49 protein-coding genes and 1 tRNA gene (2 of these 50 running past the window's edge) are annotated in these 56,294 nt (G+C 63.8%); 23 read left to right on the plus strand and 27 right to left on the minus strand.

Annotation, left to right across the window (positions count from 1 at the left end; all coding sequences use genetic code 11):
• Nucleotides 1-678: the 5' portion of an ATP-dependent DNA helicase gene (locus tag ACQ5ID_RS08080; protein ID WP_429911940.1), read on the minus strand. 630 nt of this gene lie to the left of the window's left edge; 678 of the gene's 1,308 nt are visible here — the first part of the coding sequence; its start codon is at nucleotides 676-678; the stop codon falls past the left edge of the window.
• A gap of 82 nt (nucleotides 679-760) precedes the next feature.
• Entirely contained in the window at nucleotides 761-1,213 is a 453-nt protein-coding gene (locus ACQ5ID_RS08085) for a hypothetical protein (RefSeq protein ID WP_429911941.1), read from the minus strand.
• A gap of 76 nt (nucleotides 1,214-1,289) precedes the next feature.
• On the opposite strand from ACQ5ID_RS08085, the gene ACQ5ID_RS08090 reads away from it, so the two are divergent.
• Nucleotides 1,290-2,036, plus strand: coding sequence for a HesA/MoeB/ThiF family protein (locus tag ACQ5ID_RS08090; RefSeq protein WP_429911942.1), 747 nt, complete (start codon nucleotides 1,290-1,292; stop codon nucleotides 2,034-2,036).
• Nucleotides 2,037-2,256: 220 nt separating this feature from the next.
• Here the strand turns inward: ACQ5ID_RS08090 and metH are convergent, their stop codons facing one another.
• The 3 genes from metH to metF are packed head-to-tail and all read right to left on the minus strand — an operon-like array spanning nucleotide 2,257 to nucleotide 6,913.
• Nucleotides 2,257-4,944: a methionine synthase gene (gene metH, locus ACQ5ID_RS08095; RefSeq protein WP_429911943.1), complete on the minus strand. Its 2,688-nt coding sequence runs from the start codon at nucleotides 4,942-4,944 to the stop codon at nucleotides 2,257-2,259.
• Between the two features lie 3 nt (nucleotides 4,945-4,947).
• Nucleotides 4,948-6,018, minus strand: coding sequence for a homocysteine S-methyltransferase family protein (locus ACQ5ID_RS08100; RefSeq protein ID WP_429911944.1), 1,071 nt, complete (start codon nucleotides 6,016-6,018; stop codon nucleotides 4,948-4,950).
• Nucleotides 6,019-6,022: 4 nt separating this feature from the next.
• On the minus strand, nucleotides 6,023-6,913 hold the full coding sequence (metF, locus tag ACQ5ID_RS08105; protein WP_429911945.1) for a methylenetetrahydrofolate reductase [NAD(P)H]: 891 nt from the start codon (nucleotides 6,911-6,913) through the stop codon (nucleotides 6,023-6,025).
• A gap of 172 nt (nucleotides 6,914-7,085) precedes the next feature.
• On the opposite strand from metF, the gene ACQ5ID_RS08110 reads away from it, so the two are divergent.
• From ACQ5ID_RS08110 to ACQ5ID_RS08120, 3 genes are read left to right on the plus strand one after another with little or no spacing between them, the layout of a single operon-like run.
• A complete protein-coding gene (locus ACQ5ID_RS08110; protein WP_429911946.1) occupies nucleotides 7,086-7,808 on the plus strand; it encodes an MlaA family lipoprotein in 723 nt (240 codons plus the stop codon).
• 37 nt (nucleotides 7,809-7,845) lie between these two features.
• On the plus strand, nucleotides 7,846-8,466 hold the full coding sequence (locus ACQ5ID_RS08115; protein WP_429911947.1) for an MlaC/ttg2D family ABC transporter substrate-binding protein: 621 nt from the start codon (nucleotides 7,846-7,848) through the stop codon (nucleotides 8,464-8,466).
• Nucleotides 8,466-9,296 (plus strand): TIGR01459 family HAD-type hydrolase, encoded by an 831-nt coding sequence (locus ACQ5ID_RS08120; protein ID WP_429911948.1) that lies wholly within the window; start codon nucleotides 8,466-8,468, stop codon nucleotides 9,294-9,296. Before ACQ5ID_RS08115 ends, ACQ5ID_RS08120 begins: the two co-directional genes overlap by 1 nt.
• Nucleotides 9,297-9,305: 9 nt before the next feature.
• Here ACQ5ID_RS08120 and ACQ5ID_RS08125 read toward each other — a convergent pair whose 3' ends face one another.
• Nucleotides 9,306-10,082, minus strand: a complete 777-nt coding sequence (locus ACQ5ID_RS08125; protein WP_429911949.1) for an SIMPL domain-containing protein — start codon at nucleotides 10,080-10,082, stop codon at nucleotides 9,306-9,308.
• A gap of 241 nt (nucleotides 10,083-10,323) precedes the next feature.
• Here ACQ5ID_RS08125 and ACQ5ID_RS08130 point away from each other — a divergent pair.
• A tRNA-Ile gene (locus ACQ5ID_RS08130) sits at nucleotides 10,324-10,400 on the plus strand.
• A 121-nt stretch (nucleotides 10,401-10,521) separates the two neighbouring features.
• On the opposite strand, the gene ACQ5ID_RS08135 is transcribed toward ACQ5ID_RS08130, so the two are convergent.
• From ACQ5ID_RS08135 to glmS, 3 genes are read right to left on the minus strand one after another with little or no spacing between them, the layout of a single operon-like run.
• Nucleotides 10,522-11,094: an alpha-ketoglutarate-dependent dioxygenase AlkB gene (locus ACQ5ID_RS08135; protein WP_429911950.1), complete on the minus strand. Its 573-nt coding sequence runs from the start codon at nucleotides 11,092-11,094 to the stop codon at nucleotides 10,522-10,524.
• A 31-nt stretch (nucleotides 11,095-11,125) separates the two neighbouring features.
• Entirely contained in the window at nucleotides 11,126-12,004 is an 879-nt protein-coding gene (gene galU, locus ACQ5ID_RS08140) for a UTP--glucose-1-phosphate uridylyltransferase GalU (RefSeq protein WP_429911951.1), read from the minus strand.
• Between the two features lie 21 nt (nucleotides 12,005-12,025).
• Nucleotides 12,026-13,846 carry a glutamine--fructose-6-phosphate transaminase (isomerizing) gene (gene glmS, locus ACQ5ID_RS08145; protein ID WP_429911952.1) on the minus strand — a complete coding sequence of 607 codons (1,821 nt, stop codon included), beginning with the start codon at nucleotides 13,844-13,846 and terminating at the stop codon, nucleotides 12,026-12,028.
• Nucleotides 13,847-14,072: 226 nt separating this feature from the next.
• Here glmS and ACQ5ID_RS08150 point away from each other — a divergent pair, with 226 nt between their 5' ends.
• Nucleotides 14,073-16,247 (plus strand): LPS-assembly protein LptD, encoded by a 2,175-nt coding sequence (locus ACQ5ID_RS08150; protein WP_429911953.1) that lies wholly within the window; start codon nucleotides 14,073-14,075, stop codon nucleotides 16,245-16,247.
• A 27-nt stretch (nucleotides 16,248-16,274) separates the two neighbouring features.
• On the opposite strand, the gene ACQ5ID_RS08155 is transcribed toward ACQ5ID_RS08150, so the two are convergent.
• The 6 genes from ACQ5ID_RS08155 to ACQ5ID_RS08180 all read right to left on the minus strand — a co-directional run bounded on the left by ACQ5ID_RS08155 (nucleotide 16,275) and on the right by ACQ5ID_RS08180 (nucleotide 22,487).
• Complete coding sequence (locus tag ACQ5ID_RS08155; RefSeq protein WP_429911954.1) at nucleotides 16,275-17,423, minus strand: DegT/DnrJ/EryC1/StrS family aminotransferase; 1,149 nt, start codon at nucleotides 17,421-17,423, stop codon at nucleotides 16,275-16,277.
• 116 nt (nucleotides 17,424-17,539) lie between these two features.
• A complete protein-coding gene (rfbA, locus tag ACQ5ID_RS08160; protein ID WP_429911955.1) occupies nucleotides 17,540-18,421 on the minus strand; it encodes a glucose-1-phosphate thymidylyltransferase RfbA in 882 nt (293 codons plus the stop codon).
• Between the two features lie 82 nt (nucleotides 18,422-18,503).
• Nucleotides 18,504-19,550: a dTDP-glucose 4,6-dehydratase gene (gene rfbB / locus ACQ5ID_RS08165; RefSeq protein ID WP_429911956.1), complete on the minus strand. Its 1,047-nt coding sequence runs from the start codon at nucleotides 19,548-19,550 to the stop codon at nucleotides 18,504-18,506.
• A 23-nt stretch (nucleotides 19,551-19,573) separates the two neighbouring features.
• Nucleotides 19,574-21,100 carry a phosphomannomutase/phosphoglucomutase gene (locus ACQ5ID_RS08170; protein ID WP_429911957.1) on the minus strand — a complete coding sequence of 509 codons (1,527 nt, stop codon included), beginning with the start codon at nucleotides 21,098-21,100 and terminating at the stop codon, nucleotides 19,574-19,576.
• Nucleotides 21,101-21,144: 44 nt separating this feature from the next.
• Nucleotides 21,145-22,143 (minus strand): KpsF/GutQ family sugar-phosphate isomerase, encoded by a 999-nt coding sequence (locus ACQ5ID_RS08175; protein ID WP_429911958.1) that lies wholly within the window; start codon nucleotides 22,141-22,143, stop codon nucleotides 21,145-21,147.
• A 116-nt stretch (nucleotides 22,144-22,259) separates the two neighbouring features.
• Nucleotides 22,260-22,487 carry a hypothetical protein gene (locus ACQ5ID_RS08180; RefSeq protein ID WP_429911959.1) on the minus strand — a complete coding sequence of 76 codons (228 nt, stop codon included), beginning with the start codon at nucleotides 22,485-22,487 and terminating at the stop codon, nucleotides 22,260-22,262.
• Between the two features lie 256 nt (nucleotides 22,488-22,743).
• On the opposite strand from ACQ5ID_RS08180, the gene gpmA reads away from it, so the two are divergent.
• From gpmA to ACQ5ID_RS08200, 4 genes are all read left to right on the plus strand, one after another.
• A complete protein-coding gene (gene gpmA, locus ACQ5ID_RS08185) occupies nucleotides 22,744-23,469 on the plus strand; it encodes a 2,3-diphosphoglycerate-dependent phosphoglycerate mutase (protein ID WP_429911960.1) in 726 nt (241 codons plus the stop codon).
• A complete protein-coding gene (gene ribD, locus ACQ5ID_RS08190) occupies nucleotides 23,454-24,041 on the plus strand; it encodes a bifunctional diaminohydroxyphosphoribosylaminopyrimidine deaminase/5-amino-6-(5-phosphoribosylamino)uracil reductase RibD (protein WP_429911961.1) in 588 nt (195 codons plus the stop codon). Before gpmA ends, ribD begins: the two co-directional genes overlap by 16 nt.
• A gap of 63 nt (nucleotides 24,042-24,104) precedes the next feature.
• The gene (locus ACQ5ID_RS08195) at nucleotides 24,105-24,380 is read left to right on the plus strand and encodes a type II toxin-antitoxin system Phd/YefM family antitoxin (RefSeq protein ID WP_429911962.1); all 276 of its coding nucleotides are present in this window, start codon (nucleotides 24,105-24,107) and stop codon (nucleotides 24,378-24,380) included.
• A gap of 105 nt (nucleotides 24,381-24,485) precedes the next feature.
• Nucleotides 24,486-24,812: a hypothetical protein gene (locus tag ACQ5ID_RS08200; protein WP_429911963.1), complete on the plus strand. Its 327-nt coding sequence runs from the start codon at nucleotides 24,486-24,488 to the stop codon at nucleotides 24,810-24,812.
• Between the two features lie 8 nt (nucleotides 24,813-24,820).
• Here ACQ5ID_RS08200 and ACQ5ID_RS08205 read toward each other — a convergent pair whose 3' ends face one another.
• Nucleotides 24,821-25,897: a glycosyltransferase family 4 protein gene (locus ACQ5ID_RS08205; protein ID WP_429912087.1), complete on the minus strand. Its 1,077-nt coding sequence runs from the start codon at nucleotides 25,895-25,897 to the stop codon at nucleotides 24,821-24,823.
• Between the two features lie 191 nt (nucleotides 25,898-26,088).
• Between ACQ5ID_RS08205 and putA the strand changes: the two genes are divergently transcribed.
• The 3 genes from putA (at nucleotide 26,089) to ACQ5ID_RS08220 (ending at nucleotide 32,502) form a co-directional block, all read left to right on the plus strand.
• Nucleotides 26,089-29,235, plus strand: a complete 3,147-nt coding sequence (gene putA, locus ACQ5ID_RS08210) for a bifunctional proline dehydrogenase/L-glutamate gamma-semialdehyde dehydrogenase PutA (protein WP_429911964.1) — start codon at nucleotides 26,089-26,091, stop codon at nucleotides 29,233-29,235.
• A gap of 288 nt (nucleotides 29,236-29,523) precedes the next feature.
• The gene (locus tag ACQ5ID_RS08215) at nucleotides 29,524-31,404 is read left to right on the plus strand and encodes a ribonucleoside-diphosphate reductase subunit alpha (protein WP_429911965.1); all 1,881 of its coding nucleotides are present in this window, start codon (nucleotides 29,524-29,526) and stop codon (nucleotides 31,402-31,404) included.
• A 186-nt stretch (nucleotides 31,405-31,590) separates the two neighbouring features.
• Nucleotides 31,591-32,502, plus strand: coding sequence for a hypothetical protein (locus ACQ5ID_RS08220; RefSeq protein ID WP_429911966.1), 912 nt, complete (start codon nucleotides 31,591-31,593; stop codon nucleotides 32,500-32,502).
• Between the two features lie 8 nt (nucleotides 32,503-32,510).
• On the opposite strand, the gene ACQ5ID_RS08225 is transcribed toward ACQ5ID_RS08220, so the two are convergent.
• The 3 genes from ACQ5ID_RS08225 to ACQ5ID_RS08235 are packed head-to-tail and all read right to left on the minus strand — an operon-like array spanning nucleotide 32,511 to nucleotide 35,598.
• Nucleotides 32,511-33,668: a trans-sulfuration enzyme family protein gene (locus tag ACQ5ID_RS08225; RefSeq protein ID WP_429911967.1), complete on the minus strand. Its 1,158-nt coding sequence runs from the start codon at nucleotides 33,666-33,668 to the stop codon at nucleotides 32,511-32,513.
• Entirely contained in the window at nucleotides 33,665-34,627 is a 963-nt protein-coding gene (metX, locus tag ACQ5ID_RS08230; protein WP_429911968.1) for a homoserine O-succinyltransferase MetX, read from the minus strand. The genes ACQ5ID_RS08225 and metX overlap by 4 nt, the downstream gene beginning before the upstream one ends.
• The gene (locus tag ACQ5ID_RS08235; RefSeq protein ID WP_429911969.1) at nucleotides 34,627-35,598 is read right to left on the minus strand and encodes a homoserine dehydrogenase; all 972 of its coding nucleotides are present in this window, start codon (nucleotides 35,596-35,598) and stop codon (nucleotides 34,627-34,629) included. The genes metX and ACQ5ID_RS08235 overlap by 1 nt, the downstream gene beginning before the upstream one ends.
• A gap of 274 nt (nucleotides 35,599-35,872) precedes the next feature.
• Between ACQ5ID_RS08235 and ACQ5ID_RS08240 the strand changes: the two genes are divergently transcribed.
• The gene (locus ACQ5ID_RS08240) at nucleotides 35,873-36,322 is read left to right on the plus strand and encodes a TonB family protein (RefSeq protein WP_429911970.1); all 450 of its coding nucleotides are present in this window, start codon (nucleotides 35,873-35,875) and stop codon (nucleotides 36,320-36,322) included.
• Between the two features lie 116 nt (nucleotides 36,323-36,438).
• A complete protein-coding gene (locus ACQ5ID_RS08245) occupies nucleotides 36,439-38,931 on the plus strand; it encodes an ATP-binding protein (RefSeq protein WP_429911971.1) in 2,493 nt (830 codons plus the stop codon).
• On the opposite strand, the gene ACQ5ID_RS08250 is transcribed toward ACQ5ID_RS08245, so the two are convergent.
• Nucleotides 38,932-39,210 (minus strand): helix-turn-helix domain-containing protein, encoded by a 279-nt coding sequence (locus tag ACQ5ID_RS08250; RefSeq protein WP_429911972.1) that lies wholly within the window; start codon nucleotides 39,208-39,210, stop codon nucleotides 38,932-38,934.
• 62 nt (nucleotides 39,211-39,272) lie between these two features.
• Nucleotides 39,273-41,084, minus strand: a complete 1,812-nt coding sequence (locus ACQ5ID_RS08255; RefSeq protein WP_429911973.1) for a long-chain-acyl-CoA synthetase — start codon at nucleotides 41,082-41,084, stop codon at nucleotides 39,273-39,275.
• Between the two features lie 241 nt (nucleotides 41,085-41,325).
• Here ACQ5ID_RS08255 and ACQ5ID_RS08260 point away from each other — a divergent pair, with 241 nt between their 5' ends.
• From ACQ5ID_RS08260 to ACQ5ID_RS08270, 3 genes are all read left to right on the plus strand, one after another.
• Entirely contained in the window at nucleotides 41,326-41,961 is a 636-nt protein-coding gene (locus ACQ5ID_RS08260; protein WP_429911974.1) for a helix-turn-helix domain-containing protein, read from the plus strand.
• A 151-nt stretch (nucleotides 41,962-42,112) separates the two neighbouring features.
• Nucleotides 42,113-43,453 (plus strand): protoglobin domain-containing protein, encoded by a 1,341-nt coding sequence (locus ACQ5ID_RS08265; protein ID WP_429911975.1) that lies wholly within the window; start codon nucleotides 42,113-42,115, stop codon nucleotides 43,451-43,453.
• Between the two features lie 26 nt (nucleotides 43,454-43,479).
• A complete protein-coding gene (locus tag ACQ5ID_RS08270) occupies nucleotides 43,480-43,923 on the plus strand; it encodes a BLUF domain-containing protein (RefSeq protein WP_429911976.1) in 444 nt (147 codons plus the stop codon).
• A gap of 13 nt (nucleotides 43,924-43,936) precedes the next feature.
• On the opposite strand, the gene cydX is transcribed toward ACQ5ID_RS08270, so the two are convergent.
• From cydX to ACQ5ID_RS08290, 4 genes are all read right to left on the minus strand, one after another.
• Nucleotides 43,937-44,068: a cytochrome bd-I oxidase subunit CydX gene (cydX, locus tag ACQ5ID_RS08275; protein ID WP_127565455.1), complete on the minus strand. Its 132-nt coding sequence runs from the start codon at nucleotides 44,066-44,068 to the stop codon at nucleotides 43,937-43,939.
• Nucleotides 44,069-44,088: 20 nt separating this feature from the next.
• Nucleotides 44,089-45,237: a cytochrome d ubiquinol oxidase subunit II gene (gene cydB / locus ACQ5ID_RS08280; RefSeq protein WP_429911977.1), complete on the minus strand. Its 1,149-nt coding sequence runs from the start codon at nucleotides 45,235-45,237 to the stop codon at nucleotides 44,089-44,091.
• 12 nt (nucleotides 45,238-45,249) lie between these two features.
• Nucleotides 45,250-46,842 carry a cytochrome ubiquinol oxidase subunit I gene (locus tag ACQ5ID_RS08285; RefSeq protein ID WP_429911978.1) on the minus strand — a complete coding sequence of 531 codons (1,593 nt, stop codon included), beginning with the start codon at nucleotides 46,840-46,842 and terminating at the stop codon, nucleotides 45,250-45,252.
• Between the two features lie 769 nt (nucleotides 46,843-47,611).
• On the minus strand, nucleotides 47,612-47,809 hold the full coding sequence (locus ACQ5ID_RS08290; RefSeq protein WP_429911979.1) for a hypothetical protein: 198 nt from the start codon (nucleotides 47,807-47,809) through the stop codon (nucleotides 47,612-47,614).
• A gap of 134 nt (nucleotides 47,810-47,943) precedes the next feature.
• Between ACQ5ID_RS08290 and ACQ5ID_RS08295 the strand changes: the two genes are divergently transcribed.
• Together ACQ5ID_RS08295 and ACQ5ID_RS08300 are read left to right on the plus strand one after the other, a co-directional pair.
• Nucleotides 47,944-48,813 (plus strand): universal stress protein, encoded by an 870-nt coding sequence (locus tag ACQ5ID_RS08295; protein ID WP_429911980.1) that lies wholly within the window; start codon nucleotides 47,944-47,946, stop codon nucleotides 48,811-48,813.
• A 15-nt stretch (nucleotides 48,814-48,828) separates the two neighbouring features.
• The gene (locus ACQ5ID_RS08300) at nucleotides 48,829-50,652 is read left to right on the plus strand and encodes a potassium/proton antiporter (RefSeq protein ID WP_429911981.1); all 1,824 of its coding nucleotides are present in this window, start codon (nucleotides 48,829-48,831) and stop codon (nucleotides 50,650-50,652) included.
• Between the two features lie 79 nt (nucleotides 50,653-50,731).
• On the opposite strand, the gene ACQ5ID_RS08305 is transcribed toward ACQ5ID_RS08300, so the two are convergent.
• Complete coding sequence (locus tag ACQ5ID_RS08305; protein ID WP_429911982.1) at nucleotides 50,732-51,883, minus strand: phosphoserine transaminase; 1,152 nt, start codon at nucleotides 51,881-51,883, stop codon at nucleotides 50,732-50,734.
• 166 nt (nucleotides 51,884-52,049) lie between these two features.
• Here ACQ5ID_RS08305 and ACQ5ID_RS08310 point away from each other — a divergent pair, with 166 nt between their 5' ends.
• Nucleotides 52,050-53,006: a PDZ domain-containing protein gene (locus tag ACQ5ID_RS08310; RefSeq protein ID WP_429911983.1), complete on the plus strand. Its 957-nt coding sequence runs from the start codon at nucleotides 52,050-52,052 to the stop codon at nucleotides 53,004-53,006.
• Here ACQ5ID_RS08310 and thiD read toward each other — a convergent pair.
• Complete coding sequence (gene thiD / locus ACQ5ID_RS08315) at nucleotides 52,907-53,812, minus strand: bifunctional hydroxymethylpyrimidine kinase/phosphomethylpyrimidine kinase (RefSeq protein WP_429911984.1); 906 nt, start codon at nucleotides 53,810-53,812, stop codon at nucleotides 52,907-52,909. The genes ACQ5ID_RS08310 and thiD overlap by 100 nt on opposite strands.
• 120 nt (nucleotides 53,813-53,932) lie before the next feature.
• On the opposite strand from thiD, the gene ACQ5ID_RS08320 reads away from it, so the two are divergent.
• Both ACQ5ID_RS08320 and ACQ5ID_RS08325 read left to right on the plus strand, forming a co-directional pair.
• Entirely contained in the window at nucleotides 53,933-55,774 is a 1,842-nt protein-coding gene (locus ACQ5ID_RS08320; RefSeq protein ID WP_429911985.1) for a HEAT repeat domain-containing protein, read from the plus strand.
• Between the two features lie 83 nt (nucleotides 55,775-55,857).
• Nucleotides 55,858-56,294, plus strand: the start of a protein-coding gene (locus ACQ5ID_RS08325; protein ID WP_429911986.1) for a M20/M25/M40 family metallo-hydrolase. 1,015 nt of this gene lie beyond the right edge of the window; 437 of the gene's 1,452 nt are visible here — the first part of the coding sequence; its start codon is at nucleotides 55,858-55,860; its stop codon lies beyond the right edge, outside the window.

Raw genomic sequence — 56,294 nt, forward strand, 5'->3', positions numbered from 1 at the left:
CTCCAGCCCCGACCGGCCCGTGACGCGCGTATTGAGCACAGCGCCTTCCTCGCGCGTCAGCTCGCCGGTACGCACCGCATTGAGTATCTGCACAAAATCCGGGTCTGCCTGACGGTGAACCTTGGTCAGTTCCAGCATGGAAAATCCGGCGTCACGAAACGCGGGCGGGTGGAAGAAGAACGGCCCGCCATAGGCCATCTCCAGATAACCGGCCTCTTCATCGCGCACGACAGGAGGGAGCTGGGAGAGATCGCCCACCACGATCATGCGCACCCCGCCAAAGGGCTCAGAGCTTTCCCGGTTGAGGCGCAGGCTGGCATCAATCGCCCACATCATGTCGGCGCGCACCATGGAAATCTCGTCAATGACGAGGGTTTTGAGCGCCTTCACCGCGCGCGCATTGCGCAGGCGGCGAATGTCGGACGGCTCCACAAGGCGCGGCGGCAGGCGGAAAAAGGCGTGCAGCGTCTGCCCGCCCGCCTGCATGGCGGCAACGCCGGTGGGCGCCAGCACGGCAGCGCTGGAACCCAGACGCTCCAGCACGGCGCGCGTCAGCGTGGTCTTGCCGGTCCCGGCCCTGCCGGTCAGGAAGACGTGGGCGCGGCCATTGACCAGATAGTCCAGCACCGGGCCATCAAGATCAGCCGAAGCGGGAGATTTGGCGGGTGTATCAATCATCGGCGCAGGCTGACGCGGTTTGCGACCCACCGCCAGTGCCAAGGACCGCCCTGTTCACACCTTGTTGTGCTCTGCTGGAGGGTCAGTAGATCTCCGGCGCGCGGCAGGCATCCCCGGCAAAACGGAAATCGCGCACAATCCCGTCGCTGGCGACCACAAAACGCGTCTCACACTCCACCATCCAGCTGCGCGGCGGCGTGTAGACCGTCTCCTCATACTGTTCGATGCGGACATGCTGGCGTCCGGCCCGGTCGGTCCAGACGATGCGGCGCTCACGCGGAATGGTGGAATAACCGCCTGGATCATGGCGCTGCTCGGCCACGAAATAGGTCCACACCTCCGAGCCATCGCTGAGATAATCGCGCGCCACCGGAGAGCCACGCTCCACGATCAGCATGTCGGCTGACTGGCCCAGATGCAGCGCCGCCTGCTGGCGATAGCCTTCCTGCGTCGCACACGCCGTCAGTATCAGACCCAGAGCCGCCGCCACCATCAGGCGTGGCCGTGAATTCCGCCGCACAATCCCCTGTGCCATGAGACACCTCCCTTGGACCGTTTCGAGCCAAGCGTGCTATGGCGCTGATGAACCCTGCCTGAAAGGATGCGTAAAGGTGCGCGAGACCGATATCGACCGTCATGCCCGCCACATCCTCCTAAAGGAAATCGGCGGCCCCGGTCAGGCAAAGCTAGGCGCGGCGCGCGTGGTGATGATTGGCGCGGGTGGGCTGGGCGCACCGGCGGCCCTTTATCTGGCCGCCGCCGGGATTGGCCAGATCACACTTGTCGATCCCGACACGGTGAGCCTCGACAATCTCCAGCGGCAGGTGCTCTTCCGCACGAGCGACATTGACCGCCCCAAGGTGGATGCCGCGAAGGATGCGCTTCACGCGCTGGACCCGGCGGTCAGCATTGAAACCCACTGCCTGCTGGCCGATGCCGGCAATCTGCCCGCCCTCCTCGAAGGCGCGGATCTGGTGCTGGATGGCTGCGATGATTTTGCGACCCGCTTTGCGGTCAATGATGCGGCCATCGCCGCGCGCATCCCGCTTGTGTCGGGTGCGGTGGGGCGCTGGGACGGGCAGGTTTCCACCTTCGCGCCGCATCTGGGGCCGCACGCGCCCTGCTATCGCTGTCTGGTGCCGGATATTCCCCCCGACGCGGAAAGCTGCGCAGTCACCGGCATTGTCGGGGCGATTACCGGCATTGTGGGCACGCTGATGGCGCTCGAAGCGATCAAGCTCATCACCGGCGCGGGCGAGCCGCTCATTGGCCGGATACAGATAGTCGACGGGCTTTCAGGAGGGCTTCGCACCGTGAAGCTCGCCCGCGATCCGGCGTGCGAAGCGTGTGGGGGGTAAGGGGGGGCGTCTCTTGTCTCCCGCTGCCTCCAAATACTGTCATGGCCCGGTTTATCCGGGCCACCCATGCCTGAGAGGTCAAATCTCGGGCCGCCCTGCGGCCCGCAAGCGCGAACGCGCGCCCGCGACTTTTCGCGGAACATCGCAACGCGGACGCGTTGCGGAACTTAAAGAGGCATGGGTCCCCCGGACCGCTTCGCGGCCGGAGGATGACAGGCTCTCAAGCCGCCGCGTCGGCTTCCTCCAGCCGGGATGCGTCCGGCTCATAGCCGAGCACTGGCGCGAGCGCCTTTTCGGCCTCTTCCATGCTCCAGCCCTTGCGCGCCGCATAGTCTTCTACCTGATCGCGCATGATGCGCCCGACGGCGAAATAGACGCTGTCAGGATGCGCCAGATAAAGCCCTGAAACGGAGGCTGCCGGGTACATGGCCCGGCTCTCGGTCAGTTTGATGCCGGTGCGCTGCGGCGCTTCCAGCAGCTTGAAAAGCAGGTCTTTCTCGGTGTGATCGGGCTGGGCGGGATAGCCGGGTGCCGGGCGGATACCGGCATAGGCTTCCTTGATCAGCTCATCGGTGGAAAGCTTTTCATCCTTCGCATAGCCCCAGAGCTCCTTGCGCACCCGCTCATGGAGATACTCGGCGAAGGCTTCGGCAAACCGGTCCGCCAGCGCCTGGAACATGATCGCGGAATAGTCGTCATTGGCCTTCTTGAAGCGCTCGGCGATCTCGTCCTCGGCATCACCTGATGTAACGGCAAATCCGCCCACCCAGTCGGTCACATCGCTGCGTACAAAATCGAAGATGGAGAAATAGGGCTTGTCGCCATCCTTCTCCGCCTGCTGGCGCAGGCCGTAGAACTTGCCAAGCCGCGAGTTGCAAGCCTCGTCAGCGAAGACGGCAATGTCATCGCCCTCGCGCCGGGCAGGCCACAGGCCGACAACGCCCTTGGGCTTGAGCCAGTCGCCCTCCACCATCTGTTTCAGCATCGCTTGCGCATCGTCAAACAGCGCGCGCGCGGCCTCACCCCGGTTGGGGTCGTCGAAGATGGCCGGATAGCTGCCCTTCATCTCCCAGCTGAAGAAGAAGGGCGTCCAGTCGATATAGGGCACCAGATCTGCAAGGCGCACATCATCGATCGTGGTCAGGCCCGGTTGCAGCGGTTTGACGGGCGTGTGGCCAGTGGCATCGGCATCGAACGCCTTGGCACGCGCATCAGCCAGCGTCACCCGGCGGCGATTGCCTTGGGTACGGGCGCGGGTCTCGCGGATGCGGGCGTAATTGGCCTGTATCTCGTCCCAATAGGGCTGGCGCTGGGTGTCAGAGAGCAGCTTGGAAACCACGCCCACAGCGCGGCTGGCATCATGCACATGGATGACCGGCGCCTTGTGGTAGGCCGGCTCGATCTTCACGGCTGTATGGGCCGGGCTGGTCGTTGCCCCGCCGATCAGCAGGGGTATGTCAAAGCCCTCGCGCTCCATCTCGCTCGCCAGAAACACCATCTCGTCGAGCGAGGGCGTAATCAGGCCCGACAGGCCGATAATGTCGGCCTTGTGCTCGCGCGCGGCCTCCAGGATTTTCTCCGGCGCGACCATGACGCCCAGATCAACCACGTCATAGCCGTTACACTGCAGCACGACGCCGACAATATTCTTGCCGATATCGTGCACATCGCCCTTCACCGTCGCCATGATGACAAGGCCGTTGGATTGCTTGTCCAGCCCCGCCGCCTCGCGCTCGGCCTCCATATAGGGGAAGAGATGGGCGACGGCCTTCTTCATCACACGCGCCGATTTGACCACCTGCGGCAGGAACATCTTGCCCTCGCCGAAGAGGTCTCCCACCACATTCATCCCATCCATGAGCGGGCCTTCAATGACGTGGAGCGGGCGCTCGGCGGACTGGCGGGCCTCTTCGGTGTCTTCCACCACGAACTCATCAAGGCCCTTCACGAGGGCATGCTTCAGACGCTCTGCAACGGGCAGAGAGCGCCATTCAGCGGCGGCCTTCTCTTCGGCCTCTCCGGTGTCGCGATAGGCTTCAGCGGCCTCCAGAAGGCGCTCTGTGGCATCCTCGCGGCGGTTGAGGATCACGTCCTCGACCAGCTCGCGCAGCTTCGGCTCGATCTCGTCGTAAATCTCCAGCTGGCCGGCATTGACGATGCCCATATCCATGCCCGCCTTGATGGCGTGATAGAGGAAGACCGAGTGCATGGCCTGCCGCACCGGCTCATTACCGCGGAAGGAAAAGGAGATGTTGGACACACCGCCGGAGACATGCGCGCCCGGCAGCCGCTTCCTGATCTCGCGCGTCGCCTCGATGAAGGCGACGGCATAGTCGTTATGCTCCTCGATCCCGGTGGCCACGGCGAAGATATTGGGATCGAAAATAATGTCTTCGGGCGGGAAGCCCAGCTCATCGACAAGGATGTGATAGGCGCGCTCGCATATCTCGACCTTGCGCTCCTTGGTGTCGGCCTGACCGTCCTCGTCAAACGCCATCACCACGACGGCCGCGCCATAGGCAAGGCAGGCTTGCGCCTGTTTGCGGAAGCTCTCCTCGCCTTCTTTCAGCGAGATGGAATTGACGATGGCCTTGCCCTGCACGCATTTCAGGCCCGCCTCGATCACCTCCCATTTGGAGCTGTCGATCATGATCGGCACGCGGGCAATGTCCGGCTCGGTGGCAATGAGATTGAGGAAGGTGATCATGGCCTGCTTTGAATCGAGCAGACCCTCATCCATGTTGATGTCGATCACCTGCGCCCCGGCCTCGACCTGCTGGCGCGCCACATCAAGGGCAGTCGCGTAATCGCCCTCCTTGATCAGCTTGCGGAAGCGCGCAGAGCCGGTGACGTTGGTGCGCTCACCAACGTTTACAAAGACGGCACGGGATTGGGCAGTTTCAGTCATAAATCACGAAGCCAGTTCAAACGGCTCAAGGCCGGACAGGCGCATGGCGCGCGGACGCTCCGGCAGAGCGCGCGGCTTGCCCGCAAAGGCCGCCTTCGCGATGGCGGCTATGTGTTCGGGCGTCGTGCCGCAGCACCCGCCGACAATGTTCACAAGGCCGGTTTTCGACCAGTCGGCGATATAGGCGGCCGTTTCCTCTGGCGTCTCGTCATACTCGCCAAACGCGTTGGGCAGGCCGGCATTGGGATAGGCGAGTACGCGCGTGTTCGCGATGCGGCTCATCTCGGCGACGTAAGGGCGCAGCTGCTTGGCACCCAGCGCGCAGTTCAGCCCCACCGCCCACGGCCGGGCATGGCGCACCGAGTTCCAGAAAGCTTCGGTGGTCTGGCCCGACAGGGTGCGGCCCGATGCATCGGTAATGGTGCCCGACAGCATGAGCGGGATCGCCGGGTCCAGCTTTCCTTCATTGCGCAGATCCAGCACGGCCTTGATCGCCGCCTTGGCGTTCAGCGTGTCGAAAATCGTCTCGATCAGGATGAAGTCGACGAACTCGGCCATGGCGAGCGTCTGCTCGGCATAAGCCTCGCGCACCGCATCGAAGGTGACATCGCGAAAGCCGGGGTCTTCCACCGACGGCGAGATGGAGAGCGTCTTGTTGGTCGGACCGATAGCGCCCGCCACTGCGCGCGGCGTCCCGGTTTCGGCCTCCACCGCATCAGCCGCCTCACGCGCCAGCCGCGCACCCTCGCGGGCGATTTCGGCGGCAAGCTCTTCCATCTCGTAATCGGCCTGCGCGATGGTCGTGGCCGAGAAGGTATTGGTCTCGATCAGGTCCGCACCGGCCTCGAAATAGGCCACGTGGATATCGCGGATCGCATCGGGCTTTGTGAGATTGAGCAGATCGTTATTGCCCTTGAGCGCCTTGCCCCAATCGGCAAAGCGCGCGCCCCGGTAATCCTCTTCACTGGGCTTCAAGCGCTGGATCATGGTGCCCATCGCGCCGTCCAGCACCAGGATGCGCTTTTGCGATTCCGCTTCGAGCGCCTCAAGGCGCGATTTCCGGTCAAAACTCATGGGATCAGGCCGCCATTTCCACCGGGCGCACGCCCAGCAGCCGGCAGGTCGCCAGCGCCAGCTCGGCCCGGTTCAGGGTGTAGAAGTGAAACTGGTCGACGCCATTGTCCGACAGGTCGTGGCACAGATCGGCCACCACATTGGCGGTCAGCAGCTCGCGCGTACCCGGATCGCTTTCCAGCCCGTCAAACAGGTCAAACAGGCGCGCCGGGATCGTCGCCCCGCAAAGCCCCGCCATGCGGACCAGACCTTCGAAATTGGATTGCATCATAATGCCCGGCACGATGGGGATATCGATGCCCGCCTTCTGAACCCGGTCGACATAGCGGAAATACACATCCGCATCGAAGAAGAACTGGGTGATGGCGCGCGTCGCGCCATTGTCGATCTTGGCTTTCAACAGATCGATATCGTGATCGAAGCTCGCGCTTTCGGGATGCTTTTCCGGATAGCAGCCGACCGACACCTCGAAATCACCGAGCTTTCGTATGCCCGCCGTCAGCTCTGCCGCATTGGCATAGCCGCCCTCGCAAGGCTCATAGCGATCGCCTACGCCGCTGGGCGGATCACCGCGCAGCGCCACGATATGGCGCACGCCCGCATTCCAGTAATCGCGGATGACATCATCAACCTCCTCGCAGCGCGCATCCACACAGGTCAGATGGGCTGCGGGTTTGAGAGCCGTCTCCTCCACGATACGGCGCACCGTGCGGTGTGTGCGGTCACGCGTCGAGCCGCCCGCCCCGTATGTCACCGACACATAAAGCGGGTCGAGCGGTGCCAGCCGCGAGATGGAATCCCACAACCGCTCCTCCATCGCCTCGCTCTTGGGCGGGAAGAACTCAAAGGATATGGCCGGGCCGGGCCGGACCGGCAGGGTGCGCCCATCGGGCATGGTGCCGCCTCGCATCGCAAACAACTACATAAAGATATCTTTATGCGATTATCTGGATTGCTTCAATGCCAAAGACACAAGTCCATCTTGGGAATTGCTGCGTAAGCCCTACTTGACCATGATGATAGGACGGCTGCGGGGCCGGACTGAGCGGTGTTGGGGAAGTTGCACCATGCGTGCTGCATGCATGACCGGACTTGTTGTTCTGGCTGGCCTGGCGCTGGCTGCGTGTACGACGCGGCCGCAATCGCTGGAGGCAAACGATCCGTTGGAGCCTCTGAACCGGGCCGTATTTGACTTCAACATTGCCGCTGACCGGGCCGTCATTGCGCCGGTGACCTATGCCTATCGCGGCGCGGTACCGCGCACCGGACGGCGCGGCGTGCGCAATGTTCTTCGTAACCTCAATGAACCTGTCGTTCTCGCAAACCTGCTGCTGCAGGGCCGTCCGGGTGATGCCTTCGCGACCGCCAGCCGCTTTGGCCTGAACACGATCGTCGGCGTTGGCGGCCTGTTTGATGTCGCCAGCGAGGCAAACATTCCCCGCCGCGAGACCGATTTCGGCCTGACGCTCGGCCATTGGGGCGTGGACAGCGGACCATATATGGTTCTGCCCCTGCTCGGCCCGTCGAGCGTGCGCGACACCACAGGTCGCTTCGTGGACCGCTATCCGCACCCGGCCTACTGGATTGAAGATATTCGCGAAACCGACGCCATCTGGGTGTATCGGGGCATTTACGCCCTGGATGTGCGCCTGCAGCTGGATGAAACTTTCCGGAGTCTGGAACGTAGTGCGATTGATCCCTATGTTCAGCTGCGCTCGGTTTACCGGCAGAACCGGGCCGCCGCTCTGGCACGCGGAGAGGATTTCGACGATCTGCCGGATTTCGACTGACGTGATGGGAGCCATGTCAGCCACCAGGACAGGAAACATGCTCCAGATATTCAGACTTCCCGCCATCAGCCTTGCCGCAGCCTTCGCGCTGCTCACCTTCGCCCAGCCTTCGCACGCGCAAAGCGCCGGCGAGGCAGAAGCCTTCGTTCAGCGTGAAGCGCAGGAGGTGATCAACGCCCTGCAAGCCTTCCACGACGGCGAGCTGGACGAGGAAACGCTCAAACGCAATTTCCGCGACCGGATCGACATGCTGGCCGATGTGCCGCGCATCACCCATTTCGTGCTGGGGCGTTACCGCCGCGGCGCGGACGAGGCAGAGCTGGAGGAATTCCGGACCGTGTTCCGCGAGTTCGCCATCAATGTGTATGAGCGCGAGCTGGGCAATTATGCCGGCCAGACGCTGGAGGTGACCGGCTCGGTCACGCGTTCGCAAGGCGATTTCATCGTGCGCTCCACCGTGCGCGGCAACGGGAATGGCGAGGATGTGCCGGTGAACTGGCGCGTGATGAGTGGTGATGACGGCATGAAGGTCGTCGATGCCGAGGTGATGGGCGTATGGCTCGCCCAGACCCAGCGTGAAGAGATCACCAGCATTATCGGCAATGCCCGCGGCGATATCAGCGCCGCGACCCGCGCCCTGCGCCAGCGAACGCGGTGATGCAGAAGCCTGATGTGTCCCTGCCCGCCCGCCTTGGCGCGCTGGCCGGTCAGTATGACGCCATTTTGTGCGATGTCTGGGGCGTGATCCGGGACGGAGAGAGCCTGATCCAGCCTGCGCTGGAGGCGCTTATCCGCTTCCGCCAGCAGGGCGGACATGTCTGCCTGGTCTCCAACTCGCCGCGCCGCGCACCCTCGCTGGAGCGCTTCCTGAAAGGCATGGGCGCGCCTGATGGCGTGTGGGATGCGGCCGTAACCTCCGGCGATGCCACGCATGCCCTGCTGACGCGCTTCGGCACCGGCCCGGCCTACAAGCTGGGGCCTGATTTTGATGACCCGATCTATGCCGGAACGGGCCTCAAGTTTTCCAGCCTGCAGGAGGCAAAACTCATCTCCTGCACGGGTCTCGTCGATTATCTCACCGAGACGCCGGAGGATTATGCCGGGCTTCTGAAAGAGGCGGCAGCACTTCGACTGCCCATGGTCTGCGCCAATCCCGACATAGTGGTTCAGGGGCCGGGCGGGCGGCTGCTCTACTGCGCGGGCGCACTGGCGCAGGCCTATGAGGCGCTCGGCGGCACCGCGCTCTATGCAGGCAAACCCCATGCGCCTATCTATGAGCTGGCCTATGCGGCGCTGGCCGGTCTGGCGGATGAAACCCCGCCCAAGGCACGCATTCTGGCTATCGGTGACGGGCCGGCCACCGATCTGGCAGGTGCAAATCGCGAAGGGCTGGACTGCCTCTTCATCACAGGCGGGATCAATACAGGCGAAATCAGCTGGCCGGACGGCCGGAGCCCGCGCTGGCAGGCCCCGGACCTCATCTGGTAGGCATTTCTATCAGGGCTGGATGGCCCAGACCGCATCTACATTGACCGAGATCGTGATCTCGCCCGGTGCCACTTCGGTGCCAACATCCATCGCGACGGCCTCCGCGCGGGCATACATCGGATAAGGCTGAGCAGAGCTGCTCTCGCTCAGCGAGATCAGCCGCCCGGTAGAGATACCGGCAGCGTCGGCATAAAGTGCGCGCAGGCGATTAAGCTCGTTCACCGCGCGGCGGCGAGCCTCATCGCGAGCCTCTGCCGGGTCCGAATGGGTAAAGTTCACGCCCTGCAGCTGGTTGGCGCCGGAGGACACCAGCGCATCAATCGTGCGGCCGACCCGGTCCATGTCGCGCACGATCACGCGCACGGTGTTGCTGGCCTCATAGCCGACAATGCGCTGCTCACGCCCACGCTCGGAAGAATCATAGGGCGCGTAGACGGCATTCAGCGACAGGCCGGAGGTCTGGATGTCACGCCGGGCAATGCCTGCGCGCTCCAGAGCCTGAAACACGCCCGACATGGCCCGCGCATTGGCGGCCAGTGCGTCAGCCGCAGTGTCGGCGCGCGTGCGCGCCCCGGCGCTGACCGTGGCCATGTCCGGCGCGATGCGCACCTCGCCCTGTGCCGACAGGGACAGGCGGCCCTCTTGCGTCTCGGTCTGCGCCTGCGCCCATGCAGGCACCGGCATCATCGCCGCCGCGCCCAGCAGCAGGCCGGCGGCCAGTGCCGCGCCCGTCAGCCGCTTACGAAGGGCCGCGCGGGCCGGTGTAACGTTTGAACTATGGTTCATTTTCAATCTCCGCTTCCAATCCGTATCGCGCGCAGGGGTGGTTCTCCCGCGCCCCGGACCGGATAACGATCCGGCATCGTCCGGGGTTGCATCGCGATTTATCCATCTCCCCATGGCCGCAAGGCGAAAGCAAGGCAGGCGGGTGGCGCGGCAATGGCCATAGCGTTCCGGCGGACGCGGAAATTGGCGTGAAGCGCGCGCTTCCCCCTCCCGCCAGCCTGCGCTATCAGGTCCGCACGGTGGGCCTGTAGCTCAACTGGTCAGAGCCGGCGGCTCATAACCGCTTGGTTGGGGGTTCGAGTCCCTCCGGGCCCACCATTTTCCTGTCCTCCCTCGCATCCGCTCGGTCGGTCCTCGCTGACGCTGCGGGCGCGCGGTCGCGCTTGCGAACCCTGCGGGTTCGATATTGGTGCGTCGCACTCCACGAACCCCGCATTTTTCAGGCTTGCAAGCTCACTGTCCTGAACGTCAGAGAGACGCGGCGGGCCCTTGGACGACGCAGGCCATCAACAAGGTCTGATTTGCGCGCCGGAATCTCGTGCGTCCAATCATAGCGCGCCTGACCCGACAAAATCAGCAGCGATAACGGCTCAAGCACGTGGCCAAGCTGCTCGCCGGTTTGACGGCATCGAAACAGCATTTCCGTGCGCCCGCCAAGGCTTAGCGAGGCGACAGCCGGGCCGAAACACGGCTCGCAATCGACATGGGCCGATATTCCCTGCCCGGGCAGATACTCGTTGACGATCACCTGATCGATGCGGTCCGGGAACTCTGGCAATGCTGAAACCGCTTCGCTGACCGGCACCAGCCAGTCCGGCAACGGGCCGAGGCGCATAGCCGGTGTAACCCGGCGCTCACGATAGTCGTAACGCCAACCATAGTGCTGCACGCGGCGCTTCAGATCAGAACGCCATTCGCTGGAATCTACCCAATCGAGAAGCCGCCCACCTGCCCTTTCGGGCAGGAAATCCCCGATTATGCTGGCCCCCGGCGGCAATATCGGTTGTGTCATCGGATCACGGCCCGGCTGGCCTGACTGCCCCCTACCTTTTCAGCAGCGCTTCCAGGATGCGGCGCACTTCCGCGCCATGTTCGGGATCGCCAAGGCCGAAAGCGGCGGCGGCGCGCAAATATCCGGTCTTGGAGCCGGTATCGAAGGTCTCGCCGGTAAACGGCAAAGCGTGGAAGGGGCTGGTTTCCATGAGTTTCAGCATGGCATCGGTCAGCTGGATCTCGCCGCCCGCACCGGGCTTTTGCTCCTCCAGCGCGTCGAAAATCTCCGGCTGCAGGATATAGCGCCCTGAAATCATCAGATTGGACGGAGCATCGGCGACGGCAGGCTTTTCCACCATGCCGCGCATCTCGATCAGATCGCCCTTGCGCTGGCCCGGCTCGATAATGCCATAGGAGCTGACCTCCTCCATCGGCACTTCTTCCACCGCAATGATATTGCCGCCCGTCACCTTGTGGGCCTGAGCCATGGCGGCAAGGCAGGGCGTCTCGGCGCGCATGATCATGTCCGGCAGGAGGACGGCAAACGGCTCATCGCCGACGATCTCGCGCGCGCACCACACCGCATGGCCAAGCCCCAGCGGGGCCTGCTGGCGCACAAAGCTGCACGCGCCAGGCGCAGGCAGGTCGGCGCGCAATTCTTCGAGCAGCTTCGTCTTGCCCTTGGCCTCCAGCGTCATTTCCAGCTCGTAGGCGGTGTCGAAATAGTCCTCGATCGACGCCTTGTTGCGCCCGGTGACGAACACGAAATGCTCGATCCCGGCCGCACGCGCCTCATCAACGACATAGTGGATGGCAGGCCGGTCAAAGACGGGCAGCATCTCCTTGGGCATCACCTTGGTGGCGGGCAGAACGCGCGTGCCAAGACCGGCAACGGGAAGGACAGCCTTGCGGACCGGCTTTTTCGACATGCTCGATACTCCGTGGGGAGGCTATTCGACGGTGACGGACTTGGCGAGATTTCGCGGCTGGTCCACATCCGTCCCCTTGTAGACGGCGACATGATAGGCAAGCAACTGCACCGCACTGGCGAACAATAGCGGATTGGTCAGCTGGCTGCCCTTGGGAAGCGTGATGATGCTGGCGGCCTCGCCCTCCAGCGCGCGGGCGCCTTCCGGGTCCGTGATCGCGATGACATGCGCGCCACGGCTGGCCACCTGCTGGATGGATGAGCGCGTCTTGTCGAACAGCGCATCGTGCGGCGCGATGACGATAACCGGCAGCCCCTCTTCGATCAGGGCGATGGGGCCGTGTTTGAGCTCGCCTGCGGCATAGCCCTCGGCATGGATATAGCTGATTTCCTTCAGCTTCAGCGCCGCTTCCAGAGCCAGCGGGAAGTTCTGGTTGCGCCCCAGATAGAGCACGGTCTCATGACCAGCGATCTCCTGGGCCAGCTTCTCGATCTCATCTTCGCGCTCCAGCGCCTTCACCATCAGGCCGGGCGACGCCAGAAGGCTGGCCACATGACCGGCTTCCTGCGCACGGTCCAGATGCCCGCGATGACGCCCCGCCAGCACCGCAAGACAGGCCAGCGCCGAAAGCTGGCAGGTAAAGGCCTTGGTCGAGGCCACCCCGATTTCGGGGCCAGCCAGCGTCGGCACGACGAGGGACGCCTCGCGCGCTATCGTCGAATGGGCGGTATTGACCAGCGCCAGCGTCTGCACGCCCGCCGACGCGGCAAGGCGCATCGCCTCCAGCGTGTCGGCGGTCTCACCGGACTGGGAGATGAACAGGGCTATGTCGCCGGGCAGGAAGACCGGGTCGCGATAGCGGAACTCCGAGGCGATATCGACCTCGACCGCCAGCCGCGCCAGCGATCCGAACCAGTAGCGGGATATCTCGCCGGCATAGGCCGCCGTGCCGCAGCCGACAATGACAAGGCGGCTGGCGGAACGGAAATCCAGCCCCGCAATCTCATGCACGCTGTTCTCGAACGCATCGACATAGTGCGAGACGGTGCGGCCGATCACTTCTGGCTGCTCGTGGATTTCCTTTTCCATGAAATGGCGGTGATTGCCCTTTTCGGCCAGCACATGGCTGGTCTCGGCAGGCACCAGCTTGCGGCTGGCCACGGCCCCATGTGCGTCGAACACGTCGATACTGCCGGGGTGGATCACCACCATGTCACCATCGTCCAGGAACATGATCTGTTCGGCATGGCCCGACAGCGCCAGCGGATCAGACCCCAGATAGCCCTGTGAACGGCCAAGCCCGGCGATGAGCGGCGCACCCTTGCGCGCGCCCATGATGAAGCCGGTCTCGTCCTCGATCATCACGCCCAGCGCAAATGCGCCTTCCAGGCGCGGTAATACAGATTTCAGGGCGGCGGCAGGATCGCTGCCCGCCTGCATTTCGCGGTCGATCAGATGGGCCACAACCTCGGTATCGGTCTGGCTGGTGAAGCTGCGCCCTTCGGCCGACAGCTCTTCGCGCAGGGTCTTGAAGTTCTCGATTATGCCATTGTGCACGACCAGCACGCGCCCGGCCTTGTGCGGGTGGGCATTGTCGTCGCTGGCCGCGCCATGGGTTGCCCAGCGCGTATGACCGATGGCTGTGCTGCCGCCCAGCCCGGCGGGAATCTTGTCAGCCAGGGCCTGGACCTTGCCGGTGGCACGCAATCGGTGCAGCGCTCCGCCCCTGTCGGTTACGGCGATCCCGGCAGAGTCATAGCCACGGTATTCCAGCCTGCGCAGACCTTCGAGAATGAAGCCCTCCGCCCCGTTGTGACCGACCACACCTACAATGCCGCACATTCAGCAACTCCCGGATTCGCTTGAGACCTTGGTCCCTGATTTCGAGCCTGCTTAGTGGCAGGCCGCAATGCGTTAGGCAAGGCAGCGCGCAATCACGCTTGATGACGTTTTGTGAAAGCAGCGCCTTCGTCCTGTTTGCCGGCAGGCCACAGGCCATGGACGCCTCCGACCCGATGGGTTAGGAGTTCAAGGTCACGCGAGGGGACACTTGTGGAGCGTTGAGGGCATGGTATTGCCGTTCAGGACAATGTGCGCGGCAGCCGCCCTGCTGACCGGACTGATGGCCCTTGGCTCTGCCTTCGCGCAGGACAGCGAGCGCCCGGTCTATCTTGACGCTGTCGAGATCGAGCAGACCCGCGACGGCAATGTCATCACCGCGCGCGGCGAAGTCAGCGTGCAATCGGGCGATCGGTTGCTGTTTGCTGACGAGGTGGAATACCGCACCGACGAAGACCGCGTGATCGCGCGCGGCAATGTCCGGCTCCATGATGGCAACCTGCCTGCCCAGACAGCCGAGGAAATCGAGCTGACCAATGAATGGTCGGAGGCGATGGCCACCGGCTTTGCCATGCTGATGGACAATAATGGCCGGGCTGCATCGGCCTATGCCGTGCGCCGGTCTGATGGCGGAGTTACGCTGCACCGCGCCTACTATACCGCCTGTGATCTTTGCGAAGATGGCAGCCGCACGCCCACCTGGCGGTTCCGCGCCCGCGAGGTCGTGCAGGATCCTGAATCGGAAATGATCTATTACCGCGACGCCCGTCTGGAAGCGTTCGGTGTGCCGATTTTCTATTCGCCCGTATTCGCCCACGCCGACCCGTCAGCGCCGCGCCGTTCCGGCTTCCTCATTCCGACGGTGGATCTCTCCAACCGGCTCGGCTTTGTCTACCAGCAGCCCTACTACCACGTCATGTCGCCGCACCGGGACATCGTGGTGACGCCCATGGTGATGACCGAGTACAATCCGGTCATGCGCTATGAGTATCGTCAGCGCTTCTGGTCAGGTGCCATCAATATCCGCGGCAGCGCCACCTATGAGCAGGAGTTCGACCGGGATGGCGCGTTTGGTGACAGCGAGCTTCGCGGCCATGTAGCCGGTAGCGGCTCATTCAACATCAGCCCCGGCTGGGTCTGGCGCTTCAATGTGCAGCTGACGTCCGATCCGCTGTATATGGAGCGCTACGGTCTCAGGGGCGATGTCGACCGGACGTCGGACTTTGCGAGGCTGAACGCCCGCCTCCTGCCGAGCGATGTCGAGTTGCGCGGGCGGACGGGGCAGTATTTCGTCAATGTCACGGCGATGGGCTTCCAGTCGCTCCGGACGAATGTTGATGACAGAACTCTGCCGGTCATCGCGCCCATGGTTGAAGCCGAATACCGCCTGCCCCTTCCCGGCTGGGCGGGATTTGCCAATGCCAGGGCATCGGGCATCTATCTGACACGCGATCTGGGCAATGATTACGCGCGGGCCACAGGTGAAATAGACTGGTCGCGCAATTTCACCGTGCCGGGCGGCATTCGCGTATCTCCCTATGCGGGCGCGCGCAGCGACGCCTACCGCTTCACGCGCACCAATAATGCCGGCGTCACGCTGGAAACGCGCGAGTTCACGCGCGCCATGGCCAACGCAGGCGTGGACGTGTCCTGGCCCTTCATGCGGCCCGGCGGTCTGGGCGATACGATACTGGCTCCGCGCGTCCAGCTGGCCACCTCCACGGCGCTGGGAGATGACGAGCTGGCACCGGGAGAAGACAGCCTCAATCTGGAACTTGATGTCTCCAACCTGTTCGCGCGCAACCGGGCCAATGGCTATGATGCGTGGGAAGAAGGAACGCGCCTCAATGCGGGCCTGACCACCAGCTTCCACACCAAAACCCCATACCTGCCCGATACCGAGCTGTTTGTCGGCCGCAGCTTCCGGCTGGACGGCGATGCCAGCTTCGGCCCCGGCTCCGGGCTGGACGACAGGCAGTCGGACTGGGTGGCGCAGCTCGATGTCAATTTCGGCAATATGTTCCAGGCGGGCGTACGCGGCCGCTATGACGGCGATACCGGGCAGGCCAACCGGGTTGACGCCTTCTCGCGGGTCTCATTCTGGCGTGTCAGGGGCAATGTAACCTACTCCCTGGTCGACGATGCAGCGGTCACTACGCCGGTGCGCGAGTCGGTCAATTTCGGCGGCAATGTCCGCATCACGGATAACTGGTTTGTTGCCTATTCAGGCGTGCGCGATCTGGAACGCGGCATTACGCGCCGTCAGGATCTCAGCCTGGTCTATCGCGATGAATGCACCGATGTGCGGATCATCTACGACCAGACCAATTACGATATCGGCAATCTGGGTCCGCGCCGCTCCGTCATGCTGCAGGTCACGCTGTTCTCCATCGGGAACAGATAGCGCGCCCGCGCAAAGGCCAGAGCCCGGCTAGAACTCGCTAATGGCCCGGATGATCGTGTCCTGCGCGGCTTCATCCAGATAGGGGTGCATGGGCAGGGACATCACCCGCCCCGCCTTCTCTTCCGTGACAGGAAGCCCGCCCGGCCCGGCAGGGTATTTCGCATACGGTTCCTGCTGGTGGATCGGGATCGGATAGTACACGGCGGTCGGAATTCCGCGTGATTTGAGATGCGCGGCCAGCGCGTCGCGGCGGCTGTGCTCGATCGTATATTGCGCCCAGACGGACACCCCGCCCGCAATGACCTGCGGCACGCTATCCACACGCTTTTCCAGATGCGTGTTATAGCGCTCGGCAATGCGGTTACGCGCCGCGATCTCGTCAGGGAATATGGCAAGCTTTTCCAGCAGCACCGCCGCCTGGATGGTATCCAGGCGCGAGTTCATGCCGATGCGGACATTGAAGTATTTGGGATCGTGTTCAAAGGCGCGCTTCTCGATATCGCGCGGCATGGCTTTGCCGTGCACGGCAAGCGATTCCATGATCTCGGCCAGATCGGCGTCATCGGTCAGCACCGCCCCGCCATCGCCATAGCAGCCCAGCGGCTTGGCCGGGAAAAACGAGGTGGTGGTCACATCGCTCCAGTGCGAGGGATGCTTGCCGTCCAGCGTGCAGCCAAAGCCCTGCGCACTGTCCGCGATCAGCTTCAGCCCGTGGCGCTGCGCGATTGCCGCTATTTGCGGATAATTGGCCGGCTGGCCGAACAGATCGACCGCAATGATGGCGCGAGGGGTCAGCTCGCCTTGCGCCTTCACCATCTCGATGGAGGCTTCAAGATGGGCCGGGTCCATATTGTAGGTATCAGGGTCGATATCGACGAAGACCGGTGAGGCACCAAGCCAGGGCACCACTTCAGCCGTCGCGGTAAAGGTGAAGGACGGGCAGAACACGGCGTCGCCGGGGCGCAGTCCCCACGCCATCAGGGGCAGCACGAGCGCATCGGTGCCGTTGGCGCAGCCCAGCGCCCGTGATGAATCACTGAACCCGGCCAGAGCGGCCTCAAACTCCTGAACCTCCGGCCCGAGAATAAACCGGCCGCTGCGCACGGCCGACATGATCCGCGCGTCTACCTTCTCCGCGATACGGGCGTACTGGGCTTGAAGGTCAATAAATTGCATGACTGGGTCCTGTGGATCGGTTGCCGCGCCGGGCGGCCCTGGGGATTTTGCGCGACCATGATGCAGGCCCGCCAGATCAGGCAATCACAATCTGTTTCGATGTCTGCGGGCAAGACTCACTTCACCCGGTCGATGAGCCTTTTAAGGTATAGCGCATAAGCGCCGCCACCCATCGCATCGGCGAGCGCGCGCAACTCCTCGCGGGCGATAAAGCCCTGACGGAACGCAATCTCCTCCGGGCAGGCAATCTTCGAACCTTGCCTGCGCTCCAGCGTGGAGACGAAATCGGCCGCTTCGAGAAGGCTGTCCGGCGTACCGGTATCCAGCCAGGCATAGCCCGCGCCCATGGTTTCCACCGCCAGCTCGCCGGCATCGAGATACATCTGCAACAGGCAGGTAATCTCCAGCTCGCCGCGCCCGGATGGCGTCACCTTGCGTGCGCGCTCCGGCGCCTTCCCGTCGAGGAAATAGAGACCCGTCACCGCAAATTCCGAGGGCGGTGTTTCCGGCTTCTCGATGATCCCGGTGGCGCGGCCGTCATCATCAAAGGCCAGCACACCATAGCGCTGCGGGTCGGCAACCTCGTAGCCGAAAACGGTCCCGCCTGACGGACGCGCATCAGCCGAACGCAGCATCTCGCGCAGGCCCTGACCGAAGAAGATATTGTCCCCCAGCACCATTACCGACGGCGCACCGGCCAGAAAATCCTCCGCCAGCAGATAGGCTTGCGCCAGCCCGTCCGGCGATGGCTGGGCGATATAGCTGAGCGAAAGCCCCCACTGGCTGCCATCGCCCAGAAGCGCCTGAAACAGCGACTGGTCCTGCGGCGTGGTGATGATCGCGATCTCGCGCACACCCGTCATCATCAGCACCGATAGCGGGTAATAGATCATCGGCTTGTCATAGATCGGCAGGAGCTGCTTGGAGAGCACAGCCGTGACCGGATAAAGCCGCGAGCCTGATCCGCCAGCCAGAATGATACCCTTGCGTTCTGTCACCACTCTGGCCCCGGCGCAGCTTCCTACCGGCCCTTTGTATCCGGCCAGCGCGCCTTCGCGTCAATGCGCGGGTGCGGCAATGTCAGACCTTCGTGCCGAGCCTGTCGCCTGCACCCTTGCGCGCCAGCAAAGGCTGCCACCACGCCTCATTATCCAGATACCACTCAACAGTACGGCGCAAACCCTCCTCCAGCGTCACCGAAGGGTGCCAGCCCAGCTCGCCGGCTATCCGGCTGGCATCAATGGCGTAGCGGGCATCATGGCCGGGCCGGTCCTCGACAAAGCGGATAAGGCTGGCGTGGGACTGGCCTGAAGGGCGCAGCTCATCGAGCACCGCGCACAGGACCGTCACCAGCTCCAGATTGGTCCGCTCGCTATTGCCCCCGATATTGTAGGAACGGCCTGTCTCACCCCGTTGCAGGACAGTCAGCAGCGCGTCGGCATGGTCATCCACATAGAGCCAGTCGCGCACATTCGAACCATCGCCATAGACCGGCAAAGGCTCGCCCGCGAGCGCCTTGATAATCATCAACGGGATCAGCTTTTCCGGGAAATGATACGGCCCGTAATTATTCGAGCAGTTAGTCAGCACGACCGGCAGGCCATAGGTCTCATGCCAGGCGCGCACCAGATGATCGGCCGCCGCCTTGGAGGCCGAATAGGGCGAGCGCGGATCGTAGCGCGTCTCTTCGGTAAACTTCACTGACGGGTCGGCAGGCAGGGAGCCATACACCTCGTCGGTGGAGATGTGGTGGAAGCGGAAATCGTCCGGCCTGCCCTTGCCCACCCAGTATTTGCGTGCCGCTTCGAGCAGGTTGAACGTGCCGTTGATATTGGTCTCGATGAAGTCCGCCGGGCCATCAATGGAGCGGTCGACATGGCTTTCAGCGGCCAGATGCATCACGGCATCGGGCTGATGGCTATCAAAAATCCTGTCCAGCGCAGCCCGGTCGCGAATGTCTGCGTGCTCGAAAGCGTAAAGCGGAGATGCGGCCACAGACGCCACATTCTCCAGCGAGGCCGCATAGGTAAGCGCATCCAGATTGACCACGGACAGGCCGCGCGACACCGCCAGGCGGATGACCGCCGAGCCGATAAATCCCGCCCCGCCTGTGACCAGTATTGTCATTGCCCTGCCCGGCTCCCCCGCGTTTAGATTTCCTGATCGAACGCGCCGACTTCTGGATACTTCGTCAGCTCCTGCTTGATCGCGGCGAAGATCGCGCTGACATCTTCTTTCGAAGTCAGGCTTTCCACCACCACGACCAGGTTTGGCGTGTTGGAGGAGGCGCGGATCAGCCCCCACGCCCCGTCAGCGAAGGTAAAGCGCACGCCATTGACCGTGTTCACATCCACAATCTCGCGCCCGGCGACTTTCTCACCCTTCGCCTTCTTGTCTTCAAAGCTGGCGATGATCCGCTCCACCACATCATACTTCACCTCGTCCGCGCAGGCAGGCGACATGGTGGGTGAGCCATAGCTGACGGGAAGGGCGCGCTTGAGATCGGCCATCGAGCTGTCCGGATTATTGTCCAGCATGGCGATGACGCAGCGCGCCGCCGTCAGCCCGCAATCATAGCCCTTGCCCACGGGCGGCTGCAGGAAGAAATGGCCGGACTTCTCAAAGCCTGCCAGCGCGCCGAGCTGATGGGAGCGGCGCTTGATATAGGAATGGCCGGTCTTGAAATAATCGGTCTTCGCGCCATTGGCTTTGAGCACCGGATCGGTGGCGTAAAGCCCGGTCGATTTCACATCGACCACGAAGGTGGCGTTCCTGTGCTCAGCGGAGAGATCACGCGCGAGCATCAGGCCCACCTTGTCGGCGAAAATCTCCTCACCCTCATTATCGACGACGCCGCACCGGTCCCCGTCACCATCGAAGGCAAGGCCGACATCGGCCTTGTGCTCGCGCACCGCATTGGCCAGCGCGTGCAGCATCTTCATGTCTTCAGGGTTCGGGTTGTAGTTCGGGAAGGTGTGATCGAGATCGCAGTTCAGCGCTACCACCTTCACGCCCATCGCTTCGAGCGCCTGCGGCGCAAACGCGCCCGCCGTGCCATTGCCGCAGGCGGCGACGACCTTCAGCTTGCGCTTTGCTTTGAACCCGCCCACCAGATCGGCGATATAGCGCTCGCGCACGCCATTGGCGCGCACATAGCCGCCCCCGGCGCGGGCCTTGCCAAGACCCTCCAGCACGATGGTTTTCAGCCGGCTCATCTCGTCCGGGCCGAAGGTCAGCGGACGCTCCACGCCCATTTTCACGCCGGTCCAGCCATTGGAATTATGGCTGGCCGTGACCATGGCGACGGCGGGAATATCCAGATCAAACTGCGCAAAATAGGCCATAGGCGAGAGCGCCAGGCCGATATCGTGCACCGTCACACCGGCCTGCATCAGACCCACTTCCAGCGCCTGTTTGACCGACAGGGAATAGCTGCGGAAATCATGGCCCGTCACAATATGCGGCGCGACGCCCAGCTCGTGCATCAGCGTGCCAAGGCCCAGCCCCAGCGCCTGCACGCCATAGAGGTTCAGCTCCGGCGCCTTGTCAGACCCGGGATGACCAAACCACCAGCGCGCATCATACTCGCGAAAGCCCGTGGGCTTGACGAGCGCGCGCGTCTCGAAATCCCAGCTATTGGGTTTCAGGTCTGCGCTCGGGCGCTGGCTGGCGGACATGGATACCTCATCTGACAGGGTGTGTGGATGGATGCCGGACCAGCCTAGCTGAGACCTGCACGCAATAGATCATGGATATGCAACAGGCCGAGCGGCCTGCCGGTTTCATCACAGACGAACACCGACAGGATTTTGTGCGAACCGGCCGTCATCAGGCGCAGCGCGTCGGCGGCGAGATCACCCGGCGCCACGCTTTTCGGATTGGCGGTCATAATCGCCTCGACGGCCGAGGCGGTCAGGTCCGGGCTCATATGGCGGCGCAGATCGCCGTCCGTGATGATGCCGGTCAGCTTGCCGCCGCGCGTGATGCCGACACAGCCAAACCCTTTGGAACTCATCACGATCAGCGCGTCGGACATGAGCGTGCCTTCTTCGGCCAGCGGCATATCGGTGTGCATGAGATCGCCCGCCTTGAGGAAGGCTGCGCCCAGCGTACCGCCGGGATGGAAGGTGGCAAAATCGGCCGCCGTAAAGCCACGCGCTTCGATCAGCGCCACGGCCAGCGCATCGCCATAGGCCATCATCAGCGTGGTGGACGTCGTCGGCGCGCGGGTTTCCCCTGCCGCTTCCGGCGCATCAGGTACCAGCAGGAGATGATCGCTCGCTTTTGCCAGCGTGCTGTCCTTGCCTGCGGTGAGCGCAATCAGCGGCACGCCGAAGCGGCGGCAATAGGTAGTCAGATCGCCCAGCTCGCGCGTCTCGCCGGATTTGGACAGGGCCAGCACCGCGTCACTGGCGGTAATCATGCCCAGATCACCATGGCTGGCCTCGGCGGGGTGGACATATTGCGCCGGCGTGCCGGTAGAGGCGAGCGTGGCGGCAATCTTGCGCGCGACATGGCCCGACTTGCCGACACCTGCACAGATGAGACGGCCTTTCAAACTGGCCAGAAGACTGACAACCCCGACAGCGCGCGCATCGAACGCCTCTTCCAGCGCGGCCAGTCCCTCGCGCTCGATGCGCGCCGTGCGGCGCATGGCCTCGAGAATACGCGCGGTGTCGATCCGGGCAGAGGGGCGGTTCAGGCTTTCAGGTTCGGACATGGAAAAGGGATCAACCTCAATCGTGGTGCACAGACCAGCGCCGGTTTCCGGGGCATACGGTCTGGCGTTTCACTATCGCTTGAGGCTTTAGCAGCGCTATAGCGCGCTGGCCAGTATCAGAAGGCGTGACTGCCGATCTGGGTGGCGACGAAGGAGAGGAAACGGTCCAGCGTTTCCTGGGTCTCTGTCTCGATGATGCGCGCATCAGCCTGCCCGCCCGGCTCGGTCATGTAGAACATGCACTCGGAGGTTCGCGCCGCCAGCTCCTCGGTGAAGCTGGCCACCAGCCGGTCAAGCAGAGCGGCCTCGTCCCCGTTAGCGGGGGTAACAACCTGCCGGATCATCCCAACACCCCTTGCACTCTGCCGGGCGCAGTTTGCCTACGCCTCTTCACGCCGCCATTTTCGGATGGCCAGCGTCTTGTAGCCGGACACTCTGCGCGCAGGCCCCGGACATGCAAAGAGCGCGCCGGAAAGACCGGCCCGGTTTGGGCGCGATGTGTGTCTTTTTTGCCAAAGCGGCGCTATGGGAGTGGTCAAGCGGGCGCCTGCGCGCTATTGCCCGGTGCCAGTACCGGCCCGTCCATATCTGGAGTTCGCGATGCCTCGCCTTGTCCTCACCCGCCACGGCCAGAGCCAGTGGAATCTGGAAAACCGCTTTACCGGCTGGGTGGATGTGGACCTGACCGAACGCGGCGAGGCCGAAGCGCGCCGGGGCGGCACGCTGATGAAAGAGGCAGGCTTTGCCCCCGACATCGCCCTTACCAGCTATCTGCGCCGCGCCATCCGCACCGCGCATCTGGGCCTTGATACGCTCGACCGGCTGTGGATTCCGGTGATGCCGGACTGGCGGCTCAATGAACGCCATTACGGCGCGCTGACCGGCCTGAACAAGGCTGAGACCATCGCCGCCCATGGCGAGGAACAGGTGCTGATCTGGCGGCGCTCGTTTGACATTCCGCCGCCCGCGCTGGAGCGGATCGATCCGCGCCATCCCTGCCATGACGAGCGCTATGCCCATCTTGATCCTGACCTGCTGCCCGGCACCGAAAGCCTGAAAGGCACGCTTGCACGCGTGGGTGAATGCTTTGACGCGCTGGTCGCCCCGCGCCTGATGGCCGGAGAGAGCGTGCTCATCTCCGCGCATGGCAATTCGCTGCGCGCGCTGGTGAAAATCCTCTTTGAGGTCAGCAATGACGATATCCTCAAAGTGGAGGTGCCGACCGGCAATCCGCTGCTGATCGAGCTCGATGGCCTTCGCCCCGTCGAGGCGCGCTATCTCGATGAAGACCGCGCCCAGGCCCTGCCCCCATGCCCGAAGGGCTGACCCCTTCCGATCTGCGCTTGATGGACACGGCGCTGGCGCTTGCCTTCTCCGGGCTGGGAAGCACCGCGCCCAACCCGTCGGTCGGCTGCGTGATCGCAAAAAATGGCCATGTGATCGCCACCGCCGTCACCGCGCCGGGCGGACGCCCGCACGCTGAAGCACAGGCGCTTGAGACAGCCGGAGAGGCGGCACGCGGCGCCGATGTCTATGTCACGCTGGAGCCATGCTCCCATTACGGCCATACACCGCCCTGCGCCGAGGCGCTCATCCGGGCAGGCGTGGCGCGTGTCTTCATCGCGTCGGGTGATCCTGATCCGCGCGTATCGGGCCGGGGCGTCGCCATGCTGCGCGAGGCAGGCATTCAAGTGATCGAAGGCGTCCGGCAGGAAGCAGGCGACGCGCTTAATGCGGGCTTCTTCACCCGCGTGCGCACCGGCCTGCCGCTGGTCCTGCAGGACCGCCGGGCCAATATCTTCGATGCCGATCTGGTGCCGGGGCCGGATGAAAGCGTGGATCAGGCGATCCAGCGCCTCGGCCGGGAAGGGATGACGCGGGTACGAATCGCGCGTTAGCGATATTGCGTGTTTTGCTGAAAATAGCTAATATCTCCACATGAAAGCGGAGGCATTGGCAAAATGAGCAAAATTTCCGTGACGGCAACCGAATTCCAGACCCGTGCCGGGCTCTATATCGAGCAGGCAGCCAAGAGCCCCGTCTTCATCACCAAGCACCGGCGCACGGCGCGCGTACTGATCGATATCGATGAGTATGAACGCCTGAAAGCGCGCGACACCCGCCAGAACCATCTTACGCACGCGCTGCCGGACCAGTGGGCCGACGCGCTGGCTGGCGCGGAGTACGGCGATGCTGATCCCGAACTGGAAGCGCTGCTGAAGACAGATTCCGGTTAAAAAAGGCCTGAGCCGGTACCCGGCCTTGTCATCCGCTATGACTTTCTCTGGTCACACGAGCGCGAGAAAGGTCAGGGTGAAGGCGGCAAGGACCGGCCCTGTGTAGTGGTTGCCGCGATTGTCCAGAACGCTGACGGCAAGACCGAGGTGCTGCTGGTGCCTGTGACGCACAGCTCGCCAGAGGCGCAATCAGGTGCGGTCCTGATACCCGCTGCCGTCAGCCGCCATCTCGGACTGGATGACTTGCAGAGCTATGTCGTGACAACCGAGGCCAACGCCGTCTCGTGGGATGATGCGGGCATCATTCCGGCCAGGCCCGGCAAGAACTGGGCCTATGGGCATCTTCCCAAGGGACTCTACGAAGACATCCGCTCGGCCATGATGGAACGGCTTCGTCAGCGAACACTGAAAACAGCCAAGCGGGAGAGCTGAGCCGCCCCCTAGCCCTTGCTGCGCCGCAGCCGCCGCAGGCGCTTCCAGAAGCGCTTGCGCTCCGGGCGGGGCTGGGGTTTGAGATTGGCCACGAACTGCTCGGTGCAGGCGCGCCAGGAGTTCTGTTCGGCGAAGGCGCGTGCGTCTTCGCGGTTCAGCTCCAGCGCCTGCAGGCAGGCTTCGCGCAGATCGTCTGACACCACACCGGCATTGGAGCCGGGAATGATGTCGCGCGGCCCCGGCGCGACAAACGCCGCCACCGGCGTGCCGCAGGCCATCGCTTCAAGGATCACCAGCCCGAACGTGTCGGTAAAGCTGGGGAAGACGAACACATCGGCGTCGGCAAAATGGCGCGCCAGCTCCTCGCCGGACTTGCCGCCGGTAAAATGCACGTCCTTGTATTTGCGTTTCAGCTCTTCCAGCTGCGGCCCCGGACCGACGACAACCTTGGAGCCGGGCAGGTCGAGCTTCAGGAAAGCCTCGATATTCTTTTCCACCGCCACCCGGCCGACATAGGCAAAGACCGGCTTTGGCAGGTCTTTATAGACCCCGCCATCAATGCCGCGCAGGTCCGGGCGGAACTGCTCGGTATCCACCCCGCGCGACCACGGCACCAGATTGTTGAAACCGCGCTTTACGAGGCCCTGACGCATCGTCTCGGTGGCGACCATGATCCCGTTCCCGGCATTGTGGAAACGGCGCATGAAGGCATAGCCCGCCGCCAGCGGAATGAAGGGGAAGCGCGCATGCACATATTCGGGAAACTGGGTGTGGTAGCTGGTGGTGAAGGGCAGCTTCCATGACAGGCAGATGCGCCGGGCCACATGGCCGAGCGTGCCTTCGGTGGAGATGTGGATGGCTTCCGGCTCGAACGCGCGGAAACGCGCTTCAAGATCATCGCGCGCGCCTAGCGCCAGCTTGATATCCGGATAGGTCGGCAACGGGATCGTCTTGAAGCCAAGCCCCGGATGGATGACCTCCACCTCATGGCCCATGGCCCGGCATTCATCGACCGTGCGCGACAGGGTGCGCACCACGCCATTGACCTGCGGTTCCCACGCGTCCGTCACCAGCAGTATGCGCAAGGGCGTATTGTCCATTTACGGGCCTCATTTCAGTTGACCCGGACCGTGCCTCAAAGACAGGTCCGTGAGCCGGGCCGGTGCTCATAACGCGTTTTTGCGGCCAAGCGAAGGGTAACGGTGTTGTGATCTTGCCTGCCCGTTCGCGTTGTGGCCATGTCACCGCGAGCTTTGGCCCGAAAGACGGATTGACGATGACCACCCACACTGCTTCTGCCGCCAGCATCGGCTGGGATAGCATTGACGCCCTGAAATTCGCGCCCGAGAGCGAGGCCGTGCGCGCGCTCAATGCCCAGGCGGGGCTGGACGCGGCGGCACGCGCACGCGTCTCGGCAGCGGCGATTGATCTGGTCGAGCGGGCGCGCAACGCCAAGACCCGCACCGGGCTGATGGAATCCTTCCTTCAGGAGTTTGGCCTGTCCAACAAGGAGGGGCTGGCCCTGATGTGTCTAGCCGAGGCGCTCCTGCGCGTGCCGGACGCGAAAACCGCCGATGCGCTGATTGCCGAAAAGATCGGTTCGGGCGCGTGGGCCGAGCATGCCTGGAAGTCGGAAAACTGGCTGGTTAATGCCTCGACGCTGGGCCTGATGCTGTCTGGCTCGCTGATGGATGTGGACCCGGCAGCGCGAAAAGACCCCGGTGCCTATTTCCGCAATATCGCAGGCCGGGTCGGTGAGCCGGTCATCCGCACCGCGACCCGCCAGGCCATGCGCATTCTGGGCGAGCAGTTCGTGCTGGGACGGACCATTGGCGGCGCGATAAAGCGCGGACATGCCTGGAAAGTGCCCGAAGGCCACCACCCGCTCTTCTCTTTCGACATGCTGGGCGAAGGCGCGCGCACACACACGGACGCCGCGCGCTATCACACCCGCTATCTGGACGCGATTGCCGCCGTCGCCAAAGCCCGCCAGGACGGGCCGGTGGAAACAGTCGATGGCGTGTCGGTCAAGCTCTCCGCCCTGCATCCGCGCTATAATATCTTCAAGCTCGAAGCGCTCTGGCGCGAGCTTTATCCCAAAGTGCTGGAGCAGGCGCAGGCGGCCAAGGCGGCCAATATCGGCTTCTGCCTCGATGCCGAGGAGTCCGACCGTCTCGTCCTGCAGTTGATGATACTGGAGCGCCTCGCCCACGAGCCCTCACTTGCGGGGTGGAACGGTCTGGGCCTTGCCCTGCAAGCCTACCAGAAGCGCGCGCACACGGTGATTGCCAAGCTGGCCGAACTTGGCCGGGCCAGCGGACGCCGTCTCATGGTGCGCCTCGTAAAGGGCGCTTACTGGGACACCGAAGTGAAATTCTCGCAGATGAATGGCTGGCCGGACTTCCCGGTCTGGACCACCAAGTCCGCGACCGATCTCAACTATCTGGTCTGTGCCAGAGCCATGCTGGGCGAGCCCGATACCATCTATCCCCAGTTTGCCACCCACAACGCCCATTCGCTGTGCGCCGTGCGCGAGATCGCCGCCGAGCTGGGCAATGAATCATACGAGTTCCAGCGCCTGCACGGCATGGGTGAGCCGCTTTATCTGGCCGCCGCCAGCGCGTTCGCGCTGCGCCCTGTGCGTGTTTATGCGCCCGTCGGCAGCCATGAAGACCTGTTGCCCTATCTGGTCCGCCGCCTGCTGGAAAACGGAGCCAACACGTCCTTTGTGCACTCCTTCCTCGATCCCGATGTGCCCGCCGCCGATGTGGCGCGCGGCCCCTTCGAGGGCGCTGACAGCATGGACCGCCATCCCTTCATTCCTGCCCCGCCCCGGCTTTACGGTCCCCACCGGGACAATTCAGCAGGGGTCGATCTTTCACAGAAAGGTGTGCGCACCATGCTGGCAGACGCGCAGATCAGTTTCGACAAGGCGATGCCTTATGCATGTGGCCCGATCATTTCCGGCAAGGTGAAAATCGGAGAGGCGCGCGAGCAGGCAAGCCCGGCCGATTCTTCCGTGATTGTGAGCAAAGTCGTGGAGGCCGACGAGGCCATGGTCGATGCCGCCTTCACTGCGGCCCACAAGGCGTTCGATGCCTGGGACCGTCAGGGCGGTGCAGCGCGGGCCATGATCCTGCGCAAAATCGCCGATGTGCTGGAGGCCGATACCGACCGCTTCATGGCGATCCTGACGCGTGAAGCGGGCAAGACGCTAAACGACGGCGTGGCCGAAGTGCGCGAAGCGGTCGATTTCCTGCGCTATTACGCAGCCGAGGCCGAAACCAAGTTCAGCCATGCCGACCGCCTGCCCGGACCGGCAGGCGAAACCAACCATATGGAGCTGGCGGGCAAGGGCGTCTTTGCCTGCATCAGCCCGTGGAATTTCCCGCTGGCGATCTTTGTTGGCCAGGTCGCCGCTGCGCTGGCCGCCGGTAATACGGTCGTCGCCAAGCCGGCCGAGCAGACGCCGCTGGTGGCGTTCGAAACCATAAAACTGTTCCACAAGGCGGGCTTGCCCAAGGACGTGGTCCAGCTGGTACCCGGCGATGGCAAGGTCGGCGCGCTGATGACGGGCCATCCGCTGCTAGCAGGGGTTGCGTTCACCGGCTCGACAGAAGTCGCCCGCATCATCAACCGCACGCTGGCATCGCGCGACGGGGCCATACTGCCGCTGATCGCCGAAACGGGCGGGCTCAACGCCATGTTCGTCGACACCTCCGCGCTGAAAGAGCAGGTGGTGGACGATGCGATTCTCTCCGCCTTCGGCTCAGCCGGGCAGCGCTGCTCGGCGCTTCGCATCATCTTCCTGCCGCGCGAAACCTCCGACGGGCTGATCGAAGCGCTCAAAGGCGCGATGGATGCGCTGACCCTGGGCGACCCGGCCGACCCGGCGACGGACGTTGGCCCGGTTATCGATGATGAGGCGCTGGGCATGCTCACCGCCCATGAGAGCCGCATGGAGCGCGAAGCCACGATCCTGCACCGCGCGCCGCTGAGCGATGCGCTGAAAGCCCAGGGGCATTATTTCGCGCCCTTGCTGGTCGAACTGCCTTCGCTGGACATGGCCGAACGCGAAGTGTTCGGACCGATCATGCATGTAGTCCGTTACAAGCGCGCCGATCTGCCAAAGCTCGCCGCCCAGCTCGCGGATAAGGGCTACGGGCTGACGCTGGGTGTCCATTCGCGTCTCCAGCGATTCCTTGATTCGGTTCGCGAGGCGGTTCCGGCGGGCAATACTTACGTAAACCGCAACATGACCGGCGCGGTCGTCGGCGTGCAGCCTTTCGGCGGCGAGGGCCTCTCCGGCACCGGTCCAAAAGCCGGGGGACCGCACTATCTCTACCGCTTTGCCGCAGAGCGCGTGGTGACGATCAACATCGCGGCGCAGGGGGGCGATCCCGAACTGCTGAATCTGGGATAAGCGGCTGGCAGAGGCCAGCTGTGATTTCCACATTTAATGTCAGCAGGGCTATCGCCCCGAAAGCGTTAAAGAGTCCGGATGCGGAGCGGTCCGTGGTAAGGGTTCATTAACTAAAAAGTTGGGCCGAAGCGTGTTTGGGCCGTTGACGCTGGCTGAGACCCTTAGCACTATATGTTGCGGTTTCCGGGGGAAGCCACACAGCATGTATAGGTTTTTGTTAAGGCGGCGCGCATTTCCCTGCCCAGCGCCTAGGATTTTTGCGCCCTGCACGAAGGAGCGGTTTGGACCATGACGCCGTTTGACTCTAGCCCACTGTCCGGCACCGCCACCCAAGGGTCCGTGCGCTCGCGACGCGGCAAGCCCAAGGCTGTCACGCTGCGCCTCGTGGAGAGCGTGAAGACCGATCCGTCGCGCGACGAATTGCTCACCGATTTCGGCAAGAAAACGCTGGTCGACCGCTATCTCCTGCCCGGCGAGAGCTATCAGGACATGTTCGCACGCGCAGCCAGCGCCTATGCCGACGATACGGCCCACGCCCAGCGCCTGTACGACTACATGTCGCGCCTCTGGTTCATGCCCGCCACGCCGGTCCTCTCCAATGGCGGGGCCGAACGCGGCCTGCCGATTTCCTGCTTTCTCAACTCGGTTGGTGATTCGCTGGACGATATCGTCGCCACCTGGACGGAAAATGTGTGGCTGGCCTCCAATGGCGGCGGCATCGGCACCTATTGGGGCCATGTGCGCTCCATCGGCGAGAAGGTCGGCCAGAACGGGCAGACCTCCGGCATTATTCCCTTCGTGCGCGTGATGGATTCGCTGACCCTGGCGATTTCGCAAGGCTCACTGCGCCGCGGTTCGGCGGCTGTCTATCTCGACGTCCACCACCCGGAAATCGAAGAGTTTCTGGAAATCCGCAAGCCTAGCGGCGATTTCAACCGCAAGAGCCTGAACCTGCATCACGGCCTGAACATCACTGACGAGTTCATGGTGGCCGTGCGTGAGGATGCCGATTTCCCGCTCATCTCGCCCAAATCCGGCGAAGTGGTGAAATCCATCTCGGCGCGCAAGCTGTGGCAGAAAATCCTGGAGCTGCGCCTGCAGACCGGCGAGCCCTACATCATCTATTCCGACACGGTGAACAACGCCCTGCCCATGTTCCAGAAGAAGCTGGGCCTGAAAGTGCGCCAGTCCAATCTGTGCTCGGAAATCATGCTGCCGACGGGCGTCGACCATCTGGGCCGCGACCGCACCGCCGTGTGCTGCCTGTCCTCCGTCAACGCAGAGAAATTCCTCGAATGGAAGGACGATCCGCTCTTCATCGAGGATCTGTTCCGCTTCCTCGACAATGTGCTGCAGGACTTTATCGACCGTGCGCCCGACGAGATGGACCGCGCCACCTATTCAGCCTGGCGCGAGCGGTCTGTGGGCCTTGGCCTGATGGGTTTCCACTCCTTCCTGCAATCGCTCAACATTCCCTTTGAGTCCGCCATGGCGGCGAGCTGGAACCGCAAGCTGTTCAAGCATTTGCGTCAGGGCGCCGACCGCGCCTCGGTCAAGCTTGCCGAAGAGCGCGGCGCCTGCCCGGATGCGGCCGAAAGCGGCGTGAAGGCGCGCTTCTCGCACAAGCTGGCCATCGCGCCGACGGCCTCGATCTCGATCATTTGCGGCGGGACGAGCGCCGGCATCGAGCCGATCCCGGCCAATGTCTACACGCACAAGACGCTGTCAGGCTCCTTCACGGTGAAAAACCCGTATCTGGAAAAGCTGCTGGAAGACAAGGGCATCAACACGCCCGCGACCTGGAATTCGATCCTGGAGCATGAAGGCTCCGTCCAGCATCTCGACGCCCTCAGCCAGGACGAGAAGGACGTGTTCAAGACCGCGTTCGAACTGGACCAGCGCTGGGTGATCGAGCATGCCGCCGACCGCACGCCCTTTATCTGTCAGGCCCAGTCGCTGAACATCTTCCTGCCGGGCAATGTCGATAAATGGGACCTTCACATGCTGCACTGGACGGCGTGGGAGCGGGGCATCAAATCGCTCTATTATTGCCGCTCCAAATCCGTCCAGCGCACCGCCTTTGCCGGAACAGAAGGCAAGGATGACATGGAAAGCTCCATGCAGGCTGCTGCCAAGACCGAATACGAGGAATGCCTCGCCTGCCAGTAAGCGGCTGTATTGCATAATGGTTGGGAAAGGGGAGGCGTGCAGCCTCTCCTTTTTCATTGCAAGGTTGTGGCCGCGTTCATACGCAGTTAATCGCCGCTGAGCGATTCTGGCGGCGCGCCCACACGGAACGTGATAGATTACCGGGCGTATATACAGGTGACGTAACCGGCACTGGGGAGCGCCAACGTGACCAACAGGACGAACACTGCAGGGCGTTATGCTGCCGGGGCGAGCCGCCTCGCCGGCGTTTTGGCCTGCGCAGGGTTCGCCATGGCACTGATATCGCCTGCTGCCATCGCGCAGGACGCCCGCTCCGCTGACATGCGCGCCGTCATAATCGCGCCCCTGCTTGAGGAATGGTCCGCCAGTCCGCTGCCGTCCATGCGCCTGTCCATGGACCGCGAGGAAACCATCCCCGAAGCCCATGGCGCGCGCGACGCGTCATCGATTGCGGCGGCCGGGCTGGCTGCCCGCGATACCCACCCGTTCCAGCAGAGCTTTGGCGCTTTCCACGCGCCGCACACCGTTATCGCGCGCACGGCCACGGGCAGCGAGCTGCGTGTAGCCATGTACGATGCTGAACAGCCCGGCTGGGTAAGAGCGGCGCTGGCACCTTCCGGCATCGACCTGCCGGTCTGGCAATTCTCGGCCAACCGTCCGCGCGGACGGGCCATGGCACTGCGCTATGAAGGCCGTTTTGACAGCCAGGGCGGCGAAGGCGAGCTGGATATGGGTCTGCGCCCGCGCGCCGGGGTCAGCTTTGGCGATTCCGGCTCGGCGACCGAGTTCGGCGCGACTGTACGGGTCGGCCAGTATGTCGGGGCCGAGCATCAGGCCAATGGCGGCTGGTGGTTCTTCGCCGGTGCCGACCGGCAGGCGCTGATCTATCGTCCAGGCGACACACGCTCCTTGCGTGAGACCTTCGCGCTCCAGCCCTATGCCATGGTCGGCGATCAGCAGGCGGGCCTGGCCATGAATGTGCAGGGCGTCGACCTCTCGCTGGCTTATGTGCGGCGCGAGACCAGCTGGTCCATGCCCACCCAGTCCTGGGACACGTCAGAGGACTTTGCCGCCTTCTCGCTGACCTGGCGCAGATAGGGGCGGCGCTAAAGCGCTGCGAGAGCCGTCTCCAGATCGCGCCAGAGATCGTCCACATCCTCCAGCCCCACCGACAGGCGGATCAGCGAATCGCTGATACCGGCATGCGCGCGCGCCTCCGGCGTCATCGCGGCATGGGTCATCAGGGCAGGAACCGAGACGAGGCTCTCTGCCCCGCCGAGCGATTGTGCCAGCGTGAACAGTTCCAGCCCCTCAAGGAAGCTGCGCGGATTACCCTTCACCTCCAGGCTCAGAAGTGGTCCGAAAAGCCCGGCCTGCTGGCGCGCGGCCAGCCCATGGCCGGGATGGTCAGCCAGGCCCGGATAATCGACGCGGGCCACGCCCGCATGCCGGGCCAGCCGCCCCGCCAGTTCCAGCGCGGCCTCTGACTGCGCCTTTGCCCTCAGTGGCAGGGTGCGAAGCCCGCGCGTGGCCAGAAACGCATCAAACGGTCCAAGCCCGGTGCCTGACGCATTCAGCCACCAGGCGAGATTTTCCTGCAGCGCCGCTTCACGCACGCACACCACCCCGCCCACCATGTCGGAATGGCCGTTGATGATCTTGGTCAGCGAACTCACCGAGATATCCGCCCCCAGCTCCAGCGGGCGCTGGATGGCCGGTGAGAGCACGGTATTGTCCACCGCCACCAGCGCGCCCGCTTGGCGTCCCAGCGCGCTTGCAGCCTCGATATCGGTGATGCGCAGGCGCGGATTGGACGGGGTTTCGAGGAAGAGCAGCGCCGCGCCGGGCGCAAGCGCGGTTTCCAGCGCGGTCAGGTCTGTCGCATCGGCATAGACGATCTCGAACCCGCGCTGGGGGCCGCGCGCATTGAACAGGCGCTGCGTGCCGCCATAGCAATCATGGGCCGCCACGATGCGTGCGCCGGGGGGTAAGAGGTTCAGAACAAGATCAATCGCCGCCATGCCGGAGGCGGTGAGGCAGGCACCTGCCGCCCCTTCAAGACCGGCCAACGCCTCGGCCAGCAGGGCGCGCGTCGGCGCATCGGTGCGTGCATAATCGAACCGGCCGGGCACGCCCGGATCCTCGCGCACATAGGTCGCAGCGACATTGATCGGCGCGACGATACCGCCATGACCGGGATCGGCATTGATCCCGGCGCGTGCGGCGCGGGTAGCAAGGCCCTCGCGCGTACGGTCCCGGCTCATATCGCGTCCAGAAAGCGTGTCACGGCCTCCACCTCCTTCAGGAATGCATCATGGCCATAAAGGCTGGATATTCGCACCAGCTGCGCGCCCGGAATGGCATCGGCCAGCGCGGCAACATCACTGGCTGGGACCAGACGGTCCTCCTCCACCGCGAACAACCGCAACGGCGCACGGATGGAGGCTGGATCAATCCGCGCTGCGTCCAAGGAACGCGATAGCGCCAGAAAGCGCTGCGGGCTGGTATGGGCGGCATAATCGGCCCCCCGCGCAGCCAGATAAGCCTCCACTCCGGTCGCGTCGGGCGAACCGGCTTCAGGCTCGTCAAAGCGCGCCTTGAACTCGTCTGCCGTGCGGTAGGTCGTCATGGCAAGGCGGCGCGCCAGATCGACCCCGCCTGCTCCATCGCCGCGCGCAAGACCAAATTCGACAATATCGCGCTGGATGGCGCGCAGCGCCGTCGTCATCGGGTGGGGGCGGTCCGCCGCGCACAGCACATGCAGCCCCGTCACCCGGTCCGGTGCCAGCGCCGCCAGCGCCAGCGCGATTCCGCCGCCATAGGAAGCCCCGACAATTGCGAAGGTCTCAAATCCGGCTGCATCGGCGAGCGCCAGCAATGCCTCTGCCTGATCCTCCACGCGCGGAAACGGACCCACCTCCTCTGCCAGAAAATCGAAGGCCAGAAGCTGATGACGCAGCGGGTCCAGCGCCAGGCCCGGCCCGGCAATGCCCGGCCACCAGCTTTGCCTTTCGGCATGATCGCCCAGAAGATGGCGATGGGCGGAAATTCCGCCGAGCACGATGATGCCCGGCGCCCCGGCGGGTCCATAGACGCGCGCGCGCGCATTCACGAAGGCACCGGAGGACAGTTCCAGAGCGGTGATATGGTCGTTTATGGGGAAGGGACAGGCTGGCTCAGCTACCCCCTCCCCTGCCTCTGCGGTGAGCACTGCCTCCGGCATCAGCCGTGTTCCGCCACCAGACGCGCAATATCGCCGGCCATGCTGGCCGCCGTCGGCGCGCCGCCTGCACCCTTGCCGGTGAGGATGACGCCCGGCGCATCTTTCAGCGCGATGACCACGCCATTGCCCTCGCGCTCCACACGGTAGAACACGCTGTCGGCGCTGACCGTCTCCAGGCGCACAGCCGCGTGCACACCGCCGCCTGAACGCGCCAGACGCCCGACCTGACGGATACGCAAACCCTCACGCGCCGCCTTGGCGGCAAGACCGGGTGCCAGATCGCTGATGGACTGGCGGGCGACTGTCTGAAGATCAAGATCGACCCCCCAGGCTGTGCGGGCCGCCAGCACGAGCTTGGCTGCCGCATCGTCACCGTCCAGATCGGCGCTGGGGTCGGCTTCGGCAAAGCCGGCCTCCTGCGCGGCGCGCACGGCATCGTCCAGCGCCTCGCCCTTGGCCAGCCGGTCGAGCACGAAATTGGAGGTGCCGTTGAACACGCCTTTTATGGTGGTGATTTCGCGTCCGCGCGCGCCCAGCGCGTTGATGGTTTCAAGCACCGGCACCCCGCCGCCCACAGCGGCGCTATAGAGAAAACCACGGCGCTTTTTCGCCGCCTCACGCTCCAGATCAGGGCGGCGCGCGATGACGGCCTTGTTGGCCGACACCACATGCGCGCCCGCTTCAACCGCCCGCTCCAGCGCCGTCTCGGCGGCGGCGCAGCCCGGCAGGGCGTCAATCACCAGATCGGGCACCAGATCCAGCGCCGCGTCCAGACTATCGAGCACGCGCACCGGGCCCTTGCCCAGATCACGCCAGCGGCTCACCGCAATGGCTTCAATCGCCACGCCCTGCGGCAGGCGCGCCTTCAGTGCGCTGCCAACCGTCCCGCAGCCTAGCAACACCGCGCGCATGGGCCGGCTGCGTACGGTTACGGGAGACACAAAGCTCGGTGCGTAATCCAGCGGGGCCATGGCAGTATCACTTTCCTGTCGCGCGGGGAGTGCGGAAAGGCAAATGCAAGAGCGCCGATGGCAAAGAGATGCAGGACTATTGCGGTCGTGCCCGGTCCGGGCAGCATTGTCTTGTCCTGCTTCGCTTTAGCTGCATTTGTTCCGCGCCCGCAAGCTGAAGCTCAAATCGGCGCAAGATCAGGACATAAAGATATCCTTATATCCTGTCAAGCGGGCATGTGCGCGCTGCGCAAAAGCGCTGGCGTGGCAGGCTTTAGTGGCTAGTCTGGCCGCCATGCGCACCACCACTCTCCTTGCCCTTGTCGGCCTTGCCACACTCCTTTCGGGCTGTGTGTCCGTGCCAACGCCCATGACCGACCCGCGTGAGCGGGGGCCGTTCATGCCGCAATCGCAAATGCCGCTCATGCCCAATATCGCCCGCATGGCCCCCAGCGAGGGATGTCAGGGCGAGCCCTTGAGCGCGGTAGAGGCTCCCTTGCCCGAATACCCGGCGCGCGGCTGGGCCAGAGGCGAGCAGGGCTGGTCCATTGTCCAGTTCGACGTGGACGGGTCCGGCGCGGTGGAGAATGTGCGCATTGCGCAAGGCGTGCCGGGCCGCTTCTTTGACCGCGAGGCCCGCCGCGCGGTGGAACAATGGCAGTTCGCGCCCCTCTCCGAAGGCGCGCACCTGACCGGCTGCACGGTGATGTTCGAGTTTGTACTCGGACAGGTGCGCATACGCTGATAACGTCTCCTCGCGCCGGGATTCACCTTCCGTTAAAGTGGTGATTCGACCGGCCGCACTGACACGCAATGGCCACGTGTCTGTTTGCCGTGGCCGCGCAGTGAAGGGGGCATGCCATGATGGCCACCGAGCCGGCTCAGCTGGCAACGTTGATCGTTACCGGCGGCGCGGTGGGTTTCGCCGTGGCGACCGCTCTGTGGGCCTGGCGGCTGACAGAGGGTGTGCGCGCCGCAAGGTCTCACTGGCAAAAGCGCGTCGCCTGGCTGGAAGACCGGCTCTCGCGGGCAGACAGCGTTTTCGGCGCCCATCCCGGCCTTGTTCTGGTCTGGGAAACACCGCCTGACCCTGACGCCGCCGGCTGGTCCTCTCCGCGCGTTTATGGCTCACCCACCGCCCTTGCCTCTCTGGTCCAGTTTGCCGATCTGGGTTCGGGCGTGATGAACGAGCCTGATCCCGCCACAGCCCTTCTGGACGGCATTGCTGACTATGAGGCGCGCTCGGCGGGCGGCGTGGAGACCACGCTGCGCCAGCGCATGGGCGATCTGATGCGCGAGGGCAAACCCTTCTCGCTCACCGTGTCCGGCCCGTCGGGCCGCTTTATCGAGGCCGATGGCCGCCCCGCCGGATCACAACTTGTATTGTGGATCGCCGATGCCACCATTCGCGGGCTGGAAGAGTCCGGCGCACGCGGACGGCTGGAAGAGGCACGCTCGGTCGTGGCCGATGATCCGCTGGCCTTCCTCGACATGCTGGGCAAGGCCCCCTTCCCCTCCTGGCGCATCAGCGCATCGGGCCGGCTGCACTGGGTCAATCCGGCCTATGTGGAGGCCGTTGAGGGCAAGAGCGCCGCAGACGTTATCGACCGCCAGCTATTGCTGGAGCCGGGCCTGCCCGCGCAGGCCGGAGAGGCGCTCAAAGCCAGCGCGCCCGTCGCCCATATCCGCGGCGCGGTCATCAAGGGCGAACGCCGGGCGCTGGACGTGGTGGTGTTCCCGATCTCTGGCGGTGTGGCCGGCGCCGCCTTTGACATCACGCGCGGCGAAGAGGCGCGCGCCGCGCTGAAACGCTTCCGCGAGGCCCATGACGAGACGCTCAACCACATGGCCGAGGCGGTCGCCATTTTTGACCGCACCAAGCAGCTCATCTTCTACAACCACGCCTTTGCCCGCCTGTTTGCGCTGGAAGAGGCGGTGCTCAATGACCGGCCCTCACACGGCGCATTGCTGGACCGGCTGCGCGAAGACCAGCTTCTGCCCAACCCCGCCAATGCCGACTACAAGAGCTGGAAGGCGGGCGAGCTGGCCTATTATGAGCGCCCGCCCGGCACCGAGACACCAGACGAGCTGTGGCCGCTGCCCGACGGGCGCACCTTGCGCGTCGCCCGCCAGCGCCATCCGCTCGGCGGCGTGCTGCTGATCTTTGAAGACATGACCGATCAGCTGGCCCTGCAGGCGCGCTACAACACCCTCATCAAGGTGCAGCGCGCCACGCTGGACCGCCTGCACGAGGCGGTGGCGGTGTTCGGCCCCGAAGGCGAGCTGCAGCTGCATAATCTGGCGTTCGAGACGCTGTGGAAGCTGGATTCCGCTGCGCTGGAAGGGGCGGACTTCACCGCGATTGCCGAAACATGCCACGCCCTCCATCCCGACAAGGAATCCTGGGCGACGCTGAAGGCGCGGATCACCGATACCTCGCCGGATTCGCGCACCGCCAAGACCGGAGAGATACGCCGCGCCGATGGCTCGGTGCTCACCTGGCTCAGCCGCCCGCTGCCCGATGGCGCAACCCTGATCGCGTGGGACGACATCACCGATACCCGCCGCGTGGAAGACGCGCTGCGCGACCGCGCCGAGGCGCTGGAAGCCTCTGAAAAGATCAAGACCGGCTTTGTCGGCCATGTCAGCTATCAGCTGCGCACGCCCCTGACCACGATTGGCGGTTATGCCGATCTGCTGGCGGGCGGATTTGCCGGTGAGCTAGGCCCGCGCCAGAAAGACCCGATTGCCGCCATCCAGACCGCCTCGGCCCAGCTGGCCAAGCTGATCGACGATATTCTGGATATTGCCGCCATTGATGCCGGGCAGCTGGAGCTGGATCTGGGCGATACGCGCCTCGATGCGCTGGCCAGCGACGCGGCCGAGCTGGTCATGCCGCGCGCCGAACACGCCGGGATCAAGCTGAGCATCAAGACCGGAAAGGCCGAAGAGCCGGTGCGCGCCGATGGCGGACGCCTCAAACAGGTGCTCTACAACCTGCTGACCAACGCGCTCGACCATGTCGACCAGGGCGGCAAGATCGAGATCGGGGCCGAGATCAAGGGCGGCGATGCGCGCCTGTGGGTCTCTGATAATGGCGCCGGTATCGACAAGGACAAGCAGGCAAGCGTGTTTGAACGCTTTGAACGCGGCCAGTCCAACCGCGCCGGGGCGGGCCTCGGCCTTGCGCTGGTAAAGGAAATCGTGCGCCTGCATGGCGGCTGGGTGGAGCTGGACTCCACGCCTGGACGCGGCACGAAAGTGACCTGCCATCTGCCGGTCAACGCGCCGCTGGACCATGCTGCGCCGGAGCTGGACCTTGCCAGCGCCCGCAAGGAACGCAGCAAGGGCTGATCAGTTCAGCGCCTCAGCCACCATGTCTGGATGGCGGGCAATCACCTGCACATAGGCAATCGCAAAATCGGGCGCGGTAACGCGCGCCTGCTCCCAGTCACGCAAGGTGCCAACCGGCACCCGGAAACGCTGGGCGAACTCGGCCTGCGACAGGCCGAGATTATTGCGCGTCTGCCGGATCAGCCGGGCGCGCCGCCCGCGCTTCATGCCCTCGGCAGAGACGGCGAAATCCTCGTCATCCATGGGATCAGCCGGCAGAATGATAGGCTCTTTCTTCACCGGGATTACTCCTGCCTTCCCCGGAGTATACGGAAATTCCGCACCCGAGGAAAGCCAGCCCCCTAAACCCGCAGCTCCCCGCTTTCGATGGCCGCGCGTATCTCCGCCGTCAGCGGCACATAGGCACCCTGCTCGGGATGATCGATATAGAGCGGTTCGGAGATTTTCGCCGGATCCCAGCCTTCCGCGACCAGATCGGTCTTTTTCAGCTTGAACGTGCCGGTAGTGTGCTCTGACGGGTCTTCCTGGTGGATGCGCACAAAGAGCGGGCGGGCATAGGCCGGCAGCTCCTTGGTGACATGGGCGTGGACAGCCGCCAGATCGAAATCCTTGTTCACCACCAGAGCAGCCATGCCGGCCTTGCCGGGATAATCAGCCACCGGCACGCCATAGATATTGGCCTGCACGATGCCGGCGGCCATGCCCATGATCTCGGCCACTTCCGAGGTCGCGACATTCTCCGATTTCCAGCGGAAGGTGTCGCCCACCCGGTCGATGAAGTAGAAATAGCCTTGCGCATCGCGCTTCATCAGATCGCCGGTGCGGAAATACAGATCGCCCTTCTTGAACACGTCGCGCAGCAGCTTCTTTTCGGTGGCTTCCTTGTCGCCATAGCCGTCAAAGCGGTAGCGCGCATCATCGGGGCGTATCTCGCCAATGGCCTCGCCCACCTCGTCCGGCCCGCACGGGATGCAGCGCCCCTTGGCGTTGCGCACCGGCGCTTCGGAATCGAGGTCAAACTTCACCAGAGCCGAGTTGAACCGGCTTTTCAGATAGGGCGGCACACGGCCAATGGAGCCCGGCTTGGAATCGAGATTGAGGAAGCTGACATTGCCTTCCGTCGCGCCATAGAACTCCATGATGCGCTTGATGCCGGAGCGCTCCACAAAGCGCGGCCAGACATCAGGGCGCAGCCCGTTGCCGATGGCGATGCGTATCTTGTGCTTCTTCTCCTCCGGCACCGGTTCTGCGGCCACCAGAAAGCGGCACAGCTCGCCGACATACATGAACATGGTCGCACCATGCTCGGCGGCATCGGCCCAGAAGGCGCTGGCGGAAAACTTGCGCCGTACGATCAGCGCCCCGCCCTTGGACAGCGCGCAGCCCACACCGCAAAGCCCGCCAGTGGCGTGATAGAGCGGCAGCACCATCATCATGCGGTCTTTCGGCGAAGCGTTGGACGCCACCGCAAAGCCCTGCAGATAGTAGAGCGAGCGCGTATGGGCGACGATCGCCGCCTTGGGCAGGCCGGTCGTGCCGGAGGTGTACATTTTCAGGCACGGGTCTTTGGCCAGCAGGTGCTCGCGGTGCTCGCGACCGGGGCGCACATCCGAGACGGCGGCAAGCGCACCGGACAGATCCTGCCCGCCGGGGACGGTTGTGGCATCGCCATCAAAGATCCAGGGCGTGATGGCCCCGATGGCCTCGGCAGAGGCCGCATAGGCGGCGCTGAGCTCGCCCTCGATAATGGCATGGCCGGCCTCGGCGATGTTCACCCCGTGGGCGAGCGCCTTGCCCGTCACCTGATTGTTCAGGAGGGCAGCGATCACGCCCACTTTCGACAGGCCATACCAGAAGGCGATGTATTCCCAGCGATTGCCCATATAGAGCGCAACCGTGTCGCCGGGCTTGATGCCGCTGGCCAGCGCCCAGTTGGCGACCCTGTTCGCAAACGCATCAAACGCGCCATAGCTGATCGTGGAACCGTCTTCCAGGATGAAGGCTGGCCGCGTCTTGTGCGCATCGACATTGCGCTCGATCAGATCAGGGGTGAGATCGGTCGAATCCGGGGTAATGGATTTGAGCGTCTTCAGGAGCCGGATCAGCTCCTTGGTGTAGAAAATTTCACGCCGGATCGCGCTGAAAAAACCCATCTCGTCTGATCTCCCGCTGACCGCCTCTTACCGGGCGAAACCTCGACAGTAATTGGCGCGGGATGCGGGTCAAGGCGAAGGCGTGTGCACCGTACTGCGCAGCGCAGCAAATGCAGCAGAAACTGTAATCGCCCCTACTGTCATAAAATAAAAACATGCATGCATCCCTGTGCCAGCAGGTTAATCCGTAAATTTGGTGGGGAATTAGACGGGGAGTATATGTTAGACGGGGAGTATATGATTGTCGGAGGAAAATGGGGCCCGGCGTGAGGGGACGCCAGGCAGGTGGGGGCCAGCGCTGCGGGCTTTGAGGCTGCGCAGCAATATGAAGCAGGACGATGCGGCGAGCCGGTTACAGGTCAGCCAGTCCTATATCTCACGGCTGGAAAACGGCGTAATCGAGCCGTCACCGGATATTGTCTCACGCCTGCGCGAATTGCTGCAAAATCCGGTTCACCGCCCCCTGGTGGACCAGCTGCGCGCCATTGTACGCCATTCGCCGCATGCGGTGGCGCTGCTGGCATACCGGGACGGCGCTGTGTCTGTGATAGAGGCCAGTTCCCGCTATCGGCAGGCCGTGCCACCCTTCGAAGCCTACAGGCCAGGCATGGAAATAGCCGATTCGTTGGGTCAGGCCGTGTCGGACATCGTTCGCGAAGTCCTCTCATGCGGCGCGTTCGAGGGTGAAGTCGCGTGCATGGAGCGGGTCTGGCAAGCGCCGGTCGAGAACGAGTTGCGCTACTTCCATTCGGTGCAGACCCCGGTATTTACCGGCAGTGACTGGCTGGTGCATTCAGCGACCGCCGCCATGAGCCCCGCCGGTTACGAAGCCTTCCTGACCCGGAATGGCGGGCCGGCGCTTGTGCACCATTTCTGACCGGCCAGACCTGCCCGGCCCCTGTGAAACACAGGGCAACCGCATGAATTTATTTATGCATGGGGATCGGCCCGATAATTTATCACCGGTTAACCATGCGGCCCAAACCTCGCCTGTGACGCGAAAAATCGCGCACGCCGGGGAGGCAATCATGGACGCAGGATTTATTGAGAGCAGGACCGGGTTCCTGGCGCTGGACGACCCACGCCGGGCCACTTTGCGCGCGATGGCGCCGCAGATCACAGCCGCTCTGCCAGAGGCGCTGGACCGCTTCTACGAAGTCATTTCGGACAATCGCGAAACCGCGCAGCATTTCCGCGACACATCACACCAGGCCAGCGCCCGCGACCGGCAGATGGCGCACTGGAAGGGCATTCTGGAGGCCCGTTTTGACGATCATTACGCGCAGGCCGTACGCCGGATCGGCCTGGCCCACAGCCAGCTCGGCCTGTCTCCGCGCTATTATATCGGCGGTTACGCCCATCTCGCCGCCGATCTGATAAAGGCGGCCGTCAACAGCGCGACAGGCAAGCTGCCCTTTGCCAGAGGCCGCGCCGATGACCAGATAGACGCGCTGGTTCGCGCCATTTTTCTGGACCTCGAACTGGTCATCTCGATCTATCTGGAAGAGACCGAAGCAGAGGCGCGGCGCACGCGCGAGGCGCTGGCATCCGAACTGGAAACCGGTATCGCGGCCATGGCCGACAGGCTGGCCGGAGCCAGCGCCGAGCTCGATCACGCGGCCTCAACCGTTCTTGAGGCTGTTGAAGCCACCCGCGGCGAGGCGACCAACGCAGCATCGGGCGCAGAGCAGGCGGTTGCAAACGTCAAATCGGTGGCCGCTGCATCCAGCCAGATCGGCGCAGCATCCGGCGAGATCGCCACGCAGGCCGGCGGCCAGGTGCGCATTGCGACCGAGGCGGTGGAAAAGGCCGCCGAGGCAGCCACCCAGATCACCGAGCTGGATGAGGCCGCGCGCCAGATCGGCAGCGTTGTCAGCCTGATCCGTGATGTCGCCGAGCAGACTAATCTGCTGGCCCTGAACGCCACCATTGAAGCGGCCCGGGCCGGGGAGGCCGGCAAGGGATTTGCGGTCGTTGCCTCGGAGGTGAAATCGCTCGCCGAACAGACCGCAAAAGCCACAGCGGAAATCAGCGGGCGCATCGAAACCATACAGAGCGCTACCGGCGCTGCCGTCGCGGTCGTCAGCGATATCCGCAAGGTGATCGACGAGGTGAGCGAAGCGGCTGCGGCCATCGGCGCGGCGGTAGAGGAACAGTCCGCTGCGACCGGCGAGATCACCCGCAATGCCGATCAGGCCGCTTCGGGCAATCAGGCCGTCGCCATCTCCATCGCCTCGGTGGAAACACAGATCGGGTCAGCAGCGCAGGCCGCGCAGTCGGTATCGCAAGGCTCGGCAGCCATCCGCGAGCATTCCGGCGGAATCAACGATCAGATCGCCAGCTTCCTGCAAAAGATAAGGGCCGGATAGCCGCCCATCCACAAGGACCCCATTTCATGTTCCTCACCCGTCTCGTCTATCACAGCCTGGCCGATTTTGCTGACAGTTCGGGAAGCGCATCCGACGAGATGGGCCGCATATTATCGGCGGGGCTAAGGAACAACCCGCCCCACGGGCTGACGGGCGTGCTGGCGGTTGATGGCGACCGCTTCCTGCAGGTGATGGAGGGTTCGCGCAGCGCGGTCTCCTCGACCTTCCGGCGCATCGCCGCCGACAGCGCCCATCGCGCGCTGGAGATCGTGTTCTGCGGGGAGGTGGATCAGCGCTGCTTTACCGACTGGTCCGTTGCCATCCTGCGTGAAGAGACCCTGCCGGCCGCAGAGGGCCGGGCGGTGGACTATGACCACATCACCGCCGACGGCCTTGTCGAGCGGGCAAGGCGGATACGCGAGACGGGCCTTATCGCGCGCCGGGACACGATGCAGCCCGTCTTCTCGTAGAGACCATACCGGCCTACCAGCGGGCCGCTTCCTCGCTGGAGCCGCTATCGCCTTCATCGCCCAGCGACATCTCGTGCCACATGGCGTTGAGAATGGCGAACGAGCAGGCGAGGCCGATACCCAGTACCCAGGCAAAATACCACATGGTTCGAACTCCTTATCGCGCTAGTAGTAATCGCCGCCGCTGGTCACATCCTCGGTCGTCACCCGGCCCCACATCACCTTGAAGGCCCACGAGGTGTAGGCGAGGATGATGGGCAGGAAGATCGCGGTCGTGATCAGCATGATGAACAGGGTGAGATGGCTTGATGAGCTGTTCCACACGGTCAGGCTGGCATTGGGCTGAATGCTCGATGGCAGGATGAAGGGGAACATGGACAGCCCCGCCGTCGAGATGATTCCGAAGGTGGAAAGCTTCGAGCCGATAAAAGTGATGCTCTCCGACTTCAGCCGTAAACCCGCCAGCGCGGCAAACGCCCCGCCAAAACCCAGCACAGGTGCCAGTATCATCCAGGGATGGGCGGCATAATTGGACAGCCACGCGCCCGCCGCCGCCACCGTTTCGGTGCGCAGGGGATTGGACGGGCCTGCCGGGTCCACATCGCCCACTTGCGTAAAGCCGTAAGGGCCATAGGCCATTACCAGCCCGCCAACGGCAAACAGCACGATCGAGGTGATGGCGAAGATGGGGGCAAGCGCGCGTGCGCGGTCCCGCACCGGGCCATACTCGGCCTTCATCGACAGCCAGGCCGCACCGTGCAGCCCCATCATCGTCACCGACAGCGCGCCGCACACCAGCGCGAACGGGTTGAGGAGGTCGAAGAACGAACCATCCCAGAAGGCGCGCAGATCATCGTCCAGCCGGAAAGGCAGACCCACCAGCACATTGCCGACCGCCACCCCGAAGAGGAGCGCCGGGACAAACCCGCCGGTAAACAGCGCCCAGTCCCACATGGCCCGCCAGCGCTTGTCTTCCCGCTTGGAGCGGTATTTGAAGCCGACAGGGCGCAGTATCAGCGCGGCCAGCAGCACGAACATCGCCAGGTAAAGCCCGGAGAACGAGACTGCATAGACCAGCGGCCAGGCGGCAAAGATCGCCCCGCCACCCAGAATGAACCAGACCTGATTGCCTTCCCAGGTCGGCCCGACCGTGTTGATCGCAACCCGGCGTTCAGCATCGGTCTTGGCCACGAAGGGCAAGAGGCCAGCCACGCCAAAATCAAACCCGTCCGTCGCGGCAAAGCCGATCAGGAGGACGCCCAGCAAGCCCCACCAGAGGACGCGCAGGACTTCATAAGAAATCGGGATTTCCATCTTGCAGCTCTCCTATTCGGCCGGAATGGGCGTCATGCCATCGCTGGCGACGGGCTTGTGGGTGGGGCGGCGCGCCACATCACCGCCCTTGCCCGCATAGGGGCCCTTGCGGATGAAGTGCAGCATCAGCATCACCTCGACCACCGCCAGCGCGCCGTAGAGCACGGTGAAGCCGGCAATCGTCATCCATATCTGCGTGGCATTGAGGCTGGAGACGCCAAGGAAGGTCGGCAGCATGCCCTCGATGATCCAGGGCTGGCGGCCATATTCGGCCAGCAGCCACCCCAGCTCCGCCGCCACCCAGGGCAGCGGCAGGGAGAACAGCGCCACCCACAGGAACCAGCGCGTCTCGTGTTTTCGCAGCGTGCAGAGCACAAAGGCGGTGCCAAACAGGAGGATCATGTAGAGGCCAATCCCCGCCATGAAGCGGAAGGACCAGAACAGCACCGGCACGTCGGGAATGGTATCGAACGCGGCCTGACGGATCTGCTCTGGCGTCGCGTCTCGCGGGTCTTCCAGATAGCGCCGCAAGAGGAGGGCGTAGCCCAGATCGAACTTCGTCTCCTCAAACTGCGTGCGCGCTTCGATATCGTTCTCGTCGGCCCGCAGCCTCTGCAGCGCGTCATAGGCGATGAGGCCATTCTCCACGCGCGTCTCGGCCTGGGCGACGAGCGGCAATATGCCCTCCACCTCCTGGTCCAGCGAGCGCGTGGCGATAAGGCCCAGCACCCAGGGAATATCGACGGCGAAATGCGTGGTCTGGTTTTCGACGTCCGGGAAGCCAACCAGGGTGAGCGGGGCAGGCGCCTCGTGCGTCTCCCACATCGCTTCCAGCGCGGCGAGCTTCATGCGCTGGTTGTCGGTGAGCGCATAGCCGCTCTCATCGCCCAGCACCACGACCGAGAGCGAACCCATCAGGCCGAAGGCGGCCGCCACCGTCATCGAGCGCTTGGCAAAGCCGCGATGCCGGCGCTGCAAGAGGAACCAGGCCGAGATCGCCAGCACAAAGAGCGCGCCGGTGACATAGCCGGCCGCCACCGTGTGGACGAATTTCGCCTGCGCCACCGGATTGAAGAGCACGGCCATGAAGTCGACGACTTCCATGCGCATCGTTTCCGGATTGAACTCGGAGCCCACCGGGTTCTGCATCCAGCCATTGGCGATGAGGATCCACAGCGCGGAGAGATTGGTGCCGATGGCCATGAACCAGGTGACGGCCAAATGGGCCTGCTTGCTCATCCGGTCCCAGCCGAAGAAGAACAGGCCGACAAGCGTCGCTTCCAGGAAGAAGGCCATCAGGCCCTCGATCGCCAGCGGCGCGCCGAACACATCGCCCACATAGTGGGAGTAGTAGGACCAGTTCATGCCGAACTGGAACTCCATCGTGATGCCGGTGGAGACGCCGAGCGCGAAATTGATGCCGAACAGCGCGCCCCAGAATTTCGTCATGTCCTTCCAGACCTGACGGCCGGTCATCACATACACGCTCTCCATGATGGCGAGCATGAAGGCGAGGCCCAGCGTGAGCGGCACGAACAGGAAATGGTACATGGCTGTCAGCGCGAACTGCCAGCGTGATAGGTCGGCAACTTCCATGTCGATCATGGAAAAACTCCCCGCAGCGATAGGTGCAAACCCCTATGGGCAATTCCCATAGCTGATTTGCGGACTTTTATCCCTATGCACGTTCGGGTTTTTTGTGGATAGCGCGCATTGTGACGCAGGGCAGGAATGTCGCAGGGGGGTGTCATCCTCCGGCCGCGCAGCGGTCCGGGGGGGCCATGCCTCCGGCCAGCGAGACGCAAAAGACTGGACCCCGGCTCGGAGGCCGGGGACCCGGTTGAGAGGAATGCGCATCGACCGGCACCACCAGCTAATCGCCGGACCTTGGAAACCGCGGTCCCGGCCCCCGAGCCGGGACCCACATCCGCGTTTCACCGACGAAAGCCGGTGCCCAGTCTTTTTCTGGATCCTTAGCTTGCGCCGGGAAAACGCGAGGGAGGAAGCATCAGAGAAGCCGACACGAAGCTCCCTACCCCTCGTCATTCCGGGCGCACCCCGGACTTGATCCGGGGGAGACCCGGAACCCAGACTTATTAGCTCCGCAGCCCATCCGGGCTGCGATGTTCCGCGAATACCCGCCTGCGCGGGCACAGGCAGTCGCGGGCGCGCGTTCGCGCTCTTCGAACCGCGAAGCAGTCCGCAAGGCCGACCGGCCGCCGGGCACTGCCTGTCCCCGGCTTGATCGGGGATTGCCCGCAGCGACGCGGATGCGCGGAGCATCACAAGAATCTCTAGGTTCCAGATAGCCCTTCGGGCTTCTGGAATGACGAGGTGGAGAAGCCGCGCCCTAAAGACGCCGCGCCGCAGCCCCCTACCCTTTCGCCTCTTCATACGCCCAGTCAAGCCAGGGGCAGAGCGCGGCAATGTCGTCGGCATCAATGGTCGGGCCGCACCAGATGCGCAGGCCCGGCGGGGCCTTGGGATAGGGCAGTATGTCGAGCGCCGCGCCCTCGCGTTCGAGAAGTTGCGTCATGCGCCGGACCAGACCGCGCAGTGCATCCTCATCCATGCCGACACGAAGATCCCTACCCCTCGTCATTCCGGGCGAGCGGTGAGCGAGACCCGGTAAAGGCAGATCAATTCATTGTACTGGCGGCTGCTTCACTTTATCTTTCAGCGGCATGATAGGAGCTTGAGAGCGCTATGAGCAGGAAATTCCTGGTTGCGACGGATTTGTCAGAGCGCTCCGCGAGAGCTCTGCAGCGGGCGCTCGCTCTGGCTTCGGTGGAAACGGCTTCCATCCGGCTTCTGCATGTCATTGATGATGACCAGCCTGCAGCGCTGATTGACGCCCAGCGTGACAAGGCGCGTCAATATCTCGGTCAGATGGTTGCCAGAGAGGCAGGTCCCGGTCAGACAATCGAGATCGTTGTCGAGGCCGGAGAGGCCCACACAACTATCAACCGTCAGGCGCAGGCCTTCGGCGCCGATCTCATCGTCTTGGGAGCCCATCGCAAGAACATCCTTCTCGATCTTTTCCGCGGAACGACTATCGAGCGCGTCCTGCAGACCGGCTCGACACCCGTGCTGGTTTGCAATCTGCCTGCGGCGGAGCCACATGACCGTGTTCTGGCGGCTGTCGAGCTGAACCAGAATTCGATTGATGCAATCGAAGTGGCGTTCGATCTTGGCCTTGTGCGCAAGGCCAAGATTACCGTAGCACACGCATATTCAAGTCTTGAGACAACACAGATGGCTTATGCCGGGAGAACTGAAGAGGAAATTCACCGTCAGCACAGCGAAAAAGAAGCCGATATTGCCGACAGATTATACCATCTTGTCTCCGGCACTCAGCTCGGAGCACTTGATTATGCGCTGGTCATCGAAGAGGCTGTACCCGCCCAGCTGCTGATCCGCATTGCAGGGCAGACTGGCACCAGCCTTACCATTATCGGAACTCGCAGTTCCAGTAGTCTGGAGCGCTTTTTCCTCGGCAGTGTAGCCAAGGCCGTCCTTCGCCAGGGACATGGAGATATACTTGCAGTACCTCCTCCCGCGAAGCCAATACCATGACAAAGAAAGCGGCAAATGGAAAGCATTAATCTTGTAAACAGCTTTCTTCTGATCGGCTCAATTTTTGTAATATTTGGTATATTCTCCAGCCTGCTTGCAAAAAAGTTCAGCGCACCTCTGCTTCTTATATTTCTTGTCATGGGCATGCTCGCCGGTGAAGACGGTATCGGCGGTGTAGCTTTCAATGACTATCAGCTGGCCTATCTCGTGGGCTCCTTCGCCTTGGCCATCATTCTCTTTGATGGAGGCCTGAGAACACGCCTGTCGGCGTTCCGGGGCGTGTTCGCCCCGTCCATGATGCTGGCCACCATCGGCGTGGTCCTCACGTCAGCCCTGTTGCTGGTTCCGGCGATCCTCATTTTCGACCTCTCCCCGATCGAGGCACTCTTGCTCGGCGCGGTCGTTGCCTCCACGGACGCGGCAGCGGTCTTCTTTCTCCTGCGCGCCGGCGGGCTGAGACTTCGTCACAAGGTGGGGTCTACGCTGGAGATCGAGTCGGGCACGAATGATCCCATCGCGATCTTTCTCACCATGGTTCTCGTGCAACTGGCGGCCACCGGCGGTGTGCTCTCGTTTGCCGTACTCGGTCAGCTTGTCCAGCAGGCCGCGCTGGGGGCAATAGGCGGGGCCGTCGGCGGTTTCCTGGCGCTTTACACGCTCAACCGGGTCACCCTGCCCGGCGGGCTTCATCCCATTTTCGCGATCGCTTTCGCGGTGTTGATATTCTCCATCACCGCGCTTCTCGGCGGAAGCGGTTTTCTGGCTGTCTTCATTGCCGGGCTGATACTCGGCAATAATCCGGTGCGCGCCTTCCCGAGCATCATCAAGTTTCACGATGCGATGACTTGGCTGGCGCAGATCGTCATGTTCATCGTCCTTGGACTTCTGGTCACGCCCAGCCAGCTCCTCCTCTATGCGCCGTCCGCGATCCTGTTCGCCCTGGCTCTCATCTTCTTTGCCCGGCCTCTGGCGGTCTGGCTGTGTCTGGCCCCCTTCAAGTTCAGCACCAACGACAAGCATTTCATTTCATGGGTGGGACTGCGCGGCGCGGTCAGCATCTTCCTTGCCGCCATACCGATGCTGACCGAACTGCCCAATGCCGAGCTCTATTTCAATGTCGCCTTCTTCGTCGTTCTGGTGTCGCTGCTGGTTCAGGGCTGGACCATCAACCTGGCGGCACGGCTGACCAAGGTCGCCCTTCCCGGCCTCATGGCGCAGGTCCACCGGGTAGAGCTGGACCTGCCGGGCCAGACGGAACTGGAACTGGCGGGATACTGGGTTGCCTCCGATTGTGACATCCTCAGTCACGGCGTCATCCCCAGCTGGGCCAACCTGACCCTGGTGGTGCGCAAGGACGAGGTGCTCAAGGCGCATGAAGCGGGCAGCCTTCAGCCCCATGACTACGCCTATTTTCTGGTCAAACCGGAAAAGGCACAGCGTCTCGACCAGCTTTTTGCCAGCCGTGACAGCCTGGGCGGCGAGCCGCGGCGACTCTTCCAGAAGCACACTGTGGCGGGCAGTCTGAAACTCGAAAAGGCGAAAAAGATCTACGGCCTGCCTCTCTTTGGGGAAGACGGGTCGCTGTCCATCGATGAATTTGTCAGACTACGCAAAGGCGAAGACATCGAATCCGGCCAGCGCATCCGCCTGGGAACCAACGCGGTTATCGTGCGCGAGATCAGCGCGGGCGTCGTGGTGAAAGCCGATCTGTTTATTGATACCTCGACCAGACAACAGAAGGCCGGCAGGCTGAAGCGGACCCAGAAGTTCGTACGCAAGGAAGCGATCGAGATGGTCCAGGCGCTTTCCAGGATATTCCGGAAAAAGGACAGGGACTGAACACAGGTACGGGCAGGCCATGGCCCGAAACGCAAGCGGCACCCCCCGATTCTGGCCACAAATGTGGCCCCGCAGCCCCCTACTCTCTTGCCTCTTCATACGCCCAGTCGAGCCAGGGGCAGAGCGCGGCGATGTCGTCGGCATCAATGGTCGGACCGCACCAGATGCGCAGGCCCGGCGGGGCCTTGGGATAGGGCAGTATGTCGAGCGCCGCGCCCTCGCGTTCGAGAAGCTGCGTCATGCGCCGGACAAGGCCGCGCAGCGCCTCCTCATCCATGCCGGCCGTGTCCGGCCCGGCAAATTTCAGCGTCACCGACGTGTTGGAGCGCACCGCCGGGTCTTCGGCCACCAGCTCGATCCAGGGGGTCTTCTCCGCCCAGCTTTCCAGAACGGCAAGACTGGCACGGGAGCGCGCAATCAGGCCGCAAAGCCCGCCCTCTTTCGCTGCCCAGCGCAGGGCATCGAGAAAGTCTTCGGTCGCCAGCAGGGAGGGCGTGTTGATGGTGGAGCCCTCAAACATCGCCGATTGCTCGTCACTGGCACCAAAGAGCGACAGGACAGACGGCACCGGCCATTCCGGCCGCCAGCTTGCCAGACGCGCGCGGGCGCGCGGTGACAGCACGACCATGCCGTGCTGCGCCTCCCCGCCGAGGCATTTCTGCCAGGAGAAGGTGGTGACATCGAGCTTGTCCCACGGCAGATCCATCGCGAAGGCCGCCGAGGTGGCATCGCAGAATGTCAGCCCCTCGCGCTTGTCGGAAATCCAGTCTGCATGCGGCACTTTCAGGCCCGCCGCCGTGGCATTCCACGTAAACAATATGTCGCGCGCCGGATCAGCCTGTGAGAGGTCTGGCAGCGTGCCATAGGGCGCATGAAACACCCGCAAATCGGGCAGTTTCAGCTCGTTTTGCGCGTCTTTCAGCCAGCGCTCGCCAAACGCATCCCAGCTGAACACATCGACGCCCCGCGCGCCCAGCATGCTCCACATCGCCGCTTCGAACGCGCCCGTGTCCGACGCCGGCGCGATGAGGATGCGGTAATCAGCAGGGATCTCCAGAAGCGCGCCCGCGCGCTCAATCGCCTCGCCCAGCCTCTGCTTGGGCAGGGGTGCGCGGTGGCTGCGCCCCAGCGAACCGGTACCCACAGCCGAAATCTCCCAGCCCGGGCGCTTGCGGGTCGGACCGCAGGAAAAGCGTGGATCGGCGGGGCGGATGGAGGGCTGGCTGGGCATGGGGCAACTTCCGTGCTGACGGCGCTATCAATGATCGCTGGCGTAGGCCGCACACCCGCTTACGTCAAATGCTCAGTTTGCGGACGAGACCAGATTCCGGTTGAAACCGGCTTCAAGCGAATCCACGCTAGGGTTAATGGGTGGGCTGGTTTCAACCTGCAAGCGAATGGCGGGCCGCATTCTGGCCAGCGGGGCAGCCCTTTGCCTGAGCGCCTGCGACACGCTCAGCGCAGGGCTGACACCCGGTGTCGAGCCGCGTCTGGCATTGGCCGGCGAGACCCGGCTGCAGGCGCGCGTGCTGGCCCTGGCAGCGCCCGTTCTGACCGCCAATGCGGCCGCCTGCCCCCACACCCACCCTTTCACCGGACTGGTCACCACCCATATCGCCGACTGGCCGGGCAGCGAACGCGGCGCGCTGCAGGCGGCCATGGGCGCAGATCCGCGCCCGCGCATCTGGATCACCGCGCCGGACAGTCCGGCCACGAGAGCGGGGCTGCAACCGGGCGATATCCTGCTTGGCCTCAATGGGCGCTGGAGCCAGTCCAATGCGCGCTGGCACGATGATTTCCGCGCGCGCACCTTTCCCGCAGCCCTGCGGCGCGGGCCGGCCCGCCTGCGCGTGGAGCGCAGCGGTGAAAGCCTCGATCTGGTATTGACGCCCCAGCCCGCCTGCGCAGCCCATGTCCGTCTGGTGGCGGTGAACATTGCGGGCGGACGCCGCCAGAGCGTCTGGATCGCAGGCGACAGCCTGTTTGTCGCGCGCGACTTTGCCGTGTCAGCATCCGACATCACGCTGCAGCAATTCATGGCGCTCGCGCTCGCCCGCCATATCGCCCGCAGCCAGTCCCTGCCCGCGGTGCTGGCGCGCGCCCTGCAGGGCCCGGACCTTCTCAGCTTCACCCTTGGCTTTGACGCGATTGACCAGCTCGCCGGGCGCGGGCCGGATAACCGCCCGCCCCGCCAGCGGCGTCCGTCAGACACCGATATTCTACTCACCACGCTCCTGCTGATGCAGGCGGAGGCTTACGCCCCCTTGTCAGGCCCTGCCAGTCCGGCAAGCGCGGCCGCCAGCGGGCCGGAGGGCGTCTCTGACACCGGCTCCGGGCTAAGCGTCCAGCCATGATGGACAGGCCCCGCCCCTGAGCCAAAGCCCGGCGCGCGCCGTATCGCCTCGTGCAGATAATCGCCCGCCTCCTCCACCGCCTTGTCCAGCGGCACGCCCTGCGCAACCAGAGCGGCGATGCCGCTGGCGAGGGTACAGCCCGTGCCGTGCGTATGGCGGGTCTTGATGCGGGGGCGCGAGAAAATGCGCATGCCATTGCGCGTCACCAGCACATCGATCACCTGGGCCCCTTCCAGATGTCCGCCCTTGATGAGGGCTGCGCGCGCGCCAAGCTTCAAGAGCGCCTCGCCCGCCTCGCGCTGCCCGTCCACATCCTCGATTTTGATACCCGTCAGCGCTTCCGCCTCCGGCACGTTCGGCGTAATGAGCGTGGCCCGGCGCAGAAGCGTGGCTTTGAGCGCCTCCACCGCGCTGTCCTCGATCAGGCGCGCGCCGGAGCTCGCCACCATCACTGGATCGACGATGAGGGGGATCAGTTCGGCCCCCGCCTCGTCCAGCGCCGCCGCGACCGTGTCGATCACCTCCTTGCTGGCCAGCATGCCGGTCTTGATCGCGTCCGCGCCGATATCATCGAGCACTGCTGCGATCTGGCCGGAAATGATCTCCAGCGGCGCACCATGCACCGCTGTCACGCCCTTCGTGTTCTGCACGGTCAGCGCGGTGATCGCGCTCGCCGCATAGCCGCCGAGCGCCGTCACCGCCTTGATATCGGCCTGAATGCCCGCACCGCCCGAACTATCCGATCCGGCAATGATCAGCACGCGCCCTTGCGGCTCCGGCGGCAGATCGGTCTCGGTGGTGGTCATGGCGTCCTCATGGCTTGGCGTTTCACCTTCTTCTAGGAAAACGCGCACGCCCCGTCACCTTTCCCTCGCAACAGCTTTCGATTGTGGCAGACTGCACACCACGAACGAGGGGAGGCAGCCATGCTGGCCATTATCGCGGCCTTGTCACTCATGCAGGCGGGGGAAGACATGATTACCCGCGACGAGCTGGCCGCCATCGCGGATTGTGCCTCGCCGGTTGAATGTCTGGAGTTGACCGAGAGCAGCAGGCGCGAGTTGGTTAATCCACCAGCCTGGCATCTCACCGCCCGGGTTGCGCTGCGCCATTTCGGGATGGATGCGATAACCGAAATGGAGGCGTGGGCTGGCGAAGATCGCTCAAGGCGCCAGATCATCCGAAGCATCCTGTATCGCTGGCCGAATACCGATCTTACCGAACTCGAACGTGTCGCCGAACTGCTGTCGACTGACACTGTGCCGCACCTGCCCACGCTGCCGCCAGCCGATATGCCAGACGCCTTGCTCCCCTATCTTGAACGGCTGTCGGCAGACGCCCTAGCCCGGCGCTTTGGCTATGCCGAGCGGGAGCGGCTGTTGATGAGCTACGTGCCCCGTTCAGAGCCGTCGCAGGGAACACGGGCGTACACGATGAGCTATGAAGGCCGGCGCCCTCTGCAAGGAAACCCCTATCGCCTTGAAGATGCCTATCTGCTGGCCGACGACTGGACCCGCATTGCGCAGAACCCAGATGAGCCGATTGAGCGCCGCATCGCTGCGCTCCACGGGATTCGGCACCTGGGTCCGGACGCCTATGCGTTCATTCATCGTATTCGCACCCTGGAAGCCGGGGATCTGGGTGAACTTTCGCTGGCTGCCCGCCGGGCGGCGCTGGACCCCGCCGTGGCGGCGGACCTCGCCCGCGAATGTGCCAGCCTCGGCGAACGCCTCGCCACTACCCGTCCACGGCACGAAGCGGAACCGGGTGACGAACTCATGCATGCCTTGGACATGGAGGCAAGCTTTGAAGAATGCCTCACCGATCTTGCTGATTTCGGCACCGATGCCCGCGCTGCAGCGCCTTTGATCCGGCGATTTGCAGAGACTGATAATCTGCGCTTGCAGATACCCGCTATACAGACCCTTGGCGCAATCGGCGATGAGGCGTCTCGGCCCATGTTGCGGCGAAGGCTGCAGGATGCTGAATGGCAGAGCGTCTACGCCGCCGCCTTGGCACTCCGGCATATAGCAGAGCAGAGTGATCGCGAAGCGCTTCGTGATCTGGCGGCTCGCCATTGGCTCCCTGCTGTTCGTGAGGCTGCCTTGATGGCCGCTCGGAGCACACGCGTTGAACACCAAGGCACCGTCAACTTGGCTATCGATGTGATATATGCCCATGCGCGAACAGAGCCTCTGGATGGCGATGCCGCCCGCATCTGGTATCCGGAAATCTGGTTTGCAACGGAGTTGGGCATGCCAGTCATAAGGACCGCCTCGGAATGCAGGTCTGATGCTTTTCGCTTTCAAAATGTTGTCGTCCAAGGCAGTGAAGCCATGCCCTTGCTCCCAAGCGCCTACAATGGCGCGCCCGAGCTTCCCTTCGCGGGTGGCATGCTGGAAGACAGCAACCGGGGAGACTGGGGAGGGCAGCTCAACTGGCGGGAAGACGACACCCCGGCCCAGAAGGTTCTCATCCGCGACAACATCGTCGGCGTGGCAATAACAGACGCCAATACACTCATCGTCGCCACCGGCCGAGCCCATATGGCCAGCGTCACCGGCACTCTCTACCGCGTGGACTGGCGCGGCGATGACGACTGGACGGTCACACGCATTTCCACCTTGCCCAGCACCCCGCGCTGGCTGGCCCGGCTGGATGACGAGCGCTTTGCGGTGGCAACGGCCCATGGCCTGATCGTCTTCGACCGGGAGCGCGTTATCGGCCTCGGTCATTGCGAGCCCGGCCCGCCTACGGCGCGCAACTGACGCGGACCTGCCCGCTTGGCGCTGGCCCCGGCGCGTTCTAGCCTTTGATCGAGACAATCAGAACCGCCGGGGAGGGCCAGGCCATGAAACATCATCTCGCAGGGATTATGGGGGCGGGTCTGCTGGCGCTCGCGGCTTGCGCGCAGCCGCCCGCCACGCCGGACGCCATTGAGCCGAACCCCTCCACCCTGTCTGCAGAGGCGCTGGCCCTGACGCTTGGCGAGGCCATCCGGTTCGAGACCATTTCCGAGATGGGTAACCCGGACGCCAGCCGTGCCGAGTTCGACGCCTTCCGGGACTGGCTGGCGATGAGCTTCCCGCTGGTCCATGAGCGCATGGCCCCGGAAGACATCCTGCACGGCTCGCTCTGGTACACGCTGGAGGGGAGCAACCCCGCGCTCGACCCCATTGTCATCCTTGCCCATCAGGACGTGGTGCCGGTGGAGCCGGGCACCGAGGACCAGTGGGAGTATCCGCCCTTCTCCGGCACGCTTGCCGATGGCTATGTCTGGGGGCGCGG

This window comes from Glycocaulis sp., from assembly GCF_050485565.1.
GTDB lineage: Bacteria > Pseudomonadota > Alphaproteobacteria > Caulobacterales > Maricaulaceae > Glycocaulis.

What these genes read in the sequence shown, in the direction of transcription:
- ACQ5ID_RS08085 (WP_429911941.1), bottom strand. Translation starts at nt 1,213, where the DNA reads ATGGCACAGGGGATTGTGCGGCGGAATTCACGGCCACGCCTGATGGTG.
- metH (WP_429911943.1), bottom strand. Translation starts at nt 4,944, where the DNA reads ATGACTGAAACTGCCCAATCCCGTGCCGTCTTTGTAAACGTTGGTGAG.
- ACQ5ID_RS08100 (WP_429911944.1), bottom strand. Translation starts at nt 6,018, where the DNA reads ATGAGTTTTGACCGGAAATCGCGCCTTGAGGCGCTCGAAGCGGAATCG.
- metF (WP_429911945.1), bottom strand. Translation starts at nt 6,913, where the DNA reads ATGCCCGATGGGCGCACCCTGCCGGTCCGGCCCGGCCCGGCCATATCC.
- ACQ5ID_RS08110 (WP_429911946.1), top strand. Translation starts at nt 7,086, where the DNA reads ATGCGTGCTGCATGCATGACCGGACTTGTTGTTCTGGCTGGCCTGGCG.
- ACQ5ID_RS08115 (WP_429911947.1), top strand. Translation starts at nt 7,846, where the DNA reads ATGCTCCAGATATTCAGACTTCCCGCCATCAGCCTTGCCGCAGCCTTC.
- ACQ5ID_RS08120 (WP_429911948.1), top strand. Translation starts at nt 8,466, where the DNA reads ATGCAGAAGCCTGATGTGTCCCTGCCCGCCCGCCTTGGCGCGCTGGCC.
- ACQ5ID_RS08125 (WP_429911949.1), bottom strand. Translation starts at nt 10,082, where the DNA reads ATGAACCATAGTTCAAACGTTACACCGGCCCGCGCGGCCCTTCGTAAG.
- ACQ5ID_RS08135 (WP_429911950.1), bottom strand. Translation starts at nt 11,094, where the DNA reads ATGACACAACCGATATTGCCGCCGGGGGCCAGCATAATCGGGGATTTC.
- galU (WP_429911951.1), bottom strand. Translation starts at nt 12,004, where the DNA reads ATGTCGAAAAAGCCGGTCCGCAAGGCTGTCCTTCCCGTTGCCGGTCTT.
- glmS (WP_429911952.1), bottom strand. Translation starts at nt 13,846, where the DNA reads ATGTGCGGCATTGTAGGTGTGGTCGGTCACAACGGGGCGGAGGGCTTC.
- ACQ5ID_RS08150 (WP_429911953.1), top strand. Translation starts at nt 14,073, where the DNA reads ATGGTATTGCCGTTCAGGACAATGTGCGCGGCAGCCGCCCTGCTGACC.
- ACQ5ID_RS08155 (WP_429911954.1), bottom strand. Translation starts at nt 17,423, where the DNA reads ATGCAATTTATTGACCTTCAAGCCCAGTACGCCCGTATCGCGGAGAAG.
- rfbB (WP_429911956.1), bottom strand. Translation starts at nt 19,550, where the DNA reads ATGACAATACTGGTCACAGGCGGGGCGGGATTTATCGGCTCGGCGGTC.
- ACQ5ID_RS08170 (WP_429911957.1), bottom strand. Translation starts at nt 21,100, where the DNA reads ATGTCCGCCAGCCAGCGCCCGAGCGCAGACCTGAAACCCAATAGCTGG.
- ACQ5ID_RS08175 (WP_429911958.1), bottom strand. Translation starts at nt 22,143, where the DNA reads ATGTCCGAACCTGAAAGCCTGAACCGCCCCTCTGCCCGGATCGACACC.
- ACQ5ID_RS08180 (WP_429911959.1), bottom strand. Translation starts at nt 22,487, where the DNA reads ATGATCCGGCAGGTTGTTACCCCCGCTAACGGGGACGAGGCCGCTCTG.
- gpmA (WP_429911960.1), top strand. Translation starts at nt 22,744, where the DNA reads ATGCCTCGCCTTGTCCTCACCCGCCACGGCCAGAGCCAGTGGAATCTG.
- ribD (WP_429911961.1), top strand. Translation starts at nt 23,454, where the DNA reads ATGCCCGAAGGGCTGACCCCTTCCGATCTGCGCTTGATGGACACGGCG.
- ACQ5ID_RS08195 (WP_429911962.1), top strand. Translation starts at nt 24,105, where the DNA reads ATGAGCAAAATTTCCGTGACGGCAACCGAATTCCAGACCCGTGCCGGG.
- putA (WP_429911964.1), top strand. Translation starts at nt 26,089, where the DNA reads ATGACCACCCACACTGCTTCTGCCGCCAGCATCGGCTGGGATAGCATT.
- ACQ5ID_RS08215 (WP_429911965.1), top strand. Translation starts at nt 29,524, where the DNA reads ATGACGCCGTTTGACTCTAGCCCACTGTCCGGCACCGCCACCCAAGGG.
- ACQ5ID_RS08225 (WP_429911967.1), bottom strand. Translation starts at nt 33,668, where the DNA reads ATGAGCCGGGACCGTACGCGCGAGGGCCTTGCTACCCGCGCCGCACGC.
- metX (WP_429911968.1), bottom strand. Translation starts at nt 34,627, where the DNA reads ATGCCGGAGGCAGTGCTCACCGCAGAGGCAGGGGAGGGGGTAGCTGAG.
- ACQ5ID_RS08235 (WP_429911969.1), bottom strand. Translation starts at nt 35,598, where the DNA reads ATGGCCCCGCTGGATTACGCACCGAGCTTTGTGTCTCCCGTAACCGTA.
- ACQ5ID_RS08240 (WP_429911970.1), top strand. Translation starts at nt 35,873, where the DNA reads ATGCGCACCACCACTCTCCTTGCCCTTGTCGGCCTTGCCACACTCCTT.
- ACQ5ID_RS08245 (WP_429911971.1), top strand. Translation starts at nt 36,439, where the DNA reads ATGATGGCCACCGAGCCGGCTCAGCTGGCAACGTTGATCGTTACCGGC.
- ACQ5ID_RS08255 (WP_429911973.1), bottom strand. Translation starts at nt 41,084, where the DNA reads ATGGGTTTTTTCAGCGCGATCCGGCGTGAAATTTTCTACACCAAGGAG.
- ACQ5ID_RS08265 (WP_429911975.1), top strand. Translation starts at nt 42,113, where the DNA reads ATGGACGCAGGATTTATTGAGAGCAGGACCGGGTTCCTGGCGCTGGAC.
- ACQ5ID_RS08270 (WP_429911976.1), top strand. Translation starts at nt 43,480, where the DNA reads ATGTTCCTCACCCGTCTCGTCTATCACAGCCTGGCCGATTTTGCTGAC.
- cydX (WP_127565455.1), bottom strand. Translation starts at nt 44,068, where the DNA reads ATGTGGTATTTTGCCTGGGTACTGGGTATCGGCCTCGCCTGCTCGTTC.
- cydB (WP_429911977.1), bottom strand. Translation starts at nt 45,237, where the DNA reads ATGGAAATCCCGATTTCTTATGAAGTCCTGCGCGTCCTCTGGTGGGGC.
- ACQ5ID_RS08285 (WP_429911978.1), bottom strand. Translation starts at nt 46,842, where the DNA reads ATGATCGACATGGAAGTTGCCGACCTATCACGCTGGCAGTTCGCGCTG.
- ACQ5ID_RS08290 (WP_429911979.1), bottom strand. Translation starts at nt 47,809, where the DNA reads ATGGATGAGGATGCACTGCGCGGTCTGGTCCGGCGCATGACGCAACTT.
- ACQ5ID_RS08295 (WP_429911980.1), top strand. Translation starts at nt 47,944, where the DNA reads ATGAGCAGGAAATTCCTGGTTGCGACGGATTTGTCAGAGCGCTCCGCG.
- ACQ5ID_RS08300 (WP_429911981.1), top strand. Translation starts at nt 48,829, where the DNA reads ATGGAAAGCATTAATCTTGTAAACAGCTTTCTTCTGATCGGCTCAATT.
- ACQ5ID_RS08305 (WP_429911982.1), bottom strand. Translation starts at nt 51,883, where the DNA reads ATGCCCAGCCAGCCCTCCATCCGCCCCGCCGATCCACGCTTTTCCTGC.
- ACQ5ID_RS08310 (WP_429911983.1), top strand. Translation starts at nt 52,050, where the DNA reads ATGGCGGGCCGCATTCTGGCCAGCGGGGCAGCCCTTTGCCTGAGCGCC.
- thiD (WP_429911984.1), bottom strand. Translation starts at nt 53,812, where the DNA reads ATGACCACCACCGAGACCGATCTGCCGCCGGAGCCGCAAGGGCGCGTG.
- ACQ5ID_RS08320 (WP_429911985.1), top strand. Translation starts at nt 53,933, where the DNA reads ATGCTGGCCATTATCGCGGCCTTGTCACTCATGCAGGCGGGGGAAGAC.